Origin of the sequence: Pseudomonas sp. BN102 (assembly GCF_029871245.1) — a bacterium.
GTDB lineage: Bacteria > Pseudomonadota > Gammaproteobacteria > Pseudomonadales > Pseudomonadaceae > Metapseudomonas.
In genome coordinates this window covers 1-54,865 of record NZ_SSON01000070.1, presented here as the reverse complement: position 1 = coordinate 54,865, position 54,865 = coordinate 1, and the positions used below count along the sequence as shown (strand labels likewise).

At 65.4% G+C, this 54,865-nt stretch carries 58 protein-coding genes (1 of these 58 cut by a window edge); 30 read left to right on the top strand and 28 right to left on the bottom strand.

Going from position 1 to position 54,865, the window contains the following annotated elements:
- Positions 1-1,068: the 3' portion of a DNA helicase Rep gene (gene rep / locus E8F12_RS16490; protein WP_280326302.1), read on the top strand. The gene continues 945 nt to the left of window position 1, outside the view; 1,068 of the gene's 2,013 nt are visible here — the last part of the coding sequence; the start codon falls outside the window, past its left edge; its stop codon occupies positions 1,066-1,068.
- Between the two features lie 45 nt (positions 1,069-1,113).
- Positions 1,114-1,686: a xanthine phosphoribosyltransferase gene (locus E8F12_RS16485; protein WP_280289610.1), complete on the top strand. Its 573-nt coding sequence runs from the start codon at positions 1,114-1,116 to the stop codon at positions 1,684-1,686.
- Positions 1,687-1,856: 170 nt separating this feature from the next.
- Here E8F12_RS16485 and E8F12_RS16480 read toward each other — a convergent pair whose 3' ends face one another.
- The 5 genes from E8F12_RS16480 to dadA form a co-directional block, all read right to left on the bottom strand.
- Positions 1,857-2,279: a c-type cytochrome gene (locus tag E8F12_RS16480; protein WP_348532426.1), complete on the bottom strand. Its 423-nt coding sequence runs from the start codon at positions 2,277-2,279 to the stop codon at positions 1,857-1,859.
- 132 nt (positions 2,280-2,411) lie between these two features.
- A complete protein-coding gene (locus tag E8F12_RS16475; protein ID WP_280326301.1) occupies positions 2,412-2,960 on the bottom strand; it encodes a cupin domain-containing protein in 549 nt (182 codons plus the stop codon).
- Positions 2,961-3,147: 187 nt separating this feature from the next.
- Entirely contained in the window at positions 3,148-4,215 is a 1,068-nt protein-coding gene (gene alr, locus E8F12_RS16470) for an alanine racemase (protein WP_280326300.1), read from the bottom strand.
- A 67-nt stretch (positions 4,216-4,282) separates the two neighbouring features.
- Positions 4,283-4,636: a RidA family protein gene (locus E8F12_RS16465; RefSeq protein WP_280289606.1), complete on the bottom strand. Its 354-nt coding sequence runs from the start codon at positions 4,634-4,636 to the stop codon at positions 4,283-4,285.
- Entirely contained in the window at positions 4,611-5,909 is a 1,299-nt protein-coding gene (gene dadA / locus E8F12_RS16460; RefSeq protein ID WP_280326299.1) for a D-amino acid dehydrogenase, read from the bottom strand. The genes E8F12_RS16465 and dadA overlap by 26 nt, the downstream gene beginning before the upstream one ends.
- A 158-nt stretch (positions 5,910-6,067) precedes the next feature.
- Between dadA and E8F12_RS16455 the strand changes: the two genes are divergently transcribed.
- Both E8F12_RS16455 and E8F12_RS16450 read left to right on the top strand, forming a co-directional pair.
- Positions 6,068-6,556, top strand: coding sequence for an Lrp/AsnC ligand binding domain-containing protein (locus E8F12_RS16455; protein WP_016495366.1), 489 nt, complete (start codon positions 6,068-6,070; stop codon positions 6,554-6,556).
- Positions 6,557-6,666: 110 nt separating this feature from the next.
- Positions 6,667-7,989, top strand: a complete 1,323-nt coding sequence (locus tag E8F12_RS16450) for an FAD-binding oxidoreductase (protein WP_280326298.1) — start codon at positions 6,667-6,669, stop codon at positions 7,987-7,989.
- A 144-nt stretch (positions 7,990-8,133) separates the two neighbouring features.
- Here E8F12_RS16450 and E8F12_RS16445 read toward each other — a convergent pair whose 3' ends face one another.
- Both E8F12_RS16445 and E8F12_RS16440 read right to left on the bottom strand, forming a co-directional pair.
- Positions 8,134-9,285 carry an MFS transporter gene (locus E8F12_RS16445; RefSeq protein ID WP_280326297.1) on the bottom strand — a complete coding sequence of 384 codons (1,152 nt, stop codon included), beginning with the start codon at positions 9,283-9,285 and terminating at the stop codon, positions 8,134-8,136.
- 177 nt (positions 9,286-9,462) lie between these two features.
- Positions 9,463-10,956, bottom strand: coding sequence for an aldehyde dehydrogenase (locus E8F12_RS16440; protein WP_280326296.1), 1,494 nt, complete (start codon positions 10,954-10,956; stop codon positions 9,463-9,465).
- Between the two features lie 229 nt (positions 10,957-11,185).
- Here E8F12_RS16440 and E8F12_RS16435 point away from each other — a divergent pair, with 229 nt between their 5' ends.
- Together E8F12_RS16435 and E8F12_RS16430 are read left to right on the top strand one after the other, a co-directional pair.
- Complete coding sequence (locus tag E8F12_RS16435) at positions 11,186-12,526, top strand: aspartate aminotransferase family protein (protein WP_280326295.1); 1,341 nt, start codon at positions 11,186-11,188, stop codon at positions 12,524-12,526.
- Between the two features lie 14 nt (positions 12,527-12,540).
- On the top strand, positions 12,541-12,906 hold the full coding sequence (locus E8F12_RS16430; RefSeq protein WP_280326294.1) for a cupin domain-containing protein: 366 nt from the start codon (positions 12,541-12,543) through the stop codon (positions 12,904-12,906).
- Positions 12,907-13,060: 154 nt separating this feature from the next.
- Here E8F12_RS16430 and rpmG read toward each other — a convergent pair whose 3' ends face one another.
- Complete coding sequence (gene rpmG, locus E8F12_RS16425) at positions 13,061-13,216, bottom strand: 50S ribosomal protein L33 (RefSeq protein WP_003464575.1); 156 nt, start codon at positions 13,214-13,216, stop codon at positions 13,061-13,063.
- Between the two features lie 10 nt (positions 13,217-13,226).
- Positions 13,227-13,463, bottom strand: coding sequence for a 50S ribosomal protein L28 (gene rpmB, locus E8F12_RS16420; RefSeq protein ID WP_028626887.1), 237 nt, complete (start codon positions 13,461-13,463; stop codon positions 13,227-13,229).
- Positions 13,464-13,822: 359 nt separating this feature from the next.
- Between rpmB and E8F12_RS16415 the strand changes: the two genes are divergently transcribed.
- Positions 13,823-15,397 (top strand): ABC transporter substrate-binding protein, encoded by a 1,575-nt coding sequence (locus E8F12_RS16415; protein WP_280326293.1) that lies wholly within the window; start codon positions 13,823-13,825, stop codon positions 15,395-15,397.
- On the opposite strand, the gene radC is transcribed toward E8F12_RS16415, so the two are convergent.
- Positions 15,394-16,068: a DNA repair protein RadC gene (radC, locus tag E8F12_RS16410; RefSeq protein WP_280326292.1), complete on the bottom strand. Its 675-nt coding sequence runs from the start codon at positions 16,066-16,068 to the stop codon at positions 15,394-15,396. The two genes, E8F12_RS16415 and radC, sit on opposite strands and share 4 nt — an antisense overlap.
- 137 nt (positions 16,069-16,205) lie before the next feature.
- Between radC and coaBC the strand changes: the two genes are divergently transcribed.
- From coaBC to E8F12_RS16385, 5 genes are all read left to right on the top strand, one after another.
- A complete protein-coding gene (coaBC, locus tag E8F12_RS16405; RefSeq protein WP_280326291.1) occupies positions 16,206-17,414 on the top strand; it encodes a bifunctional phosphopantothenoylcysteine decarboxylase/phosphopantothenate--cysteine ligase CoaBC in 1,209 nt (402 codons plus the stop codon).
- Positions 17,415-17,420: 6 nt separating this feature from the next.
- Positions 17,421-17,876, top strand: a complete 456-nt coding sequence (dut, locus tag E8F12_RS16400) for a dUTP diphosphatase (protein WP_280326290.1) — start codon at positions 17,421-17,423, stop codon at positions 17,874-17,876.
- Between the two features lie 1,235 nt (positions 17,877-19,111).
- Complete coding sequence (gene algC, locus E8F12_RS16395) at positions 19,112-20,509, top strand: phosphomannomutase/phosphoglucomutase (RefSeq protein ID WP_280326515.1); 1,398 nt, start codon at positions 19,112-19,114, stop codon at positions 20,507-20,509.
- A gap of 21 nt (positions 20,510-20,530) precedes the next feature.
- On the top strand, positions 20,531-21,436 hold the full coding sequence (argB, locus tag E8F12_RS16390; RefSeq protein WP_280326289.1) for an acetylglutamate kinase: 906 nt from the start codon (positions 20,531-20,533) through the stop codon (positions 21,434-21,436).
- A 61-nt stretch (positions 21,437-21,497) separates the two neighbouring features.
- A complete protein-coding gene (locus tag E8F12_RS16385; RefSeq protein ID WP_280326288.1) occupies positions 21,498-21,944 on the top strand; it encodes a thioesterase family protein in 447 nt (148 codons plus the stop codon).
- Positions 21,945-21,954: 10 nt separating this feature from the next.
- Here the strand turns inward: E8F12_RS16385 and E8F12_RS16380 are convergent, their stop codons facing one another.
- Together E8F12_RS16380 and pyrE are read right to left on the bottom strand one after the other, a co-directional pair.
- The gene (locus E8F12_RS16380; protein ID WP_280326287.1) at positions 21,955-22,548 is read right to left on the bottom strand and encodes a DUF4124 domain-containing protein; all 594 of its coding nucleotides are present in this window, start codon (positions 22,546-22,548) and stop codon (positions 21,955-21,957) included.
- Between the two features lie 22 nt (positions 22,549-22,570).
- Positions 22,571-23,212: an orotate phosphoribosyltransferase gene (pyrE, locus tag E8F12_RS16375; RefSeq protein ID WP_280326286.1), complete on the bottom strand. Its 642-nt coding sequence runs from the start codon at positions 23,210-23,212 to the stop codon at positions 22,571-22,573.
- Between the two features lie 80 nt (positions 23,213-23,292).
- Here pyrE and E8F12_RS16370 point away from each other — a divergent pair, with 80 nt between their 5' ends.
- A complete protein-coding gene (locus tag E8F12_RS16370) occupies positions 23,293-24,072 on the top strand; it encodes an exodeoxyribonuclease III (protein ID WP_280289145.1) in 780 nt (259 codons plus the stop codon).
- A gap of 61 nt (positions 24,073-24,133) precedes the next feature.
- On the opposite strand, the gene E8F12_RS16365 is transcribed toward E8F12_RS16370, so the two are convergent.
- Positions 24,134-24,499, bottom strand: a complete 366-nt coding sequence (locus E8F12_RS16365; protein WP_280291967.1) for a DUF4870 domain-containing protein — start codon at positions 24,497-24,499, stop codon at positions 24,134-24,136.
- Between the two features lie 25 nt (positions 24,500-24,524).
- A complete protein-coding gene (gene rph / locus E8F12_RS16360) occupies positions 24,525-25,244 on the bottom strand; it encodes a ribonuclease PH (RefSeq protein ID WP_280326285.1) in 720 nt (239 codons plus the stop codon).
- 137 nt (positions 25,245-25,381) lie between these two features.
- Between rph and E8F12_RS16355 the strand changes: the two genes are divergently transcribed.
- From E8F12_RS16355 to E8F12_RS16330, 6 genes are all read left to right on the top strand, one after another.
- Positions 25,382-26,245 carry a YicC/YloC family endoribonuclease gene (locus E8F12_RS16355; RefSeq protein WP_280326284.1) on the top strand — a complete coding sequence of 288 codons (864 nt, stop codon included), beginning with the start codon at positions 25,382-25,384 and terminating at the stop codon, positions 26,243-26,245.
- An 11-nt stretch (positions 26,246-26,256) separates the two neighbouring features.
- Positions 26,257-26,877, top strand: coding sequence for a guanylate kinase (gene gmk / locus E8F12_RS16350; RefSeq protein ID WP_280326283.1), 621 nt, complete (start codon positions 26,257-26,259; stop codon positions 26,875-26,877).
- 179 nt (positions 26,878-27,056) lie between these two features.
- Positions 27,057-27,320: a DNA-directed RNA polymerase subunit omega gene (gene rpoZ, locus E8F12_RS16345; protein WP_016495387.1), complete on the top strand. Its 264-nt coding sequence runs from the start codon at positions 27,057-27,059 to the stop codon at positions 27,318-27,320.
- 60 nt (positions 27,321-27,380) lie between these two features.
- A complete protein-coding gene (gene spoT, locus E8F12_RS16340; RefSeq protein WP_280326282.1) occupies positions 27,381-29,489 on the top strand; it encodes a bifunctional GTP diphosphokinase/guanosine-3',5'-bis pyrophosphate 3'-pyrophosphohydrolase in 2,109 nt (702 codons plus the stop codon).
- Between the two features lie 30 nt (positions 29,490-29,519).
- Complete coding sequence (locus tag E8F12_RS16335; RefSeq protein ID WP_280291972.1) at positions 29,520-29,900, top strand: RidA family protein; 381 nt, start codon at positions 29,520-29,522, stop codon at positions 29,898-29,900.
- A gap of 57 nt (positions 29,901-29,957) precedes the next feature.
- Positions 29,958-30,692, top strand: coding sequence for a hypothetical protein (locus tag E8F12_RS16330; RefSeq protein ID WP_280326281.1), 735 nt, complete (start codon positions 29,958-29,960; stop codon positions 30,690-30,692).
- Between the two features lie 145 nt (positions 30,693-30,837).
- Here E8F12_RS16330 and E8F12_RS16325 read toward each other — a convergent pair whose 3' ends face one another.
- From E8F12_RS16325 to E8F12_RS16315, 3 genes are all read right to left on the bottom strand, one after another.
- Entirely contained in the window at positions 30,838-31,464 is a 627-nt protein-coding gene (locus E8F12_RS16325) for a LysE family translocator (RefSeq protein ID WP_280326280.1), read from the bottom strand.
- A 70-nt stretch (positions 31,465-31,534) separates the two neighbouring features.
- Positions 31,535-32,335 carry an AraC family transcriptional regulator gene (locus E8F12_RS16320; RefSeq protein WP_280326279.1) on the bottom strand — a complete coding sequence of 267 codons (801 nt, stop codon included), beginning with the start codon at positions 32,333-32,335 and terminating at the stop codon, positions 31,535-31,537.
- Positions 32,336-32,337: 2 nt separating this feature from the next.
- A complete protein-coding gene (locus tag E8F12_RS16315) occupies positions 32,338-33,189 on the bottom strand; it encodes an NAD-dependent epimerase/dehydratase family protein (protein ID WP_280326514.1) in 852 nt (283 codons plus the stop codon).
- A 221-nt stretch (positions 33,190-33,410) separates the two neighbouring features.
- Between E8F12_RS16315 and exbB the strand changes: the two genes are divergently transcribed.
- From exbB to E8F12_RS16285, 6 genes are all read left to right on the top strand, one after another.
- On the top strand, positions 33,411-34,394 hold the full coding sequence (exbB, locus tag E8F12_RS16310) for a tonB-system energizer ExbB (RefSeq protein WP_280326278.1): 984 nt from the start codon (positions 33,411-33,413) through the stop codon (positions 34,392-34,394).
- A 3-nt stretch (positions 34,395-34,397) separates the two neighbouring features.
- Positions 34,398-34,823 carry a TonB system transport protein ExbD gene (gene exbD / locus E8F12_RS16305; RefSeq protein ID WP_280326277.1) on the top strand — a complete coding sequence of 142 codons (426 nt, stop codon included), beginning with the start codon at positions 34,398-34,400 and terminating at the stop codon, positions 34,821-34,823.
- Positions 34,820-35,554, top strand: a complete 735-nt coding sequence (locus E8F12_RS16300; RefSeq protein WP_280326276.1) for a TonB family protein — start codon at positions 34,820-34,822, stop codon at positions 35,552-35,554. The genes exbD and E8F12_RS16300 overlap by 4 nt, the downstream gene beginning before the upstream one ends.
- An 87-nt stretch (positions 35,555-35,641) precedes the next feature.
- A complete protein-coding gene (locus E8F12_RS16295; protein ID WP_280326275.1) occupies positions 35,642-36,580 on the top strand; it encodes a hydrogen peroxide-inducible genes activator in 939 nt (312 codons plus the stop codon).
- Positions 36,577-38,652, top strand: coding sequence for an ATP-dependent DNA helicase RecG (gene recG / locus E8F12_RS16290; RefSeq protein WP_280326274.1), 2,076 nt, complete (start codon positions 36,577-36,579; stop codon positions 38,650-38,652). The genes E8F12_RS16295 and recG overlap by 4 nt, the downstream gene beginning before the upstream one ends.
- Positions 38,653-38,742: 90 nt before the next feature.
- Entirely contained in the window at positions 38,743-40,149 is a 1,407-nt protein-coding gene (locus E8F12_RS16285; RefSeq protein ID WP_280326273.1) for an aminoacyl-tRNA deacylase and HDOD domain-containing protein, read from the top strand.
- 133 nt (positions 40,150-40,282) lie between these two features.
- Here E8F12_RS16285 and E8F12_RS16280 read toward each other — a convergent pair whose 3' ends face one another.
- The 5 genes from E8F12_RS16280 to E8F12_RS16260 all read right to left on the bottom strand — a co-directional run bounded on the left by E8F12_RS16280 (position 40,283) and on the right by E8F12_RS16260 (position 42,984).
- Entirely contained in the window at positions 40,283-40,675 is a 393-nt protein-coding gene (locus E8F12_RS16280; RefSeq protein WP_280326272.1) for a helicase, read from the bottom strand.
- A gap of 136 nt (positions 40,676-40,811) precedes the next feature.
- Positions 40,812-41,084, bottom strand: a complete 273-nt coding sequence (locus E8F12_RS16275; protein ID WP_016495401.1) for an HU family DNA-binding protein — start codon at positions 41,082-41,084, stop codon at positions 40,812-40,814.
- 188 nt (positions 41,085-41,272) lie between these two features.
- Positions 41,273-42,421 carry an FAD-dependent oxidoreductase gene (locus E8F12_RS16270; protein ID WP_280326271.1) on the bottom strand — a complete coding sequence of 383 codons (1,149 nt, stop codon included), beginning with the start codon at positions 42,419-42,421 and terminating at the stop codon, positions 41,273-41,275.
- Between the two features lie 73 nt (positions 42,422-42,494).
- Positions 42,495-42,662: a rubredoxin gene (locus E8F12_RS16265; protein ID WP_028626916.1), complete on the bottom strand. Its 168-nt coding sequence runs from the start codon at positions 42,660-42,662 to the stop codon at positions 42,495-42,497.
- 154 nt (positions 42,663-42,816) lie between these two features.
- On the bottom strand, positions 42,817-42,984 hold the full coding sequence (locus tag E8F12_RS16260) for a rubredoxin (protein WP_280291985.1): 168 nt from the start codon (positions 42,982-42,984) through the stop codon (positions 42,817-42,819).
- Between the two features lie 168 nt (positions 42,985-43,152).
- Between E8F12_RS16260 and E8F12_RS16255 the strand changes: the two genes are divergently transcribed.
- Both E8F12_RS16255 and ubiA read left to right on the top strand, forming a co-directional pair.
- Positions 43,153-43,707: a chorismate lyase gene (locus tag E8F12_RS16255; RefSeq protein WP_280326270.1), complete on the top strand. Its 555-nt coding sequence runs from the start codon at positions 43,153-43,155 to the stop codon at positions 43,705-43,707.
- Between the two features lie 27 nt (positions 43,708-43,734).
- Entirely contained in the window at positions 43,735-44,625 is an 891-nt protein-coding gene (gene ubiA, locus E8F12_RS16250) for a 4-hydroxybenzoate octaprenyltransferase (RefSeq protein WP_280326269.1), read from the top strand.
- Positions 44,626-44,735: 110 nt separating this feature from the next.
- Here the strand turns inward: ubiA and E8F12_RS16245 are convergent, their stop codons facing one another.
- Positions 44,736-45,122 (bottom strand): hypothetical protein, encoded by a 387-nt coding sequence (locus E8F12_RS16245; protein ID WP_280326268.1) that lies wholly within the window; start codon positions 45,120-45,122, stop codon positions 44,736-44,738.
- Between the two features lie 316 nt (positions 45,123-45,438).
- Between E8F12_RS16245 and phoB the strand changes: the two genes are divergently transcribed.
- From phoB to E8F12_RS16230, 3 genes are all read left to right on the top strand, one after another.
- Positions 45,439-46,128, top strand: a complete 690-nt coding sequence (gene phoB, locus E8F12_RS16240) for a phosphate regulon transcriptional regulator PhoB (RefSeq protein ID WP_016495408.1) — start codon at positions 45,439-45,441, stop codon at positions 46,126-46,128.
- 37 nt (positions 46,129-46,165) lie between these two features.
- A complete protein-coding gene (gene phoR / locus E8F12_RS16235; RefSeq protein WP_280326267.1) occupies positions 46,166-47,470 on the top strand; it encodes a phosphate regulon sensor histidine kinase PhoR in 1,305 nt (434 codons plus the stop codon).
- 76 nt (positions 47,471-47,546) lie between these two features.
- Entirely contained in the window at positions 47,547-48,887 is a 1,341-nt protein-coding gene (locus E8F12_RS16230) for a hemolysin family protein (RefSeq protein WP_280326266.1), read from the top strand.
- A 241-nt stretch (positions 48,888-49,128) separates the two neighbouring features.
- Here E8F12_RS16230 and E8F12_RS16225 read toward each other — a convergent pair whose 3' ends face one another.
- From E8F12_RS16225 to pstA, 5 genes are all read right to left on the bottom strand, one after another.
- Positions 49,129-50,025, bottom strand: a complete 897-nt coding sequence (locus E8F12_RS16225) for a M23 family metallopeptidase (protein WP_280326265.1) — start codon at positions 50,023-50,025, stop codon at positions 49,129-49,131.
- Between the two features lie 104 nt (positions 50,026-50,129).
- Positions 50,130-51,044 carry a response regulator gene (locus tag E8F12_RS16220; protein ID WP_280326264.1) on the bottom strand — a complete coding sequence of 305 codons (915 nt, stop codon included), beginning with the start codon at positions 51,042-51,044 and terminating at the stop codon, positions 50,130-50,132.
- Positions 51,045-51,230: 186 nt separating this feature from the next.
- Positions 51,231-51,977 (bottom strand): phosphate signaling complex protein PhoU, encoded by a 747-nt coding sequence (gene phoU / locus E8F12_RS16215; RefSeq protein ID WP_280326263.1) that lies wholly within the window; start codon positions 51,975-51,977, stop codon positions 51,231-51,233.
- A gap of 141 nt (positions 51,978-52,118) precedes the next feature.
- On the bottom strand, positions 52,119-52,952 hold the full coding sequence (gene pstB, locus E8F12_RS16210) for a phosphate ABC transporter ATP-binding protein PstB (RefSeq protein WP_280326262.1): 834 nt from the start codon (positions 52,950-52,952) through the stop codon (positions 52,119-52,121).
- A gap of 68 nt (positions 52,953-53,020) precedes the next feature.
- The gene (pstA, locus tag E8F12_RS16205; protein ID WP_280326513.1) at positions 53,021-54,637 is read right to left on the bottom strand and encodes a phosphate ABC transporter permease PstA; all 1,617 of its coding nucleotides are present in this window, start codon (positions 54,635-54,637) and stop codon (positions 53,021-53,023) included.
- Positions 54,638-54,865 lie beyond the last annotated feature (228 nt).

Genomic DNA, 54,865 nt, shown 5'->3' with positions numbered 1-54,865 from the left:
CGTTGTCGCAACGAGGACGCCGAGGCCGAGCGCATCGCCATGGAAATCCTCACCCTGCACCTGCGCACCCAGCGGCCCTACAACGAGTTCGCCATCCTCTACCGGGGCAACCACCAGGCCAAGCTGATGGAGCTCAAGCTGCAGCATCACCAGGTGCCCTATCGCCTGTCCGGCGGCACCAGCTTCTTCGGCCGCCAGGAAGTGAAGGACCTGATGTCCTACTTCCGCCTACTGGTGAACCCGGACGACGACAACGCCTTCCTCCGGGTGATCAACGTGCCGCGCCGGGAAATCGGCTCCACTACCCTGGAGAAGCTCGGCAACTACGCCACCGAGCGCGGCATCTCGATGTACGCGGCCAGCGACGAGATGGGCCTGGCCGAGCACCTGGACAGCCGCTTCACCGACCGTCTGCAGCGCTTCAAGCGCTTCATGGACGGGGTGCGCCAGCAGTGCGCGCAGAACGACCCCATCGCCTCGCTGCGCAGCATGGTGATGGACATCGACTACGAGAACTGGATCCGCCAGAACACTTCCAGCGACAAGGCCGCCGATTTCCGCATGGGCAATGTCTGGTTCCTCATCGAGGCGTTGAAAAACACCCTCGAGCGGGACGAGGAAGGCGGCATGACCATCGAGGAAGCCATCGCCAAGCTGGTGTTGCGAGACATGCTCGAGCGCCAGCAGGAAGAGGAAGACGGCGCCGATGGCGTGCAGATGATGACCCTGCACGCTTCCAAGGGGCTGGAGTTCCCCTATGTCTTCATCATGGGCGTGGAGGAGGAGATCCTCCCCCACCGTTCCAGTATCGAAGCCGACACCATCGAAGAAGAACGCCGCCTGGCCTACGTGGGCATCACCCGCGCGCGGCAGAACCTGGCCATGACCTTCGCCGCCAAGCGCAAGCAGTACGGCGAGATCATCGAATGCTCCCCCAGTCGCTTCCTCGAGGAACTGCCGCAGGAAGACCTGGAATGGGAAGGCATGGAAGACGCGCCCCTGGAAGTGAAGGCCGCGCGCGGCAACACGGCCCTGGCCGACATCCGCGCCATGCTGAAGAAGTCGTAACCAAAGAACCCCGGCACAGACCGGGCTACAAACGAGGGTAAGGGCGTGGAAGCGCTGAAACAGAAGATTCGTGAAGAGGGCATCGTACTGTCCGACCAGGTACTGAAGGTCGACGCCTTCCTCAACCACCAGATCGACCCGCGCCTGATGCAGCAGGTCGGCCATGAGTTCGCCGAACGTTTCCGCGGGCAGGGCATCACCAAGATCGTCACCATCGAAGCCTCGGGGATAGCCCCGGCGGTAATGGCCGGCCTGGAACTGGGCGTGCCGGTGATCTTCGCCCGCAAGTTCCAGTCGCTGACCCTGAAGACCGATCTGCTGATCTCCAAGGTGTTTTCCTTCACCAAGCAGACCGAGAGCACCATCGCCATCTCGGCCCGGCACCTGACCGCTGCGGACAAGGTGCTGGTGATCGACGACTTTCTCGCCAACGGCCACGCCGCCAAAGCGCTGATCGACCTGATCCAGCAGGCGGGTGCGAGCATCGCCGGCATCGGTATCGTGATCGAGAAGTCCTTCCAGGAAGGCCGCGCCCTGCTGGAAAGCGAAGGCTACCGGATCGAGTCCCTGGCGCGAATCGCGTCCCTCGCCGACGGCCAGGTCACCTTCCTCGATTGATCCCGTCGCCGCCGGTTGGGCCGGGGTGGTGTGGGAGCGATTTCAATCACGAATGAATTCGCTCACACAGCTGCCGGCCAACCTGAAAGACCGGAACTGCGACAACAGGTCGCAGCGAACAGGCACAAAAAAGCCGCCCAAGGGCGGCTTTTTCAAAGATGGCGGCGCTGTTACAGGCCGGACATCTTCTTGATGGCGCCTTTCAGCTCATCATCGCTGCAGTCGGCGCAGGTGCCTTTCGGCGGCATGCTGTTGACGCCGGAAATGGCCTTGGCCAGCAGACCATCGACACCACCTTCGCGAGTGGCGCGCTCTTTCCACGCTGCGCCGTCGCCGATCTTCGGCGCGCCCAGCACGCCAGCGGTGTGGCAGGCACCACAGTGCTTGGTGATGATGTCGTCCGGCGTGCGAGCACCGCCGCCAGCGGCTGCGGCTACGGCGCCAACGCCCTTGCATTCCTGACCCTGTACGCAGACCTCGCCCACCGGCTTGATGCGCTCGGCGATGGCGTCGTCGGTCGCGGCCTGGGCGCTAACAGCCCACAGGGCCAATACGGCAGCATGGGCCGCCAGCATCTTCTTGATTAGGTTCACCCTTACACCCTCATCGTGGCTAGTATCGCCCGCGGCCACGGTTTCGCGAGCGGGCGCAAGTATATACGGTTAGTCCGTCACGCTGAAACAACCCAACTTGTCGCAGGGAAATGGGCGTGGGGATTGTGGAATTCAGAAATTCGCCGGCGTCGTGGCGCTGATCAGGCGTGCCGGGGCATCGAACGGATTTCGGAAGCGGTGCGGTTTGCTGCTTTCGAAGTAGTAGCTGTCGCCCGGCTCGAGGATGTACACCTCGTTGCCGATGGTCAGCTCCAGACGGCCTTCCACCAGCATGCCGGCCTCTTCGCCTTCATGGGCGTACATCTCGTCACCGGTGTCGGTGCCCGGCGGATAAGTCTCGTCGAGGAAAGCCAGGGCACGGCTGGGATGGGCTTTGCCCACCAGCTTCATGGTGATGGCGCCGCTGCAGATATCGGTGAGTTCGGAGGCCCGATAGACCACCTGGGTCTGGTTTTCCTGCTCCAGGTCGAGCGAGAAGAATTCCACCAGCGACATGGGAATGCCCCCCAGCACCTTCTTCAGGGAACTGATGGAAGGGCTGACGCTGTTTTTCTCGATCATGGAAATCGTGCTGTTGGTGACACCCGCGCGCTTGGCGAGCTCACGCTGGGAAAGGCCTTTCAGCTTGCGGATGGCTTGCAGTCGAACACCGACGTCCAATGGCGGGATCCTCCTTGGGGGATCAGGGGTAGTCACGGTCGCCGTATCATGGCAACAGCGTTCAGTATTTACAACACTTCGGCTGTCAATACCGCGCAAACTTTCCCCGCCCCAAGGATAACTTTAGTAAAAGCAGTGGCTTAGATATTTGCTTCAGTGAGCTGATCGTTTTCCTGATCACTTGGAATCAGCTGTAGATGAGCGGCACCCGGCGCAGGTTGCAGAAGATCTGGTAGGGAATGGTGGCCGCCTGGGCTGCCACGTCGCTGGCCAGAACCTGTTTGCCCCAGAGCTCGACACGGCTGCCCAGCCCTGCCTGGGGCAGGTCGGTGAGATCGACCGTGAGCATGTCCATGGACACCCGGCCGATCAGCCGGCTCGGCTGGCCGTCGATGGCCATCGGCGTGCCGGTGGGGGCGTGACGCGGGTAGCCATCGGCATAGCCCATGGCGACCACGCCGACGCGGGTCGGCCGTTTGGTGACGAAGCGCGCGCCGTAGCCCACCGGCTGTCCAGCAGGCAGTTCGCGCACGCTGATGACCTTGGATTCCAGGGTCATCACTGGCTTCAGGCGGTCCGCCAGGGGATGCGCCTGCTCGAAGGGGGTAGCGCCGTAGAGCATGATGCCGGGGCGTACCCAGTCGCTGGGCACTTGCGGCCAGCCGAGCAGGGCCGGCGAATTGCGCAGGCTGACCTCGTCGCCAAAGCCGGCGCGAGCCTGTTCGAATACCGCCACTTGTTCGGCGCTGCTGGCGCAGTGCAGTTCGTCGGCGCGGGCGAAGTGGCTCATCAGCACGATCTTTTCCACCTTGCCGCTGGCCTTCAGGCGTTGATAGGCGTCGCGGTATTCGGCCGGGTGCAGGCCGACCCGGTGCATGCCGGAGTCGAGCTTGAGCCAGACGGTCAGCGGCTTGCGCAGGCTGGCACGTTCGATGGCGTCGAGTTGCCAGTTGGCGTGCACCACGGTCCAGAAATCATGCGCCTGGATCAGCTCCAGTTCGTCAGCCTCGAAGAAGCCTTCCAGCAGCAGGATCGGCTTGCGGATCCCCGCCGCGCGCAGCTGCAGCGCTTCCTCGATGCAGGCCACGGCAAAACCGTTGGCCTCGTCCTCCAGCGCTTCAGCGCAACGCACCGCGCCATGGCCGTAGGCATCGGCCTTGACCACGGCCAGGGCCTTGGCGCCGCTGACTTCGCGGGCGAGACGGTAGTTGTGGCGAAGGGCTTCGAAATCGATCAGGGCACGGGCGGGACGCATGGCGAAGGCTTCTTCTATTTGGACGGGTGGAAAAAACCCGGCGCGAACGCCGGGCTGAGCAAGAAACTTAAGGCAGGGCGGCGATGACCGTCATCTCCACCAGCACGTCGGGCGAGTACATCGCCGCCTCGACGCAGGCGCGGGCCGGGGCGGCGCCTTTCGGCACCCAGGCGTCCCACACCGCGTTCATCGCGGCGTAGTCGGCGGCCATGTCCTTGAGGTAGATGGTCACCGACAGGATGCGGCTCTTGTCGGTGCCGGCCTCTTCCAGCATGCGGTCGATGGCGGCCAGGGTCTCGCGTGTCTGCTGGCCGATACCCTCGCCGTGGTTCTCATCCAGCTGGCCGGCCAGGTAGACCGTGCCGTTGTGGATGACGATTTCGCTGTAGCGGGTTTCAGTGCGCAGGCGCTGGATTGACATTGTTCGGGGTCTCCTTGGAATTGCCATAACGGAAGATGTCCAGACCTTCGGCGCTGATCTGCGGACGCTTGCGCGCCATCAGGTCGGCTAGCAGGCGACCGGAGCCGCAGGCCATGGTCCAGCCAAGGGTACCGTGTCCGGTGTTGAGGAACAGGTTGCGGAACGGCGTGGCGCCCACGATCGGGGTGCCGTCCGGGGTCGCCGGGCGCAGGCCGGTCCAGAAGCTCGCCTGGTACAGGTCGCCACCTTGCGGGTAGAGGTCGGCGGTGATCATTTCCAGGGTCTCGCGACGAGCCGGGTTCAGGTCCAGGTCGAAGCCGGCGATCTCGGCCATGCCGCCCACGCGGATGCGGTTGTCGAAACGGGTGATGGCGACCTTGTAGGTCTCGTCCAGGATGGTCGAGGTCGGAGCCATGGCCGGGTCGGTGATCGGCACGGTCAGCGAGTAGCCTTTCAGCGGGTAGACCGGCGCCTTGATGCCCAGCGGCTTGAGCAGCTGCGGGGTGTAGCTGCCGAGGGCCAGCACGTAGCGGTCGGCGGTTTCCAGCTTGCCGTCGATCCAGACGCCGTTGATGCGGTCCCCGGCAAAGTCCAGACCTTCGATGTTCTGGCCAAAGCGGAATTCCACGCCCAGCTTCTCCGCCATCTCGGCGAGGCGGGTGGTGAACAGCTGGCAGTCGCCGGTCTGGTCGTTGGGCAGGCGCAGGGCGCCGGCCAGCTTGTGCTTGACGTTGGCCAGGGCCGGTTCGACGCGGGCGACGCCGTCGCGGTCGAGCAGCTCGTACGGCACGCCGGAACGCTCGAGCACGGCGATGTCCTTGGCCGCGGCGTCTACCTGGGCCTGGGTGCGGAACAACTGGGTGGTACCGAGCGCGCGGCCTTCATAGCTGATGCCGGTTTCAGCGCGCAGCTCGTCGAGGCAGTCGCGGCTGTACTCGGACAGACGCACCATGCGCTCCTTGTTCACCGCATAGCGGGCGGCGGTGCAGTTGCGCAGCATCTGCGTCATCCACAGGTACTGGTCGATGTCGCTGGTGGTGCGGATGGCCAGCGGTGCGTGCTGCTGCAGCATCCATTTGACGGCCTTCAGCGGCACGCCGGGCGCCGCCCAGGGCGATGCATAACCGGGGGAAACCTGGCCAGCGTTGGCAAAGCTGGTTTCCATGGCCACGGCGTTCTGGCGGTCGACCACGACCACCTCGAACCCTGCTTGGGCCAGGTAATAGGCGCTAGTCGTACCGATCACACCACTGCCAAGGACCATCACTCGCATGTCTGTCTCCATTCGCAGCGGGGAATTCGCTGCGTTTGTTATTTTGAGCGTCGTTGGCGCGAAGTATAGGGAGACAGACCCAGTGATATTCACTATATAGATAGCTATATTTGGCGATAATTCTCGGCAGAATGCGCTCCAACGGAGGGGCATCCACCATGCGCACCCAGCATCAATCCCGTCGTGAACTGGACAAGATAGACCGGAATATTTTACGAATCCTGCAGGAAGACGGCCGGATCTCCTTTACCGAGCTGGGGGAGCGCGTGGGCCTTTCCACCACGCCCTGCACCGAGCGCGTCCGCCGCCTGGAACGCGAGGGCATCATCCTCGGCTACAACGCCCGGCTGAACCCGCAGCACCTGAAGGCCAGCCTGCTGGTGTTCGTGGAGATCAGCCTGGACTACAAGTCCGGCGACACCTTCGAAGACTTCCGCCGCGCTGTGCTCAAGCTGCCCCACGTACTGGAATGCCACCTGGTGTCGGGCGACTTCGACTACCTGGTGAAGGCGCGGATCAACGAGATGGCCTCGTACCGCAAGCTGCTCGGCGACATCCTGCTGAAGCTGCCCCATGTGCGCGAATCCAAGTCCTACATCGTCATGGAAGAGGTGAAGGAGTCGCTGAACCTGCCGATTCCCGACTGATTTCCCACTGATTTGGTACTCGCGGCCCAAACCCCTTGGCATTGCCGAGGGGTTCGCCTTATCCTGCTCAAGCGTAAAATTTTCCAAACAATAAAATCAGGATTTCGCACATGAACGCCCGCGTTCGCATCCCGGTGCATACCGAACAGCACGCCCCCTCCTATTACGCAGCGAGCGCCAACCGGCGCATCGAGTACCCGCCGCTCGCGGGTGAGGAGTTGGCCGACGTGTGCATTGTCGGTGGCGGTTTCTCCGGGCTGAACACGGCGATCGAGTTGGCTCGCCGTGGCCTCTCGGTGGTGCTGCTGGAAGCCCGGCAGATCGGCTGGGGCGCCAGCGGGCGCAACGGCGGGCAGCTGATCCGCGGCGTCGGCCACGGCGTCGAACAGTTCGAGCCATTAATCGGCGCGGACGGCGTGCGCGCCCTCAAGCTGATGGGCCTGGAAGCGGTGGAGATCGTCCGCCAGCGCGTCGAGGAGTTCGCCATCGATTGCGATCTGACCTGGGGCTACTGCGACCTGGCCAACCGCCCTCGTGACCTGGCTGGCTTCGCCGAAGACATGGAGGAGCTCAAGGGCCTCGGCTACCGCCATGAGCTGCGCCTGGTGCAACCGCACGAGATGCGCAGCGTGGTGGGCTCGGACCGCTACGTCGGCGGCCTGATCGACATGGGTTCCGGCCATCTGCATCCGCTCAACCTGGCCTTCGGCGAGGCCGTCGCGGCGACCCAGCTGGGCGCCCGCCTGTTCGAGCATTCGGCGGTCACCCGCATCGACTACGGCCCCGAGCTGAAGGTGCATACCGCCCAGGGCCATGTCCGTGCCAAGACCCTGGTGCTGGGCTGCAACGCCTACATGAACGACCTCAACCCGACCCTTGGTGGCAAGGTGCTGCCCGCCGGCAGCTACGTGATCGCCACCGAGCCGCTGCCCACCGAACTGGCCCATGAACTGCTGCCACAGAACATGGCGGTCTGCGACCAGCGCGTGGCCCTGGACTATTACCGCCTCTCGGCCGACAACCGCCTGCTGTTCGGCGGCGCCTGCCACTACTCCGGACGCGACCCGGCGGATATCGAAGCCTATATGCGGCCGAAGATGCTTCAGGTTTTCCCGCAACTGAAGAATGTGCGCATCGACTACCAGTGGGGCGGCATGATCGGCATCGGCGCCAACCGCCTGCCGCAGATCGGCCGGCTGCCGGACCAACCCAATGTCTACTTCGCCCAGGCGTACTCCGGCCATGGAGTGAACGCCACCCACCTGGCCGGCAAGCTGCTGGCCGAAGCCATCTGCGGTGAACAGAGCCAGGGCTTCGATGTGTTCTCCAAGGTGCCCCACATCACCTTCCCCGGCGGCCGCCACCTGCGCTCGCCGCTGCTGGCTCTGGGCATGCTCTGGTATCGGCTGAAGGAAGCGGCGGGGATCGCCTGATACCCTGCCTCACGCAGGCTTGGTCCGCGTAGGATGGGTTGAGCCTGCGAAACCCATCAGTTGGCCGTTCCGCCGCGATGGGTTTCGCTTCGCTCGCGGAACGCCGCCCGACCTATCCTACGAAGAGCCAATGAACGGTGGTTTTCAATCGGCTATCGCCTCGGCATCGTCCTCGAACAGCTCGCGTGTCCAGGCCAGCCAGACGAATCCGGCGGCACCGAGCGCCATCATCAACGGCAGCGCGTGACCGGTCGCCCACTGGCTCACGGCACCGGTCACCAGCGGCCCGACCAGGCAACCGACACCCCAGAGCTGGGCGATATGAGCGTTGGCCCGCACCAGCTCGTCATCGCGATAGCGTTCGCCGATCAGGATCAGCGCCAGGGTGAAGAGTCCGCCGGCGCTGGCGCCGAACAGCACCCAGATCGGCCAGATCAGCACGGTATGCAGCAGCACCGGAATCGACAGGCTGCTGATGAGCAGGGCCAGGCCGCAGACGCGGAACAGGCTGCGTCGGGACATGCGGTCGGCCAGCCAGCCGATGGGCAACTGCAGGGCGGCATCCCCCACCACCACCACACTGGCCATCAGCAGCGCCACGTCCTGGGTGAATCCCTGGCGCAGGCCGTAGATCGGCAGCAGGGTCAGCATCATGGCCTCGAAGGCGGCGAACAGCACCACGGCCCAGGCGATGGTCGGCAGGCGCGTACAGAACGACCAGAGCCCGCGCCCCGAGGCGCTGTGGGCATCGACGCTGGGCGCGCCGCTACGGCCGAGGAGGAGCAGCGAGCCGCCTACCAGCAGGCCGGTACCGGTCCAGAAGCCGAGGTCGTTGCCGGTACCTAAGGCGCTGAGCAGCAGCGGACCGGAGAGCTGGCTCAAGGCATAGCCGGTGCCGTAGAGCGCCACCAGGCGGCCGCGCCACTCCTCCACCGCCAACTGGTTGATCCAGCTTTCGCCGAGGATGAACACCACCGTCAGGGCTACGCCAATCAGCAGGCGCAGCACCACCCAGACCGGATAGCTCTGCAACAGCGCCAGCAGGGCCACCGACAGGGCGCCCACCAGCAGGCACAGCTGCATCAGGGTGGTGGTGCCCAGACGTGCCGCCAGGCGCCCGGCCAGGACGGCGCCGAGCAACACGCCCACCGCCGGGGTCGCAGCCATCACGCCGATGGCGAAGGTGTCGTAACCCCAGCTCTCCAGCCGCAGCGACACCAACGGCATGGTCACGCCCAGGGCGAGCCCGATGCTGATGACCGCGCCGCAGACGGCGAAGTAGGTACCCCAACGCATTGCCCAAGCCCTCCATTGCAGGTGAAAAAGCAAAACGGCCGGGTTCCTGTTGAGGAAACCCGGCCGCAGGTGTAGCTCGTTAGCACCTGTTCATGACCTCACGAGGCCTTTAACTGGCGCCAGGAGCCGGCCCCTCCTTCGGGAAGGGCGGACCTTGAGGCGGTTACCCGCCCGATGTCAGAGCTTGATCCAGGTGGCTTTGAGCTCCGTGTACTTGTCGAACGCGTGCAACGACTTGTCGCGGCCGTTGCCGGACTGCTTGAAGCCGCCGAAGGGCGCGGTCATGTCGCCGCCGTCGTACTGGTTGACCCAGACGCTGCCGGCACGCAGCGCCTTGGATACCAGGTGGGCCTTGGACAGATTGCTGGTCCAGACCCCGGCGGCCAGGCCGTAGATGGTGTCGTTGGCGATGGCGACAGCTTCTTCCGCGTCGTCGAAGGCGATGACCGAGAGCACCGGGCCGAAGATCTCTTCCTTGGCGATGCGCATGGCGTTGTCCACGCCGTCGAAGATGGTCGGCTCGACGTAGGTGCCGCCGGTTTCCTCGAGCACGCGATTGCCGCCAGCCACCAGCGTGGCGCCATCGTCATGGCCAGCCTGGATGTACGCCAGCACGTTGTTCATCTGGGTAGTGTCAACCAGGGCGCCGACGTTGGTGGCCGGGTCCAGTGGGTTGCCCGGTTTCCAGGCCTTGATCGCCTCGACCACCATGGGCACGAACTTGTCCTTGATCGAACGCTCCACCAGCAGGCGCGAACCGGCGGTGCAGACCTCGCCCTGGTTGAAGGCGATGGCGCCGGCCGCGGCTTCGGCGGCGGCCTGCAGGTCAGGGGCATCGGCAAAGACGATATTCGGGCTCTTGCCGCCGGCTTCCAGCCAGACGCGCTTCATGTTGGATTCGCCGGCGTAGACAATCAGTTGCTTGGCGATCTTGGTGGAGCCGGTGAACACCAGGGTATCGACGTCCATGTGCAGGGCCAGGGCCTTGCCCACGGTGTGGCCGAAGCCCGGCAGCACGTTGAATACGCCGGCCGGGATACCAGCCTCGATGGCCAGTTGGGCGAGGCGAACGGCGGTAAGCGGGGACTTCTCGGACGGCTTGAGGATCACCGAGTTGCCGGTGGCCAGCGCCGGACCGAGCTTCCAGCAGGTCATCAGCAGGGGGAAGTTCCAGGGCACGATGGCGGCGACGACGCCGATCGGCTCGCGGGTCACCAGGCCCAGCTCATTGTGCGGAGTGGCGGCGACTTCGTCGTAGACCTTGTCGATGGCTTCGCCATTCCAGCGGATGGCGCGGGAAGCGGCGGCGACGTCGATGCTCAGGGAGTCGCTGATCGGCTTGCCCATGTCCAGGGTTTCCAGCAGGGCCAGCTCCTCGCCGTGGGCGTCGATCAGGTCGGCGAAGCGGATCAGCACTTCCTTGCGCTTGACCGGCGCCAGGCGCGACCAGACGCCGGATTCGAAGGTGGCGCGGGCGTCCTTGACCGCCAGCTCGGCGTCGGCCAGGTCGCAGCTGGCCACCTTGCCCAGCAGGCGGCCGTCGACCGGGCTGATGCAGTCGAAGGTCGCGCCGGAAACGGCGTCGGTGTATTCGCCATGGATGAAGGCGCGGGTTTCGATCTGCACGGACTTGGCGCGCTGTTCCCAATCTGCTCGAGTCAGGGTGGTCATTGGAGCTTTCCTCTTATTAGAAGAGTGCCGCCAGCTCAGGCATGCACTGTCAAAAATTCTGCAAGGCCGACCTCTGGGTAGCCATCCTCGCAACCCTAAACCAGCCAGACCAGCCTTTTCAATATATTTTACAGATTACGGCCAAACACCCTTGTCATGTTCGTTATATTAAACATAGACTCCGGCGAAATCACTACAACACCGCACCTTGCCTTTTCTGGTGGCCACAATGACAAACAGCAGTTCGCCGCAACCGGGCAGAATATCCAACAGTCTCGACGATTTCTGGATGCCCTTCACCGCCAACCGCCAGTTCAAGGCCAATCCGCGCCTGCTGGAAAGCGCCGAAGGGATGTACTTCACCAGCAGCGACGGACGCCAGGTGCTCGACGGCACCGCCGGCCTCTGGTGCTGCAACGCCGGCCATGGCCGACGCGAGATCACCGAGGCGGTGAGCCGGCAGATCGCCAAGCTGGACTTCGCCCCGACCTTCCAGATGGGCCACCCGCTCCCCTTCGAGCTGGCCGAGCGCCTGGCCGATGTGGCACCCAAGGGCCTGAACAAGGTGTTCTTCACCAACTCCGGCTCGGAATCGGCGGACACCGCCCTGAAGATCGCCCTCGCTTACCAGCGCGCCATCGGCCAGGGCACCCGCACCCGTCTGATTGGCCGCGAACTGGGCTATCACGGCGTCGGTTTCGGCGGCATATCGGTGGGCGGCATGGTCAACAACCGCAAGGCCTTCCCCGCCCTGCTGCCGAACGTGGACCACCTCCCGCACACGCTGGATATCCAGCGCAACGCCTTCAGCCGCGGCCTGCCGGAGTTCGGCATCGAGAAAGCCGATGAGCTGGAGCGCCTGGTTACCCTGCACGGTGCCGAGAACATCGCCGCGGTGATTGTCGAACCCATGTCCGGTTCCGCCGGCGTGATCCTGCCGCCGGTGGGCTACCTGCAGCGCCTGCGCGAGATCACCCGCAAGCACGGCATCCTGCTGATCTTCGACGAAGTGATCACCGGCTTCGGCCGTGTCGGCCAGGCCTTCGCCGCCCAACGCTGGGGCGTCACCCCGGACATCATCACCTGCGCCAAGGGCCTGACCAACGGCGCCATCCCCATGGGTGCGGTGTTCGTCGCCGAAGAGATCTACCAGGCCTTCATGCAGGGTCCGGAAAGCGCCATCGAATTCTTCCACGGCTATACCTATTCTGGTCACCCGGTAGCCTGCGCCGCCGCACTGGCGACCCTGGACATCTACCAGGGCGAGCGCCTTTTCGATCGCGCCATCGAATTGGAGGGCTACTGGCAGGACGCACTGCTCGGCCTCAAGGAGCTGCCCAACGTGATCGACATCCGCGCGGTGGGCCTGGTCGGCGGCGTGCAGCTGCAACCCAGCGCCGACGGCGCCGGCAAGCGCGGCTTCCAGGTCTTCGAGCAATGCTTCCGCGACGGCGTGCTGGTGCGCGTCACCGGCGACACCATCGCCGTGTCGCCGCCGCTGATCGTGGAAAAGGAACAGATCGACACCCTCGTCGGCACGCTCGCCGACGCCATCCGCAAGGCCGTCTGAACAGGGACAACAGCATGAACATCCAGCAGATAGTCGACTTCGCCCAGGCCACCACCGCCCCGGAACACTATCGCCCGGCGCCCGAGAAGATCCTCAAGGGCGACCCCGCGCAGAGCGTGCGCAATCACTACGGCAGCCCCTGCGGGCAGTTCAACGTGGGCATCTGGGAAGGCGCCGTGGGCCACTGGACCGTGAGCTACAGCGAGCACGAGTACTGCGAGATCCTCCAGGGCGTTTCGGTGATCCGCGACCAGGAGGGCAACGCCAAGACGGTGCGCGCGGGTGATCGCTTCGTCATCCCGGCCGGCTTCTCCGGCACCTGGGAAGTGCTGGAGCCCTGCCGCAAGGTCTACGTGATATTCGAACAGGCTGCCCGCTGAGCCTGTTCGCCTCCCATGCTTGTCACCCTTCAGCCCGCCTCCGGCGGGCTTTTTTATGGGTGCTGCAAGGGAATTTGCAGGATGGGACGGGCGAGAAATCGCGGGCATGAAAAAGCCCGCACTAGGCGGGCTTCTTCGACAAGGGCCGGATCAATTACTTGATCTTGGCTTCCTTGTACATCACGTGCTTACGCACGACCGGATCGAATTTCTTGATTTCGATCTTGTCGGGAGTAGTGCGCTTGTTCTTGTCGGTGGTGTAGAAATGGCCGGTACCGGCGCTGGACACCAAACGGATCAGTTCACGCATGATTAGCTCCTTAAACCTTTTCGCCGCGAGCACGCAGCTCGCTCAGAACGGCATCGATACCGCGCTTGTCGATTACACGCATGCCCTTGGCGGAAACGCGCAGACGCACGAAGCGCTTCTCGGACTCGACCCAGAAGCGGTGATGCTGCAGGTTCGGCAGGAAACGACGACGGGTTTTGTTGTTTGCGTGGGAAATGTTGTTCCCGGTAACCGGACCCTTACCGGTTACTTGACAGACTCTCGACATGCCTCAGCCCTCTAAACCACATGCCCAACCCGGCATGGGTTGGCCGCTTGAACTCTCACTTTAATGGGCGCTGAAGCGCCCGTCTCGTCAGGGTCTTACCGGCCGCACAATGACTGCGAAAGACCGGGCCCCCAGAAAAGAGCGCTGCTTTATATCAGAAAGACCCTAGTGCAGCAAGGGCCGTAGCGTTTTACCCACAGGTCAGGCAGGGTCGAATCTGCGCCTGCGCCGCCACGGCAAGGCCGCCCGGAAGAAGCGACCGCTCGTCGCCAACCACGCATTGTCCGCCGGCCAGCCTTCGTCTAGGGTAAGGCTTTTGGCCCGCCACGGGCCCGTCAGTCGTCGCAAAGGAGTCTGCCATGCGTTTTGCCGCCCTTCCGCTGCTGTTCGCCCCGCTGCTCGCCCAGGCCGCTACCCTAAGCGTCTGCACCGAGGCCAGCCCCGAAGGCTTCGACGTGGTGCAGTACAACTCCCTGACCACCACCAACGCCTCGGCCGACGTGCTGATGAACCGCCTGGTGGAGTTCGATGCCCAGCGCGGGCAACTGGTGGCGGGCTTGGCCGAGCGCTGGGATGTCGCGCCCAACGGCCTCAGCTACAGCTTCCACCTGCGCAAGGGCGTGGCCTTCCACACCACCGACTACTTCAAGCCGAGCCGGCCGCTGAACGCCGAAGACGTGGTTTTCAGCTTCCAGCGCATGCTCGACCCGGCGAACCCCTGGCACAAGGTGGCCCAGAGCGGCTTTCCCCACGCCCAGTCCATGCAGCTGCCGAGCCTGATCAAGAGCATCGACAGGGTCGACGACCAGCAGGTGCGCTTCACCCTGAACAAACCGGACGCCACCTTCCTCGCCACCCTCAGCATGGGCTTCGCTTCCATCTATTCCGCCGAGTACGCCGAGCAGTTGATGAAGGCCGGCACTCCGGAAAAGCTCAATGCCCAGCCCATCGGCACCGGCCCCTTCGTCTTCAAGCGTTTCCAGAAGGACGCCGCGGTACGCTACGCCGCCAACCCCGATTACTTCGCCGGCAAGCCGGGCGTGGACGGCCTGGTCTTCGCCATTACCCCCGACGCCAACGTGCGCCTGCAGAAGCTGCGCCGCGGAGAATGCCAGATAGCCCTGTCGCCCAAGCCCCTGGACGTGCAGTCCGCTGCCGGCGACAAGAATATCCGGACCATCCAGACCCCGGCCTTCATGACCGCGTTCGTCGGCATCAACAGCCAGCACGCGCCCCTGGACAAGCCTCAGGTGCGCCAGGCGATCAACCTTGCCTTTGACAAGGCCAGCTACCTGAAGGCGGTATTCGAGGGCAGCGCCAGCGCCGCCGACGGCCCCTACCCGCCGAACACCTGGAGCTACGCCAAACAGCTGCCGCCTTACCCGCACGACCCGCAGAAGGCCAAGGCGCTGCTCGCCGAGGCCGGCCTGAAGGACGGCTTCAAGACCACTATCTGGACCCGCCCCTCCGGCAGCCTGCTCAACCCCAACCCGAGCCTCGGCGCCCAGCTGCTGCAGGCCGACCTGGCCAAGGTGGGCATCCAGGCCGAAATCCGCGTGATCGAATGGGGCGAACTGATCCGTCGCGCCAAGGCCGGCGAGCACGACCTGCTGTTCATGGGCTGGGCCGGCGACAACGGCGACCCTGACAACTTCCTCACACCGCAGTTTTCCTGCGCCTCGGTGCAGTCCGGCCTCAACTTCGCGCGCTATTGCGACGCCGACCTGGACAAGCTGATCAGCGACGGCAAGACGCACGCCGACCCGGCCGAGCGCACGGCGCTCTATGAAAAGGCCCAGCGGATCATTCGCGAACAGGCCCTCTGGCTGCCGCTCGCCCACCCGACCGCCTTCGCCCTGACCCGCGCCGAGGTGGCGGGCTACCAAGTCAGCCCCTTTGGCCGGCAGGACTTTTCCCGGGTGAAGCTGGACTAGACCCAGCCACGCTCTGCCATGGATAAGGGCTCGCCGTCGCCGACAACGAAGTGGTCCAGCACCCGCACGTCGATCAGCGCCAATGCCTCCTTGAGGCGCAGGGTCAGCTGGCGGTCGGCCTCGCTGGGCTCGGCAACGCCCGAAGGGTGGTTGTGACTGAAGATGATGGCCGCCGCATTGTGCGCCAGGGCGCGCTTGACCACCTGGCGCGGATAGACGCTGGCACCGTCTATGGTGCCGTTGAAGAGCACCTCGAAGGCCAGCACCCGGTGCTTGGCGTCGAGGAACAGGCAGGCGAACTGCTCATGCCGGGAATGGCGCAGCTGCGCCTTGAGGTAGTCGCGCACCGCCTGCGGGCTTTCCAGCGCGGAGTCGCGGCGCAGCCGTTCGGCCAGGTGCCGCCGGGCCATCTCCAGCACCGCCTGCAACTGGGCGTACTTGGCCGGCCCCAGGCCGAGATGCTGGGTGAAGTCATGCAGCTCGGCCTCCAGCAGCGCACGCAGGCTGCCGAAGTCCTCGAGCAGATGGCGGGCAAGATCCACGGCGCTGCGCCCGGCAACGCCGGTACGGAGGAAAATGGCGAGGAGTTCGGCGTCGCTGAGGGCCGCCGCGCCCAGTTCGAGAAGCTTCTCCCGCGGGCGTTCTGCCGCAGGCCAATTACGGATGCTCATGACACCTCCATGGTTGAGCGGCGCCGCTGTTCCGGTGCGGGCGCTGTGCTATCTTAACCCACCTTTTTTGCGCGGCGATCGGCCTGGGGAGGCGCCTTCGCCGTTGCGCATCGTCAACTTCCATAAAAGGCAGGCCTATGCAGCGGCTCTATCGGAAACGCATCCTCCTGGGCGTGGGCGGCGGCATTGCCGCCTACAAGAGCGCTGAACTGGTTCGCCGCCTACGCGACCAGGGCGCCGAGGTCCGCGTGGTGATGACCCAGGGCGGCCGCGAGTTCATCACCCCGCTGACCCTGCAGGCCCTCTCCGGGCACCCCGTCCACCTCGACCTGCTCGACCCCGCCGCCGAAGCGGCCATGGGGCATATCGAGCTGGCCCGCTGGGCAGACCTGGTGCTGATTGCGCCGGCCACCGCCGACATCATGGCGCGCCTGGCCCAGGGCGTGGCGGACGACCTGCTGTCCACGCTGGTGCTGGCCACCGACGCTCCCGTGGCCCTGGCCCCGGCGATGAACCAGGCCATGTGGCGCGACCCGGCCACCCAGGCCAACCTGGAAGTCCTCGCCCAACGTGGCCTGCGCCTGTTCGGCCCGGCTGCCGGCAGCCAAGCCTGCGGCGACGTCGGCCTCGGCCGCATGCTGGAAGCCGAGGAACTGGCCCAGCGCGCCGCCGACTGCTTCGAGCACCGCGCCCTGACCGGCCGCCATGTGCTGATCACCGCCGGCCCGACCCAGGAAAACATCGACCCGGTGCGTTACATCACCAACCACAGCTCCGGCAAGATGGGCTTCGCCCTCGCCGAAGCCGCGGTGGAGGCCGGCGCCAAGGTGACCCTGATCACCGGCCCGGTGCACCTGCCCACGCCGGACCGGGTCAACCGCATCGACGTCGTCAGCGCCCGCGACATGCTCGCTGCCTGCGAAGCGGCCATGCCCTGCGACCTGCTGATCGCCGCCGCCGCCGTGGCCGACTACCGCCCGGAAGTGGTCGCACAGCACAAAATGAAGAAGGACCCGACCAGCGGCGAAGGCCTGCTGCTGCAGCTGGTACGCAACCCCGATATCCTCGCGACCCTCGCCGGCCGGGCCGACCGTCCCTTCAGCGTGGGCTTCGCCGCCGAGACCGAGAACCTCCTCGAATACGCCTCGCGCAAGCTCAAGGACAAGAACCTCGACCTGATAGTCGCCAATGACGTGGCCAACCCCAGCATCGGCTTCAACAGCGAGGAGAACGCCATCACCGTCATCGACCGCGACCTGGGTCAGAACAGCTTCGCCCAGACCAGCAAGGGCAAGATCGCCCGCCAGCTGATCGCCTTCATCGCCGACCGCCTCAACCAGGCCTGAGACTCCATGCACTCACTGCAAGCCAAGATCCTCGATCCCCGCATTGGCAGCGAATTCCCGCTGCCGCAATACGCCACCCCGGGTTCCGCAGGCCTCGACCTGCGCGCCATGCTCAAGGAAGAAATCGTCCTCGAGCCGGGCCAGACCATCCTCATCCCCACCGGCCTGTCGATCCACATCGCCGACCCGGGCCTGGCGGCCCTGGTCCTGCCGCGCTCGGGCCTGGGCCACAAACATGGCGTGGTGCTGGGGAACCTGGTGGGCCTGATCGACTCCGACTACCAGGGCGAACTGATGGTCTCCTGCTGGAACCGCGGCCAGACCGCCTTCCGCATCGCCATCGGCGAGCGCATCGCCCAGCTGATCCTGGTGCCCGTGGTCCAAGCGCACTTCGAGCTGGTCGAGGAGTTCCATGAAAGCCAGCGTGGTGCCGGCGGTTTCGGTCACACCGGCAGCCACTGAACGCCTAACATCAGGACGAACCGCCGAGGAGACGTTCAGTGAAACTCTTCAAGCGCAGCAGCAAGGACGCCGCCCCCAACAGCTCGCCCCGCCCGCCGGGTGCGGCCGGGGCCCGCGCCAAGGGTTCGGACGACCTGCTTCCCGGCGTGCTTGCCGCCCTGGGTGGCATAGTCGCCGCTGGCGCCCTGCTCTGGTTCGGCGTGATCCATCCCGCTGAACAGGACCGGGTCGACCAGCTCAGCCAAGCCTGGGGCGGAAGCCAAGCGGCCTCCCTGCGCCAGGCCATCGCCCAGTTACGCGCAGACACCGCCGTCGCGGCCCGCGATCCCAGCCTGATCGACGCCCTCAACAGCGGCGACGCCGCCCAGCTGAAGGCCGCCGAGCGCAGCCTGGGCTACCGCGACGGCGTGGTCGACGCGCACCTCAACCTGCCCGGCCAGGCGCAGCAGAACAGCCAGCGCGCGGCTCCGATGAACTATGCCGCCCTGGACCTGCTGCGCCGACTGGAAAATGGCCAGCAGCCCAGCCCCGAGGCCTACAAGGTGGACCAGCGCTGGCTGGTCTACAGCGCCGCACCACTGCGCCTGAACGACCAGGCCGCGCCCCAGGGCACCCTGCTGCTGGTGTTTGACCTCCAGCGCCTGCTGCACAGCCTGCCGCCCCTGCCGGCGGAGGTCGGCCAGCTGCAACTGACCCAGCAGTTCAGCAACGCCCCGGCCCAGGTCCTGGCCCAGATCGGCCAGGCAGGCGAAGCCGCGCCCCTTGACCTGGACAGCGGCAATTCGAACTGGAAGCTCAGCTTCACACCTGGCCTGACCCTGACTCAGGCAACCGTCTCCCCCCTGCTGCTCGCACTGGCTGCCCTGCTCGCCCTGGGCGGCGCCGTGCTCGGCCTGAGGCTCAGCCAGGGCGCGCTGCAGCGCAAGCTGCACGATGACGCTCGGCAGCTCAATCAAATGTTGCAAGAACTCTCGAACGGCGGGAGCGTCAAAGCCTTCAGTCTGCGCCTGCCGGCGCTGGACAGTCTGGCCCAGGCACTTGCCCGCCAGCCCAGGCGCAAACCGGAGCCAGCGCCGGACAAGGGACCGGCCCTGGCGGCCGCCAGCAGCCCCGCTGCACCGGCACCCGTCAAGCCGGCCGAATCGGCCGATCCACTTTTCCACGATACCGACATTCTCGATATCGACATCCTCGACGAAGACCAGGACCTCCTGGGATTGGAGCAAGCCCCCGCCATGACCAGCATCGAACAGATCGCCCCCAACCTACCCGCCAGCATCTTCCGCGCGTACGACATCCGCGGCGTGGTCGGCGATACCCTCACCACCGAAACCGCCTACTGGGTAGGCCGCGCCATCGGCTCGGAAAGCCTGGCCCGCGGCGAACCCAATGTCTCGGTCGGCCGCGATGGCCGCCTCTCCGGCCCCGAGCTGGTCCAGGCGCTTATCCAGGGCCTGGTGGATTGCGGCTGCCAGGTCACCGACGTCGGCATGGTGCCGACCCCAGTGCTCTACTACGCGGCCAACGTGCTGGCCGGCAAGTCCGGCGTGATGCTCACCGGCAGCCACAACCCGCCGGATTACAACGGTTTCAAGATCATGGTCGCCGGCGAGACCCTGGCCAACGAGCAGATCACCGCCCTGCACACCCGCATCAAGGACAACGACCTGGCCAACGGCGTCGGCAGCGTCGAAGCGGTAGAAATCCTGGATCGCTACTTCCAGGAAATCCGCGATGACATCGCCATGGCCAAGACTATGAAGGTGGTGGTGGACTGCGGCAACGGCGTGGCTGGCGTGATCGCCCCGCAGCTGATCGAAGCCCTGGGTTGCACCGTGATCCCGCTCTACTGCGATGTCGACGGCACCTTCCCCAACCACCACCCGGACCCGGGCAAGCCCGAGAACCTGGAAGACCTGATCGCCAAGGTCAAGGAAGAGAACGCCGACCTGGGCCTGGCCTTCGACGGCGACGGCGACCGCGTCGGCGTGGTGACCAATACCGGCTCCATCATCTACCCCGACCGCCTGCTGATGCTGTTCGCCAAGGACGTGGTATCGCGCAACCCGGGCGCGGACATCATCTTCGACGTCAAGTGCACCCGTCGCCTGACCTCCCTCATCAGCGGCTACGGCGGCCGTCCGGTGATGTGGAAGACCGGTCACTCGTTGATCAAGAAGAAGATGAAGGAAACCGGTGCGCTGCTGGCCGGCGAAATGAGCGGCCACATCTTCTTCAAGGAGCGCTGGTACGGCTTCGACGACGGCATCTACAGCGCCGCGCGCCTGCTGGAAATCCTCAGCCAGGAAAAACGCGACGCCGAAACTGTGTTCTCGGACTTCCCCAAGGACGTCTCCACTCCGGAAATCAACATCACCGTCACCGACGAGAACAAGTTCCGCCTGATCGAGCGCCTGCAACGCGAGGCCAGCTGGGGCGAAGCCAACCTCACCACCCTCGATGGCGTGCGTGTCGATTATCCGAAGGGCTGGGGCCTGGTCCGCGCCTCCAACACGACCCCCGTGCTGGTGCTGCGCTTCGAGGCCGACACCGAGGAAGAGCTGGAGCGCATCAAGCAGGTGTTCCGCAGCCAGCTCACCCTCATCGCCCCTGAACTCAATTTGCCGTTCTGATCCGTGTCACTGGAGCCCAGCATGACCCTCAGCCTCGACGCTGCTTCCCAAGTCGCCCAGGTCCTGTCCGAAGCGCTGCCCTATATCCGCCGCTTCGTCGGCAAGACCCTGGTGGTCAAGTACGGCGGCAACGCCATGGAAAGCGACGAGCTGAAGGCCAGCTTCGCCCGCGACGTGGTGCTGATGAAGGCCGTCGGCATCAATCCGGTGGTGGTGCACGGCGGCGGCCCGCAGATCGGTGACCTGCTCAAGCGCCTGTCCATCGAGAGCCACTTCGTCGACGGCATGCGCGTCACCGACGCGCAGACCATGGACGTGGTGGAGATGGTCCTGGGCGGCCAGGTGAACAAGGACATCGTCAACCTGATCAATCGCCACGGCGGCAGCGCCATTGGCCTGACCGGCAAGGACGCCGAGCTGATCCGCGCGAAGAAGCTCACCGTCACCCGCCAGACCCCGGAGATGACCCAGCCGGAGATCATCGACATCGGTCACGTGGGCGAGGTCGCCAGCGTCAACACCGACCTGCTGAACATGCTGGTCAAAGGCGACTTCATCCCGGTGATCGCGCCGATCGGCGTGGGTGCCAATGGCGAGTCCTACAACATCAACGCGGACCTGGTGGCCGGCAAGGTGGCCGAGGCGCTGAAGGCCGAGAAGCTGATGCTGCTGACCAATATCGCCGGCCTGATGGACAAGCAGGGCAAGGTGCTTACGGGCCTGTCCACCGAGCAGGTCAATGACCTGATCGCCGACGGCACCATCTACGGCGGCATGCTGCCAAAGATCCGCTGCGCGCTGGATGCGGTGCAGGGCGGCGTGAACGCCGCGCACATCATCGACGGCCGCGTGCCCCACGCCGTGCTGCTGGAGATCTTCACCGACAGCGGCGTCGGCACGCTGATCACCAACCGCAAGCGTTCCTGAACCCGAGCGACACCCAGACAGGCCAGAGCGATCCGGCCTGTTCTTTTTCGAGGAACCCGGCATGGCCAACCTGCCCCGCGAAGTTTTTAGCTTCTTCCATGGCCTGCGCGTGCGCTGGGCTGAGGTGGACCCGCAAGGCATCGTCTTCAACGGCAACTACCTGACCTACGCCGATGTCGCCATCACCGAGTATTTCCGCAGCCTGGAAGTGGCCTATCCAGCCGACCTGCTCAAGGACGGCGGCGACTTCTTCGCGGTGAAGACCCTGCTGGAATACCTGGCGCCGGCTCGCTTCGACGACCTACTGGAAATCGGCGTACGGGTCAGCCGCCTCGGCGGCGCGAGCATGGCCTTCGAGCTGGGTATCTGGCGCGGGGGCGAACAGCTCACCTCGGGCGAGGTGGTCTACGTGCATGCCGATGCCGACAACCGCAAGAGCCTGCGGCTGCCAGACTGGCTGAGGGAACGGGTGCGCGGCTTCGAGCGGTGCGCACCAGCGGGCTGTTGAATACAGTCTGCTAGCGGGTGCCGCCGAGAAGCCTGGCCAGACGCGCGCGGTCGGCGGCGAAGCTGTTCTTCGCGGCCTCGCGATCCCGCTCGTAGCGGGCGATGTCCTTCTCCAGACGCTTCTGTTCTTCGCGCAGGTTGTCGATCTGCGCCACCAGGTGGGCCGGGACCTCGCGTCCGGCCCGTTCGTTTTCGGCCGCCTGGCTCTGCAGATTGGCCTGCTGGGTACGCAGCGACTGCTGGTTGCCGCGGGCAACGCCGATCAGGCCATCCAACTCGGCCAGCTTGCGCTCCAGGGCGCGATCGACATCCTCGACACTGGTGTAGAGCCGCAGCAACTGGGCATCGGAACTGGCCCGAGCCTTTTCATCCAGCTGCCGCTGCATCTCCTCGCGACTGGGCGCCGGCGGTATCACGCGGATGACCCGACCCTGCTCGTTGAGCACCTCATAGCCCTTGCCGATGAACTCCGGCGGCACGCCCTGGCGATCCAGTACGGTCACGCCCTTGTCGTCGACGTAGCGATACAACTCCGCCGCCCCGGACAGCGCGGGCAGCAACAACCCCAGCAACACGCAATGGCGGAGTGCAGGCGGTTTCAGCATGAGGACTCCCAGCCCCGAATGGTCAGATACCGAAGTTGGCGCGATAGGCTTCCACGGCCGGCAGGTGCTTCTTCAGCTCGGCGTCGCCGGCCAGGTACTCCAGTACCTGCTCCAGGGACACGATGCTGACCACCGGCATGCCGAAGTCACGCTCTACTTCCTGTATAGCCGAGAGTTCGCCCTGGCCGCGCTCCTGTCGGTTCAAGGCGATGAGAACGCCGGCCGCCCGGGCATCCTGCGCCTGGATGATCTGCATCACTTCGCGGATGGCGGTACCGGCGGTGATCACGTCATCGATGATCATCACGCGACCCGCCAGCGGCGCGCCCACGAGGGTGCCGCCTTCGCCGTGGTCCTTGGCTTCCTTGCGGTTGAAGCACCACGGGGTGTCAATCTGATGATGCTCGGCCAGCGCCACGGCGGTGGCGGCGGCCAGCGGGATACCCTTGTAGGCCGGGCCGAACAGCACATCGAAAGGAATGCCGCTATCGACCACTGCAGCCGCATAGAATCGGCCGAGCTGGGCGAGGGCGAGACCGCTGTTGAACAGGCCTGCATTGAAGAAATAGGGGCTGGTACGCCCGGACTTGAGAGTGAACTCACCGAAACGCAGTACTCCGCGCTCGATGGCAAAGCGAATGAAATCGCGTTGGTACGCCTGCATGAAAAGCCTCGGACGGCACGGATTTAGCTAAAAAGAAAGAGCTCGGGTATCATACACGCACGTGTTTTTGGGGGCCATTTATGCGGATCATCAGTGTGAACGTGAATGGTATTCAAGCCGCGGCCGAGCGAGGTCTCCTCAGCTGGCTGCAGGCTCAGAATGCCGACGTGATCTGCCTGCAAGACACCCGCGCCTCCGCCTTCGACCTGGACGACCCTGCCTTCCAACTGGATGGTTATTTCCTCTACGCCGGCGATGCCGAAGTGCCCACCCAAGGTGGTGTGGCGCTCTATTCGCGGTTGCAACCCAAGGCGGTGATCTGGGGACTCGGCTTCGAGTCCTGCGATCGATACGGACGCTATCTGCAGGCAGATTTCGACAAAGTGAGCATCGCCACCCTGCTGCTGCCTTCCGGGCAGGGCGGGGACGAGAACCTGAACCACAAGTTCAAGTTCATGGACGACCTCACCCATTATCTGAACAAGCAGCGCCGCAAGCGCCGCGAGTACATCTACTGCGGCTCGCTCTACGTCGCCCACCAGAAGCTGGACGTGAAGAACTGGCGCGACTGCCAGCAACTCCCCGGCTTCCTGGCGCCCGAGCGTGCCTGGATGGATGAGGTGTTCGGCAACATGGGCTACGTCGATGCGCTGCGCGAAGTCAGCCGCGAAGGCGACCAGTACAGCTGGTGGCCGGACAGCGAGCAGGCCGAGATGCTCAACCTCGGCTGGCGCTTCGACTACCAGGTGCTCACGCCTGGCTTGCGTCGTTTCGTGCGCAGCGCCCGCCTGCCGCGTCAGCCGCGCTTCTCCCAGCACGCGCCGCTGATCGTCGACTACGACTGGCTGCTGAGCGTCTGATCGAGGCAGAAAAAAGCCGGCTTTCGAGCCGGCTTTTTCGTTTCTGCGGTCGTGTCGGTCGCTACTTCACCAGCCGCCAGCAGAAGGGATAGCGATAGGCCTGGCCTTCGTTGGCCTTGATTCCGGCGATGATGGTCAGCACCAGTGCACCGATGCTCACCAGCCCGAGCAGAGGGAAGCCGATCACCACCAGCATCAGCAGGAAGCACAGCACCACCGCCAACGCCACGGTGATCTGGAAGTTCAGCGCTTCCTTGCCCTGGGCGTCGACAAAGGGGTCCATGTCCTTCTTGATCTGCCAGACGATCAGCGGCCCCAGCAGGTTGCCGAAGGGAAAAACCAGGCCGAGGAAGGCGGAGAAATGGCAGAACATCGCCCATTGCCGTACTTCCCGGTTCGGCTCCTGATATTGAGTCGGTTCGTCCATGTCGCCTCCCTCGCTCGGGGTTTTGTCAGTCGGCCAGGGCGGCGCGCTGCAGTTCGAAGAGTTCGTTCAGGCCCTTGCGCGCCAGATCCAGCATGGCGGTCAGCTCTTCCGGCTGGAAGGGCGCGCCTTCAGCGGTGCCCTGGACTTCGATGAAGCCGCCGGCATCGGTCATGACCACATTCAGGTCGGTCTCGGCGGCAGCGTCTTCCAGGTAGTCCAGGTCCAGCACCGGCTCACCCTGGAAGATGCCCACGGATACGGCGGCCACCATCTGCTTCAGCGGATCGCCCTTCAGCGCGCCACGCTTCTTCAGCACCTTCAGCGCGTCCACCAGGGCCACCATGGCGCCGGTGATGGAGGCGGTGCGGGTGCCGCCGTCGGCCTGGATCACATCGCAATCCAGGTAGATGGTGTTCTCGCCCAGCTTGGTCATATCCAGCGCCGCGCGCAGCGAGCGGCCGATCAGACGCTGGATCTCCAGGGTGCGGCCGCCCTGCTTGCCACGGCTGGCCTCGCGCTGGTTACGCTCGCCGGTGGCGCGCGGCAGCATGCCGTACTCGGCGGTCAGCCAACCCTGCCCCTGTCCCTTGAGGAAGCGTGGCACGCCGGACTCGACGCTGGCCGTGCAGATCACCTTGGTATCCCCGAACTCGACCAGCACCGAGCCTTCGGCATGCTTGGTGTAGTTGCGGGTGATGCGGATCGAGCGCAGTTGATCAGCTACGCGGCCACTGGGACGTTTCATCGGGGCTTACCTGTTCGGGAGAAATCTGCCCGCCATTATAGAGGCCCGGCGCCACGGGGGACATCGCCGCGTTGGGAGGCGCGACCCGCCTGGGCTACAATCGCCTCCTTTGATCGACGAAACCGAGAGGAAACCCCATGGTGCACAGCATGACCGCCTTCGCCCGCGTCGAACGGGCCGGCCCCTATGGCACCCTCAGCTGGGAACTGCGCTCGGTCAACCATCGCTACCTCGAACCCCATCTGCGCCTGCCGGAGGCCTTCCGCGACCTCGAAGGTCCTGTGCGCGACGCCCTGCGCCAGGGCCTGTCCCGCGGCAAGGTGGAATGTACACTGCGCCTGGCCGAAGAAAATGCCGGCAAGCCCCTGCAGGTGGACCGCGACCGCGCCAGCCAGTTGATCCAGGCTGCCGAGAGCGTTGCTGCGCTGATCCAGCAGCCGGCCCCGCTCAACCCCCTGGAAGTCCTCGCCTGGCCGGGCGTGCTGGTGGCCGATGCCGCCGACCCGCAAGCCCTGAACAGTGCCGCCCTGGAAGTCTTCGCCCAGGCCCTGGACGAGCTGAAGAAAGGTCGCGCCCGCGAAGGCGCCGATCTGGCCCGGCTGCTTAATGAGCGCCTGGATGCCATGCAGGGTGAGGTCACCGCCCTGCGCGCGCTGGTCCCGCAGATGCTCGCCGCCCAGCGGCAGAAGATCCTCGACCGATTCAATGAGATGAAGGCCGAGCTGGATCCCCAGCGCCTGGAACAGGAAATGGTGCTGCTGGCCCAGAAAAGCGACGTGGCGGAGGAACTGGACCGGCTCGGCACCCATATCGGCGAAGTCCGTCGCGTGCTCAAGGCCGGCGGCGCCGCCGGTCGGCGCCTGGACTTCCTGATGCAGGAACTCAACCGAGAGGCCAACACTCTAGGGTCCAAGGCATTCGACCCGCGCAGCACCCAGGCCGCGGTCAACCTCAAGGTGTTGATCGAGCAGATGCGCGAACAAGTCCAGAACATCGAGTAAGAGATTTCCCCATGACTGCCACCCCCGGCACCCTGTACATCGTTTCCGCCCCCTCCGGCGCCGGCAAGACCAGCCTGGTCAAGGCCCTGATCGACGCCGAGCCGAATATTCGCGTCTCCGTCTCCCACACCACCCGCGGTATGCGCCCGGGTGAAGTGGACAGCGTCAATTACAACTTCGTGACCCGCGAAGAGTTCGTCCACATGCTCGAACACGGCGACTTCCTCGAGCATGCCGAGGTCTTCGGCAACCTGTACGGCACGTCCCAGCGCTGGGTACAGCAGACCCTGGCCGAAGGCCATGACCTGATCCTCGAGATCGACTGGCAAGGTGCCCAGCAGGTCCGTCACCTGATGCCCCAGGCCAAGTCGATCTTCATCCTGCCGCCGAGCCAGGAGGCCCTGCGCCAACGCCTGAACAACCGCGGCCAGGACAGCGACGAGATCATCGACCGGCGCATGCGCGAAGCGGTCAGCGAGATGAGCCACTACGTCGAGTACGACTACCTGGTGATCAACGACGACTTCGCCACTGCCCTCGATGACCTCAAGGCCATCTTCCGCGCCAACCAGCTGCGCCATGGAGCCCAACAGGTTCGCCACGGCGCCCTGCTGGCCCGCCTGCTGGCCTGACGAAAACCCTCTCTATCACGCCGATAACTGGCGGCCGGGCCGACCATGGCCCAGACTCCAGCCAGGGAAGCGCCAAAAATCGGCGCTTCCCTTAATGCTGGCGATTTTTTAGACTATTCAGTCCGCTCGCCCATTCGGGCAAAGCATCCGCCATCCATTTCTGTGCTACGAGGAACACCATGGCCCGCGTTACCGTTGAAGATTGCCTGGACAACGTCGATAACCGCTTCGAGCTGGTCATGCTCGCCACCAAGCGTTCCCGTCAGCTGGCCACCGGCGGCAAAGAGCCCAAGGTAGCCTGGGAAAACGACAAGCCGACCGTTGTCGCCCTGCGCGAAATCGCCGCCGGCCTGGTCGACTATGACGTCATCGCCCAGGAAGACATTGTTGAAGAAGAACCGCTGTTCGCCGCATTCGAGGACGAGGCCAACGAGGCCCTCTGAATCCATGCCTGGTCGACGTCGCACGACGCAGGGTCATGAAGGTCGGCAAGGAGTGAAACCTTGCCGAGCATAGACGCCCTTGCCGAACGACTTTCGACTTATCTCGGCGCTGACCAGGTCAACCTGGTGCGCCGAGCCTACTTCTATGCCGAGCAGGCTCATGACGGGCAGCGCCGCCGCAGCGGCGAAGCCTACGTCACCCATCCGCTGGCCGTAGCCAACATCCTCGCCGACATGCACATGGATCATCAGAGCCTGATGGCCGCGATGCTGCATGACGTGATCGAGGACACCGGCATCGCCAAGGAAGCCCTCAACGCGCAATTCGGCGAGACCGTCGCCGAGCTGGTGGACGGGGTCAGCAAGCTGACCCAGATGAACTTCGAGTCCAAGGCCGAGGCCCAGGCCGAGAACTTCCAGAAGATGGCCATGGCCATGGCTCGCGACATCCGCGTGATCCTGGTCAAGCTGGCCGACCGCCTGCACAACATGCGCACCCTGGAGGTGCTGTCCGGCGAGAAACGCCGGCGCATCGCCAAGGAAACCCTGGAAATCTACGCGCCCATCGCCAACCGCTTGGGCATGCACAGCATGCGCGTGGAATTCGAGGACCTGGGCTTCAAGGCCATGCACCCGATGCGCTCCGAGCGCATCCGCGCCGCCGTGCGCCGGGCCCGCGGCAACCGCAAGGAAATCGTCAACAAGATCGAGGAATCGCTGACCAACTGCCTGCGCCGCGAAGGCATGGAAGGCGAGGTCATCGGCCGCGAGAAGCACCTCTACAGCATCTACAAGAAGATGCGCGGCAAGCGCCGGGCGTTCAACGAGATCATGGACGTCTATGCCTTCCGCATCATCGTCGACAAGGTCGACACCTGCTACCGCGTGCTCGGCGCCGTGCACAACCTGTACAAGCCGCTGCCCGGACGCTTCAAGGACTACATCGCGATTCCCAAGGCCAACGGCTACCAGTCGCTGCACACCACCCTGTTCGGCATGCACGGCGTACCCATCGAGATCCAGATCCGCACCCGCGAGATGGAAGAGATGGCCAACAACGGCATCGCCGCCCACTGGCTGTACAAGTCCGCCGAGGACGACCAGCCCAAGGGCACCCACGCCCGCGCCCGCCAATGGGTCAAGGGCGTACTGGAGCTACAGCAGCGTGCCGGCAACTCCCTGGAATTCATCGAGAGCGTGAAGATCGACCTCTTCCCCGACGAGGTCTACGTGTTCACGCCCAAGGGCCGCATCATGGAGCTGCCCAAAGGCTCCACCGCGGTCGACTTCGCCTACGGCGTGCACACCGATGTCGGCAACACCTGCATCGCCTGCCGCATCAACCGCCGCCTGGCGCCGCTGTCCGAACCGCTGCAGAGCGGCGAGACGGTGGAGATCGTCACCGCGCCTGGCGCCCGGCCGAACCCGGCCTGGCTGAATTTCGTGGTCACCGGCAAGGCCCGCACCCATATCCGCCATGCCCTGAAGCAGCAGCGCCGCTCCGAGTCCATCAGCCTGGGTGAGCGCCTGTTGAACAAGGCCCTGGCCGGCTTCGAGAGCCATCTCGACAAGATCAGTGCCGAGCGCGTCCAGGCCGTCCTTGGCGAATACCGCCTGGACGTGATCGAAGACCTGCTGGAAGACGTCGGCCTCGGCAACCGCATGGCCTACGTGGTCGCCCGCCGCCTGCTGGCCAGCGACGGCGAGCAGCTGCCGAACCCGGAAGGTCCGCTGGCGATCCGCGGCACCGAGGGCCTGGTGCTGAGCTACGCCAAGTGCTGCACGCCGATCCCCGGCGACCCGATCGTCGGCCACCTGTCCGCCGGCAAAGGCATGGTGGTGCACCTGGAAAGCTGCAAGAACATCGGCGAAATCCGGCATAACCCGGAGAAATGCATCCAGCTGTCCTGGGCCAAGGACGTCGCCGGCGAATTCAACGTCGAACTGCGCGTCGAGCTGGAGCACCAGCGCGGCCTGATCGCCCTGCTGGCCAGCAGCGTCAACGCCGCCGACGGCAATATCGAGAAGATCAGCATGGACGAGCGCGATGGCCGCATCAGCGTGGTCCAGCTGGTGGTCAGCGTGCACGACCGCGTGCACCTGGCCCGCGTGATCAAGAAGCTGCGCGCGCTCAAGGGGGTGATCCGCATCACCCGCGTGCGGGCGTAGCCGACCCCTCAAGAGACCCAAGGAGTTCCCATGAGCAAGACCGTCATCAGCAGCGACAAGGCCCCCGCCGCCATCGGCACCTACTCCCAGGCGATCAAGGCCGGCAACACCGTCTATCTGTCCGGCCAGATCCCGCTGGACCCCAAGACCATGGAACTGGTGGAAGGCTTCGAAGCGCAAACCGTGCAGGTATTCGAGAACCTGAAGGCCGTGGCCGAAGCCGCTGGCGGCTCCTTCAAGGACATCGTCAAGCTGAACATCTTCCTCACCGACCTGTCCCACTTTGCCAAGGTCAACGAAGTCATGGGCCGCTACTTCCAGCAGCCCTACCCGGCTCGTGCCGCCATCGGCGTCGCTGCCCTTCCGCGCGGCTCCCAGGTAGAAATGGACGCCATCCTGGTCCTCGAATAAGAGACTCTCCCGCCATGGGCCGTCTGGCCCGTGGTGTCGTTCCGGAAGGAATCCGTCATGCGTCACGCCCTCCCCCTGCTGCTCTGCGCAGCCATTCTCGGCGGCTGCTCCAGCAATCCCTCCGACCCCAGCGGCATCTGGATCAACCAGGCGGCGATCAATGCCGCGGCCAATGAAGGCAAGCTGCGCGAGGCCCTGCTGGCCTATGGCCCCAACCTCGAATGGCAGATCGACCAGAAATCCGGCGAAGCCCACTACAGCAACGGGTTCGAACTGGGTGAAGGGCGCCTGGCCTCCCAGGAAGATGGCGACTGGCGGGTGGACTTCTACGGCGATTACCACGAACTGCTGGAAGTGGACGGCGACGAACTGGTACAGAAGGCCAGCGAAAACCTCCCCGAACAGCGCTTCGTCCATCCGGCCAATGCCCCCGCCGCCGGCGCCCCGCCGGGTAGCGCCTTCGAGCATGCACTCTATTCCGCCTACCTCGGCGGCGATTGGAAGGTAGTCGAGGGTAAGGGCGAAGGCGGCCTGGTCAGGTTCAATCCCGACGGCAGCCTGGAAGGCCTGCCGGGTGCCGACCGCTACGCGCTTTGCCTGGCCGGCGATTGCGCGGCCATGAGCGGCGAGAACGACAGCATCTGGCTGCAGCAGGACAACCAGGGCGCGGCCTGGATCTTCGTCCATGACGGCGACGAACTGCAGATCCTCGAAGCACGCAACCGCGCGCAGGTCGACGAGATGCCCGAGTATTTCCCTGGCAAGCGGGCCTGGCTGCTGGAACGCGACTGACCCTCGACGTCCACGGGAGTCTCGGTAGTGGGCTGAGGCGGAGCGCCGCCCGGCCCATCCTACATGCTCAACCGGCTCCTGTAGGTTGGGCTGAGCGCAGCGAAGCCCAACATCTTCGCACCCCGTCTGGTGGGCTTCGCGTAGCTCAGCCCAACCTACACGCCCCCACCGCCAGCCATCCCCCCAGCGCCAGCAACAGGACGCCGCACAGCTGGTCCAGCAAACGCACCCGCGCCTGCAGCCAGCCGCGCCAGCGCGGGTGGCCCAGCAGCCGCACCAGGGCCATGTCCCAGACCAGCACCACGGCAGTCATCCAGCCCATGCTCATGGCCAGCCCCCAGCCGGGCATGGCAGCGTTGCGCAGCACACCGAACAGGCCGGCATAGAAGATCGGCAGCTTGGGATTCAGGCTGCTCGCCAGCAGGCCCTCGGAAAATCCCCGCCGCCACGAACCGAGTCCGCCGGCCTCGGCCTCCGGCAGCGCCAGTTCACGTCGCGCCAGCAGCGCCTGGGCGCCAATCCAGACGAACCAGGCGCCGCCCGCCAGCTGCAGCAACTGCCAGCCAACACCTCCGGACGCGGGCAGCAGGCTCAAGGCCAGCACCACCAGCAGCATGCTCAGCAGATTGGCCAGGGCGATACCCGCCGCTACGCCGTAGGCATGGCGCAACCCCTTGACCAGCCCAGCGCGCAACAACAGGAAGAAATCCGGCCCCGGCGACAGCAGGGCGGCGAAATGGGTGCTGGCGACCAGCAGGAACAGCGCAAGCATGACTTCGAACCCCCGTGAAAACACGGCGGCCAGTGTCGGAGCCTTGCGGGGCTGCGGTCTTGGAGAAAACTCAGGCGCGCGCGGCGCGACGAAACTGGCCCGGCGTCACGCCAGTGAAGCGTTTGAAGGTGCCGGAGAAGTGCGCCTGGTCGTAGAAACCCAGCGACAACGCGACCTCCAACGGCGACTGGTCGCCGAGCAGCAGGCGCTTGGCCTCGCGCACCCGGCGCTGCAGCAGGTAGGTGTGCGGCGGCACACCGTAGGCGCGGCGGAAGGCCTCGATCAGGTGGCGCGGATGACGCTGCACCAGGCCGGCAAGTTGTTCCAGGCTGACCGCATCCGCGTAGTGCGCCTCCAGGTAATCGCGCAGAAACGCGGTCACGCCGCCGTCCCGCGTGGCCGGTGCCGCCGCGCGCAGACCGCCATGGCGTACGAACACCCGCTCCAGCACGTCCAGCAGTTCACTTTCCAGCGCCAGCGCATCTCCCCGCTCGAACTCGGCCGCCAGCCGCGACAGGCCCGCTGCGACCTGTCCGTCATCGGCCGGATTCAGCTCGCGGAAGCCACTGGGCAGACGCTTGCGGCCGAGCAGGGCCGGCAGACGTGCCTCCTCGACATAGAGCATCCGATAGACCAGCCGCTCCGACTCGGCATGACCGGTGTGCGGCTCCTCGGGGTTCATCAGCGACAGGGTGCCGGCCGGCAGGGCGTGGCGGGCGCCCCGGCACTGGTAGCCGCCGATACCTTGGAGAATGGCGCCTATGGCGAAGGCGTCGTGGCTATGGCGGCCGAAAGGCTGCCCGGAAAAATCCGCATGGAACAGCTCCACCCCCGGCAACCAGGGGCGCGCCAGCATGCGATTGGCATCCATCCTCAACGGCCGTCCAGGATCGCCGCATACCCCTCGCGATAGCTGGGGTAGCGCGGCGCCCAACCGAGAGCGCGGGCGCGGGCGTTGCTGCAGCGCTTGCTGCCGGAGCGGCGCACCGTGGACTCCTCGGCCCAGCCGGTCACGCCCAGTCGCTCGCGCAACCAACCCACGACCTCGTGCAGCGGGGCCGGTGCGTCATCGACGCCGATATAGCAGTTCGCCAATGCCACCCCGGCGACGTCAGCCGCGAGCAGATGGGCCAGGAGCCCGGCGCAGTCGTCGACATGGATGCGGTTGGCATAGAGCGGCGGTTCACTGACCACCCGGTAGCCCATGCGCACCTGCTTGAGCAGCCATTCGCGGCCCGGCCCGTAGATACCGGTCAGGCGCACCCGGGTAGCCGGTATGCCGCTGTCCAGGGCCAGGCGCTCGGCCTCCAGCATCACCTGGCCGGAGAAACCATCGGGCTCGGCGGGCGAAGCTTCGTCAATCCATTCGCCTTCGCGCTGGCCATAGACCCCGCTGCTGGAAACGAACAACAGCCGCCGCGGTTTCTGCCCGTGTTGCGCCAGCCATTCGAGCACATGGCGCAAACCGTCCACGTAAGCGGCGCGATAGCCGGCCTCGTCGTGCTGGCTGGCCGCTGCGGAGTAGACCAGGTAGTCCAGCGGCCCTTGTGGCCAGTCGGCCGGGCAGGCGGACCGCTGCAGGTCGCCCGCTACCGGCAGGACGCCGCCAGGCAGTGCCGCGACCTGGCGGCGCAGGCCGTAGACGTTCCAGCCGGCCTGCAACATCTGCTGCGCAAGGCGGCTACCGACATCGCCGCAGCCGGCGATCAGGAGGGAAGCAGAAATGGACATCAGGGGGCGCTCCGGAAATTTCCTGAGGATAGGGGCAGGGACGGCTATCGCCAAATCGGCGCTACCGGATGGGGCGAATCGTCGCGCAAGGCCATCATTGTTATATAGTCACTTTTACAAACAAGAATTACTTGCAATAATGCCACCCCTTCGGTCCAGGCTGACGCTCCAACGCCATGGACGAAACCGCATCCTTTCCTTCAGGTCCGGCCAGCATGAATCCCAACGCCCGCAACGCCCAGCCCAATGTCGCCTCCCGCCCGCCACGCCTGCTGGCAGCCCTGCTGATCAGCCTGATGCTGGCGCCCAATGCCTCCTTCGCCGAGGAGCCCACCGCACAGGCCGTACCGGCCGCCAGCCAGGCCGCTGCACCTGCGGAAGCGAGCACCGCTGCACCGGCTGCCGAAGGCGCTGCCGCTCCGGCCGCCGCCGCCCAGGACCCGAATGCCCTGCCCGTCGACCCGCTGGCCGCCGAGCAGGAAGGTGAGCAGATGCTGGCCCACGACCTGTCGCCCTGGGGCATGTACCAGAACGCCGATATCGTGGTGAAGGCCGTGATGATCGGCCTGGCCCTGGCCTCGGTCCTGACCTGGACCGTGTGGATCGCCAAGGGCTTCGAACTGCTGGCCGCCAAGCGCCGCCTGCGCCGCGAGCTGCTGGTCCTGAAGGGCTCCCGCAGCCTGAACGAGGCCGGTGACAAGGTAAATAACGACGCCTGCGTCTCCCGCCTGCTGGTGCTGGATGCTCAGGAAGAACTGAAGCTTTCGACCAACCTGCGCGAGAAGGAAGGCATCAAGGAGCGCGTCAGCTTCCGCCTGGAGCGCCTGGTGGCCGCCAGCGGCCGGCAGATGAGCCAAGGCACCGGGGTGCTCGCCACCATCGGCTCCACCGCGCCCTTCGTCGGCCTGTTCGGCACCGTCTGGGGCATCATGAACAGCTTCATCGGCATCGCCAAATCCCAGACCACCAACCTCGCCGTGGTCGCCCCCGGCATCGCCGAAGCACTGCTGGCCACCGCCCTGGGCCTGGTGGCGGCGATCCCTGCCGTGGTCATCTACAACGTCTTCGCGCGCTCCATCGCCGGCTACAAGGCCCAGGTGGCGGACGCTTCGGCCCAGGTCCTGCTGCTGGTCAGCCGTGACCTCGACCATCATCCGGCCGATCGTGGCCAGTCTCCGCAAATGGTGAAAGTGGGCTAATCCATGGGAATCCATCTGAACGAAGGCGGCGATGATCTCCAGGAAACCCACGAGATCAACGTCACCCCCTTCATCGACGTGATGCTGGTACTGCTGATCATCTTCATGGTCGCGGCACCGCTGGCCACGGTCGACATCAAGGTCGACCTGCCCGCCTCCACTGCCAAGCCCGCCCCCAGGCCGGACAAGCCGATCTACTTGAGCATCAAGGAAGACAAGAGCCTGTACCTGGACAACGAGCCCGTCAGCGAAGAGCAACTGGGTGGCGTGCTGGACAAGCTGACCAACGCCGACAAGGAGAAGACCATCTTCGTCCGCGGCGACAAGGTGGTGGAATACGGCCGCCTGATGGAAGTCATGGACGCCCTGCGCGGTGCCGGCTACCTGAAGATTGGCCTGGTCGGACTCGAGACGGTCGGCACTAAATGAGCCAAGGCAAACGCAAGCTGTCGCAATGGGGCGTCAGCCTGGTCGTGGTGCTCGGCCTGCACGTCGGCCTCGGCCTCTGGGCGCTCTACTGGCGCCCCCACGCCGAGCCGATCGAGCTGCCGCCCGCGGCCATGGTGGTGGAGCTGGAGCCATTGCCGGCCCCAGCGCCCAAGCCGGCCCCGCCGCCCCCGCCGCAGGTCGAGCCCGAACCCGAGCCGCTGCCCAAGCTGGTGGAAGCGCCCAAGCCGAAGATCGCCATCGCGCCCAAGCCGAAACCCAAGCCGAGGCCACCGAAGCCCAAGCCGCCCGAGCCCAAGCCGGAAAAGCCACGGGAAACCGAGAGCGTGAAGGAAAGCGTCGCCGCACCGACCACGGCCCCGAGCGACACCAAGCCCGCCGCCCAGCAGCAGGCCGCCGCCAGCGCCCCCTCGGACGCCAAGCCGACCTGGCAGAGCAAACTGCTCAGCCACCTGGCGCGCTACAAGCGCTACCCGGAAGATGCGCGCCGCCGCGGCTTCGAAGGGGTCAACCGGCTGCGCTTCGTCATCGACGGCGAAGGCAAAGTGCTCTCCTACTCCCTGGTGGGCAAATCCGGCAGCGCCTCGCTGGACCGCGCCACCCTGGAGATGATCCGCCGCGCCCAGCCGCTGCCTCCGCCTCCGCCCGAGCTGCTGAACAACGGCTCCCTGGAAGTGGTCGCTCCCTTCGTCTACTCGCTGGACCGCCGCTGACCCCGAGCGCCTGCGCCCCTCCGGCGCAGGCGCTTGGTTCCATTGACTGCAGCCGCTATGCTTGCGGGACCTCAATGGAAAAATGCTATGACCCTCACCGAACTGCGCTACATCGTCACCCTCGCCCAGGAACAGCATTTCGGCCGTGCCGCAGAGCGCTGCCACGTGAGCCAGCCGACCCTGTCGGTCGGGGTGAAGAAACTGGAGGACGAGCTCGGCGTGCTCATCTTCGAGCGCAGCAAGAGCGCGGTACGCCTGACCCCGGTCGGCGAAGGCATAGTCACCCAGGCGCAGAAGGTGCTGGAACAGGCCCAGGGCATCCGCGAGATGGCCCAGGCCGGCAAGAACCAGCTGACGGCACCGCTCAAGGTAGGCGCGATCTACACCGTCGGCCCCTACCTCTTCCCGCACCTGATCCCGCAGCTGCACCGGGTCGCCCCGCAGATGCCGCTGTACATCGAAGAGAACTTCACCCACGTCCTGCGCGACAAGCTGCGCACCGGCGAGCTGGACGCGATCATCATCGCCCTGCCCTTCGCCGAAGCCGACGTGCTGACCAAACCGCTCTACGACGAGCCGTTCTATGTGCTGCTGCCCACCGGTCACGCCTGGACCGAGCGCGAGACCATCGACAGCGAGATGCTCAACGACAAGAGTCTGCTGCTGCTGGGCGAAGGCCACTGCTTCCGCGACCAGGTGCTGGAAGCCTGCCCAAGCCTGCGCAAGGGCGGCGAAGACAGCGCCAAGCACACCACGGTGGAGTCCAGCTCCCTGGAAACCATCCGCCATATGGTCGCCTCCGGGCTCGGCGTGTCGATCCTGCCCTTCTCCGCAGTGGACAGCCACCACTACGCCCCCGGCGTGATCGAGATCCGCCCGCTGACGCCGCCGGTGCCCTTCCGCACCGTGGCCATCGCCTGGCGCGCCAGCTTCCCGCGCCCGCGCGCCATTGAGGTGTTGGCGGACTCCATCCGCCTCTGCTCGGTGGCCCGCCCGCAGACCCAAGGCGAACCGCAACCGGCATGACCGAGCTGGCCCAAGTACCGGTCACCACGCTCAAGGGCGTGGGCGCGGCGCTGGCGGAAAAACTCGCCAAGGTCGGCCTGGAAAACCTGCAGGACATCCTCTTCCACCTGCCCACGCGCTATCAGGACCGCACCCGCATCACCCCCATCGGCGAATTGCGCCCGGGGCAGGATGCGGTGGTCGAAGGCATAGTGGCCGGCGCCGACGTGGTCATGGGCCGCCGGCGCAGCCTGCTGGTGCGCCTGCAGGACGGCAGCGGCACCCTCAGCCTGCGCTTCTTCCACTTCAGCCAGGCGCAAAAGGACGGCCTCAAGCGTGGCACCCAACTGCGCTGCTACGGCGAAGTCCGTCCCGGCGCCACCGGCCTGGAGATCTACCACCCGGAATACCGCGCCCTGAGCGGCGAGGAAGCACCCCCGGTGGAGCAGACCCTGACGCCCATCTATCCCACCACGGAAGGCCTCACCCAGCAGCGCCTGCGCTCGCTCAGCCAGCTCGCCCTGGCGCGCCTCGGCCCCCACAGCCTGCCGGACTGGCTGCCCAGGGAGCTGGCCCGTGACTACCACCTCGGCTCGCTCGACCAGGCCATCCGCTACTTGCACCGGCCGCCGCCGGATGCCGACCTGGAAGAACTCGCCGAAGGCCAGCATTGGGCGCAGCAGCGCCTGGCCTTCGAAGAACTGCTGACCCACCAGCTGTCGCTGCAGCGCCTGCGCGAGCAGGTGCGTGCCCAGCAGGCGCCGCAACTGCCACCAGCGCGCAAGCTGCCCGCAAAATACCTGGCCAATCTCGGGTTCACGCCCACCGGCGCCCAGCAGCGGGTCGGCGCCGAGATCGCCTACGACCTGGCCCAGCCCGAACCCATGCTGCGCCTGGTGCAGGGCGACGTCGGCGCCGGCAAGACGGTGGTCGCCGCCCTGGCCGCTCTGCAGGCCCTGGAGGCCGGCTACCAGGTGGCGCTGATGGCGCCCACGGAAATCCTCGCCGAGCAGCACTTCGTCAATTTCAGCAAGTGGCTGCAGCCGCTCGGCATCGAAGTCGCCTGGCTCGCCGGCAAGCTCAAGGGCAAGGCGCGGGCCGCCGCCCTGGAGCAGATCGCCGGCGGCGTGCCCATGGTCGTCGGCACCCATGCGCTGTTCCAGGACGAGGTGCAATTCAAGCGCCTGGCCCTGGTGATCATCGACGAACAGCACCGCTTCGGCGTCCAGCAGCGCCTGGCCCTGCGCCAGAAGGGCGTGGACGGTCGGCTCTGCCCGCACCAGCTGATCATGACCGCCACGCCCATCCCGCGGACCCTGGCCATGAGTGCCTACGCCGACCTGGACACTTCCATCCTCGACGAACTCCCCCCCGGCCGGACCCCGGTGAACACCGTCCTAGTGGCCGACAGCCGCCGCATCGAGGTGATCGAACGGGTACGCGCGGCTTGCCATGAAGGGCGCCAGGCCTACTGGGTCTGCACCCTGATCGAAGAATCCGAGGAGCTGACCTGCCAGGCGGCGGAAACCACCTTCGAGGAGCTCTCCTCGGCCCTGGGCGAGCTGCGCGTCGGCCTGATCCACGGACGCATGAAGCCCGCCGAAAAGGCTGCGGTGATGGCCGAGTTCAAGCAGGGCGCGCTGCAACTGCTGGTGGCCACCACCGTGATCGAGGTGGGCGTCGACGTACCCAACTCCAGCCTGATGATCATCGAAAACCCCGAGCGCCTCGGCCTGGCGCAGCTGCACCAGCTGCGCGGCCGCGTTGGCCGGGGCAGCGCGGCCAGCCACTGCGTGCTGCTCTACCACGCGCCGCTCTCCCAACTGGGCCGGGAGCGCCTGGCCATCATGCGCGAGACCTGCGACGGCTTCGTCATCGCCGAGAAGGACCTGGAATTGCGCGGCCCCGGCGAAATGCTCGGCACCCGCCAGACCGGCCTCCTGCAATTCAAGGTGGCAGACCTGATGCGCGATGCCTCCCTGCTGCCGGCGGTGCGCGATGCCGCCCAGGCCCTGCTGGCGCACTGGCCGCAGCACGTCAGCCCGTTGCTGGAGCGCTGGTTGCGCCACGGCCAGCAGTACGGCCAAGTGTGATGGGTTTCACGCTCAACCGTCGCCTCGCGCCAACCCCCTTCGACCTGCTCGTTATACTCCGGGCAGAAAAATACAAAGCTGGATGCTGCCATGACCGATGTCGCCCTCGCCCCGGATTCCTCGCCACAACCGCCTGAAGTGATAGTGCAGCTGCTGGAGAAGCTCGGCCTGGCCTTCCAGGTCCGCCTGGATCACCCCAGCCTGCCGGCCGCACAGCGGGTCCAGGCGGTGCTCCTGGAGGACGCCGTCGGCGCCCTGCTGGTGCTCTACCCGCGCAGCCAACTGCTCGACCTCAATCGCCTCGCCGAACTCACCGGCCGCAAACTGGTGGCGGTCAAGCCGGAGCGCCTGGAGCGCATGCTCGGCAAACACCAGCTGGGCGCCCTGCCCGGCCTGCCGCCGCTGACCAGCTCGCCCTGCCTGTATGACGAACGCCTGCTGCAGGAGCCGCACCTGCTGGTGGAGTCCGGCCATCCCGGCGTACTGCTGGAACTGGCCAGCGACGACTATCGCAGCCTGCTGGGCAAGGCCAGCGCCGCCCGCTTCGGCGAGCCGCTATCGGCCATCCGCCCCAACCTCGACCGCCCCGGCGACGACCGCGCCGAGATCACCCAGGCCGTGCAGGCCTTCACCGCCCGGCGCATCCAGCAGCGCCTGGAAGAGACCATCGAGATCCCGCCGCTGGCGGAATCGGCGCAACGCATCATCAAGCTGCGGGTCGACCCCAACGCCACGGTGGAAGACATCACAGGCGTCGTCGAAACCGACCCCGCCCTGGCCGCCCAGGTGGTCAGCTGGGCCGCCTCGCCTTACTACGCGGCGCCCGGCAAGATCCGCTCGGTGGAAGACGCCATTGTCCGCGTGCTCGGCTTCGACCTGGTGATCAACCTCGCCCTGGGTCTGGCCCTGGGCAAATCCCTGAGCTTGCCCAAGGACCAGCCGCAACACGCCACGCCCTACTGGCAACAAGCGATCTACACCGCCGCGGTGATCGAGGGACTGACCCGCGCCATGCCGCGCGCGCAACGCCCCGAGGCCGGCCTGACCTACCTGGCCGGCCTGCTACACAACTTCGGTTACTTGGTGCTGGCACACGTCTTTCCGCCGCATTTCTCGCTGATCTGCCGCCATCTGGAAGTGAACCCGCACCTATCCCACGGTTACATCGAACAGCATCTGCTGGGCATCACCCGCGAGCAGATCGGAAGCTGGCTGATGCGCTTCTGGGACATGCCGGAAGAGCTGTCCACCGCCCTGCGCTTCCAGCACGATCCGGACTACCAAAGCGACAATGCCGCCTATCCCAACCTGGTGTGCCTGGCGGTCAGCCTGCTGCGCAACCGCGGCATCGGCTCGGGCCCGGAAGTGGCGATTCCCGACGATCTGTTCGACGCCCTGGGCCTGACTCGCGAAAAGGCCGAGGACGCGGTGAACAAGGTGCTGCAGGCCGAAGCGGCACTTCGCGAATTGGCGTTGCAGTTCAACGCCTCGCACTGATCGACAGGCATGAAAAAGGGGCGCCACTGGCGCCCCTTTTCTTTTGGCCATTTCCCGCAGGGAATGGCCCACTGGACTGCATCGCGAATGAATTCGCTCCTGCAGGAAGGTCATTCCACCAGCCCGTGGAAACTCAGGCCGCCTTCTTCTCCACCGCCTTCTTTTTCGGTACCAGGTGCTTGGTCAGGCCCTGGAACCAGATCACCAGCCCGGGGTTGCCCTGGATCTGGATGTCCTTGTTCTGGATGCCCTGCATGAAGGCCAGCTGCTTGTTCTTCGCGCTCATGGTGGCGAAACCGTAGGCGCCGTCCTTGAAGCCGATGGCGAAGGCCGGCTGGTTGGCGGTGCCGCGTTTGCTGATCACTCGCTGGTCCTTGACGATGAAGTGACGGGCGATCTTGCCGTCCAGGGTGTGCAGTTGGAACACCAGGTCCTTGCCGACCAGCTGCTGCTGGAACTCGGCATTGTCACGGCTGGCCTTGGTCATCAGGCGGCCCAGCATCCAGAGAAGAAAGCGGAATTTCATGCGCGCACGATCTCGAAAAGTTGAGAAAACGGCGCATTGTAGCGATTTGCCGGCAGGACTACAGCCAGCCAAAAGGCGGGGCGAGGTGATAGTGGGTGAACTGCCCGGAACCTCCCCGGTTCCGGGCAGAAGAAGCTCAGTTCACAGCTTCTTTCAGCGACTTGCCCGGTTTGAACGCGACGGTGTTGCTGGCCTTGATCTTCACCGGCTGACCGGTCTGCGGGTTCTTCCCAGTGCGGGCACCGCGGTGACGTTGCAGGAAGGTGCCGAAGCCCACCAGCGTCACGCTGTCCTTGCGATTCAGCGCGTTGGTGATTTCTTCGAGCACCGCATTGAGTACGCGATTGGCCTGATCCTTGGTGAGATCGGCCTTCTCGGCAATGGCGGCGGCGAGTTCCGGTTTACGCATAGATGCCTCTTTGACGGTTTGTTGTTTTTGTGTCCGTGCTGTTCTTCCAGAACAGCGCCCAAGGCGCCGCAACGGCTCTGCGCTGCGGCAGACCAGGGGGAGGATGGCACGCCATTTGGCACTTCGCCAGTGTGCCGGAAGGGATTTCCGAATGAAGCGAAGGCCTAATCCGACAGAAGGGCCGACATTTATGCCAAAAGCGGCGGCAGCTCACGGTTCAGAGCCAGTTTCTCCTGCACTGCGGCGCCGGTCAGGGCATAGCCGAGCAGACGCCCGGCTGCGTCGCGGCAGAGCACCTTGATGTCGCTGCCCGCGCCTTCCACCGTCCAGTCGCCCTCCAGGCCACGGGGCGGCGGCGACACTACCAGCGGGCAGGCGGGCGTCTTCACCGTCACCGGCATCGCGCCGTAGTTCACCGCCGTCGGCGTACCCGCCAAGGTCTGCGCCAGGGCGCGGGCACAGGCCATCAGCGGCATTACGTAGAGCAGGTTGAGGCCGGCCACCTCGGCGCAGTCGCCCAGGGCGTAGATGTTGGCATGGGAGCTCTGCAGCTGGCGGTCCACCACCACCCCGCGGTTCACTTCCAGGCCCGCGGCGGCAGCCAGTTCGGTGCGCGGGCGCAGGCCCACGGCGGAGACCACCAGGTCGCAGCTGATGCGCGTGCCGTCGGACAGTTGAGCCTCAAGCCCCGTGTCGCCACGATCCAGGCGCGCCAGCACCGGCCCGAGATGGAAACGCGCGCCCAGGCCTTCCAGCCCGGCCTGCACTGCCGCCGCGGCAGCAGGGTGTAGCAGGCCCGGCATCACCTGTTCGCAAGGTGCCACCAGCTCCACCTGCAGCCCGCCCAGGCTGAGGTCATTGGCGAACTCACAGCCGATCAGGCCGGCGCCGAGGATCAGCACACGGCGTTTGCCGGCGGCGGCCGTGCGGAAACGCGCGTAGTCCTCCAGGTCGTTGATGGGGAAAATCGCATCCTGGGCGTCGCCTTCCACCGGCACGCGGATGGTGTCCGCGCCCCAGGCCAGCACCAGGTCGCGGTAGGGCACGGCTTCCTCGCCTATCCACAGGCGCTTGTGCCCCGGGTCGATGCCGGTAATGCGGGTGTGGGTGCGGACTTCTGCCTTGAGCTGCTCGGCCATGGCGCCGGCCTCGGCCATGGCCAGGCCGTCGGCGTCCTTGTTCTTGCCGAAACCGGTGGAGAGCATGGGCTTGGAGTAGGAGCGGCCATCGTCGGCGCTGATCAGCAGCAGCGGGGTCTCGCCGTCCAGCTTGCGAAACTCCTTGGCCAGGTTGTAACCGGCCAGGCCGGTGCCGACTATCACCACGGGTGCACTCATTGCTCACTCCTGCTCGTGAAACGACGCGACGGCCCACGGGCCGTCGCTTGAATGGGGTTGGATGGCGGACGGATCAGGCGATCTCGATCATCTCGAAATCGATCTTGCCGACACCGCAATCGGGACAGACCCAGTCCGGCGGGATGTCTTCCCAGCGCGTGCCGGGGGCAATGCCTTCCTCGGGCAGCCCTTCGGCTTCGTCGTAGATGAAGCCGCAGACTATGCATTGCCACTTGCGCATGACCACCTCCGCCGGCGCGGATATCCGTATTGAACCTACTCCAATTGGCCGGCGGCAGCCAAGCGCCGCCATGCCGGTCCAGACAGAGGATAGGCCCTCCCGCGCAAAGACGAAAAAGCCGGCTCTTGGCCGGCTCGTTCGACAGGGGACGGGATCAGTTGATCTCGATCATCTCGAAATCCAGCTTGCCCACACCGCAATCGGGGCACAGCCAGTCTGCCGGGACGTCTTCCCAACGGGTGCCGGCGGCGATGCCCTCATCCGGCCAGCCCATGGATTCGTCGTAGACCAAGCCACACACCACGCATTGCCACTTCTTCATCACTCATTTACCTCGACTATCAGGCGTTCTCGACCTGTTGCCTCTGGTGGGCGCTAGGGGTCGACTCAGGCCCGTCTTGTACTGCTTCGCCCGCCTGCGGGCAAGAGGCAGCCGACAGACACCGGCCGTGCTAATCTGCGCCGTCTTCAACCGCCCAAGCCCCCGCCCGTGCCCCACGCCGCCCTTGCCCATCCGCCTCGCTGGCTGACCGCCGCCCAGCTCCACCCCGCGCCTGCTGCCTGCGTCCGCGACTGGCTGTTCGACCAGGGTTCCCTGACCCGCCGACTGACCGCCCTATCGGACAACGCGTTCAGCGTCACCCCGCTGGAGGAAGGCTGGCAGACGCTGCGCGCCGACGAATGCGTTGCCCTCGGCATTCCCGCCGGCAGCCAGGGCTGGGTTCGCGAGGTGTACCTGCGCGGCTATGGCGAGGTCTGGGTATTCGCCCGCAGCGTGGCCGCCCGTAGCGTGCTGGAAGGCTCGGGATTGGACCTGCACCAGCTCGGCAGCCGCTCCCTGGGCGAGTTGCTGTTCAGCGACCGCGCCTTCGACCGCGGCGCCATCGAAGTCGCCCGCTATCCCGCACCCTGGCTGCCGATCGACGTGCGCGAAGAGCGCCTCTGGGGGCGCCGCTCCTGCTTCTCGCGCGGTGAACTGGGGGTGCTGGTGGCGGAAATCTTCCTCCCTGCGCTATGGCGCGAGGCTGGCGTCGAGGCCGTATAATCCCCGCCTTCAACGGGAAAGCCGCCAATGTACCTCACGCTACTTCAATCGCTGAACCGCCTGCATCCCCGCGCCATGGACTTCATCCAGCTGACCCGGCTGGACAAGCCCATCGGCATCTACCTGCTGCTCTGGCCCACGCTCTGGGCCCTGTGGATCGCCGGTGAAGGCAGCCCCAGCCTGGCCAACCTGGTGATCTTCATCCTCGGCGTGAACCTGATGCGCGCCGCCGGTTGCGTGATAAACGACTACGCCGACCGCAATATCGACGGCCATGTCAGCCGCACCCACGCCCGTCCCCTGGCCAGCGGTCGGGTCACCCCGCGCGAGGCGCTGGTGTTCTTCACCGTGCTGGTAGCGATCAGCTTCGTGCTGGTGCTCTTCACCAACGCCACCACCATCTGGCTGTCCTTCGGCGGCCTGGCGCTCGCCGCCTGCTACCCCTTCATGAAGCGCTACACCTACTACCCGCAGGTGGTACTGGGCGCGGCTTTCTCCTGGGGCATGCCGATGGCCTTCACCGCCGAGACCGGCGAGCTGCCGGCCGCCGCCTGGCTGCTGTACATCGCCAACCTGCTGTGGACGGTGGCCTACGACACCTACTACGCGATGACCGACCGCGAGGACGACCTGAAGATCGGGGTGAAGTCCACCGCCATACTCTTCGGCGATGCCGACCGCATCATCATCATCAGCCTCCAGGGCCTGGCCCTGCTCTGCCTGCTGCTGGCGGGCAACCGCTTCGAGCTGGGCCTGTACTTCCACCTTGGCCTGGTGGCCGCTGCCGCCTGCTTCGCCTGGGAGTTCCATAGCACCCGTACGCGCGATCCCCAGGCCTGCTTCAAGGCCTTCCTGCATAACCACTGGGCGGGACTGGCGATCCTGGTGGGCATAGTCGCCGATTACGCGCTGCGCTGATCGCGACACAGCGCGCAGGCCGATTTGCGGCTGCCGGCCTGTGGAAAAACATTGGCGCGGCAGCCGCTATAAGCACCGAATCGGCAATGCAGGCCGTTATCCACAGCCTGCTAGTAGGCTTCCGGCTTGGCGACGTGCCAGACCCCCATCTTGCCATCGCCGGTCACGTCACCGGCCTTCTTGTCCATGACGAATGTGTACAGCGGCTTGCCGTCATAGGCCCATTGCATGGAGCCGTCGTCGCGCTTGACCACACTCCATTCGCCTTCGGCCTTGGCGCCGGCATCGGCCATCAGCGGGGGCCAGTTCTCGGCGCACTGGCCGTTGCACGCAGACTTGCCATCGGAGTCCTTGTCATAGGTGTAGAGCGTCATGCCCTTGGAATCCACCAACATGCCGTTCTTCTCCATCGCCGGCTCGGCCGCCAGGCCAGACAGGGACCAGCCCAGCAATGCGCCGGCGAGCAGCGGAACGAATCGGGGGGAAATTCTTCTCATTTTCTTGCCTCTCCTCGGAATGAACAGCGACAGCCTGGCGGCAGCTGGATCACGGCTTGAGGTCGCAGCGGTACAGGACGGAAGGAGCCACGAACGTCCATCGAGCGATGGGGTCCCGTGCCAGGCTCCAGGCCGCCGCGGGTTGGCGGCGGCCTCATTGAGCATAGACAAGGCCCGAAGCGGAATCGTTCGGGGTTTCTGCGCGGCCGTGACGAATCGTCATCAGCCCCAACATCCCGGTGTCACATCCCTGCAATAATTCCGTTATCTAATGCGGCGCAATCAGACATACACGCGATCTATTCGAGGCCTGAACATGGTTGGCAAGAACATCCTGATAGTCGACGACGAAGCGCCGATCCGCGAGATGATCGCCGTCGCCCTCGAGATGGCCGGCTACGACTGCCTGGAAGCCGAGAATACCCAGCAGGCGCACGCCATCATCGTCGACCGTAAACCCGACTTGATCCTCCTCGACTGGATGCTGCCCGGCACCTCCGGCATCGAACTGGCCCGCCGCCTGAAGCGCGACGACCTGACCAACGACATCCCGATCATCATGCTCACTGCCAAGGGCGAAGAGGACAACAAGATCCAGGGCCTGGAGGTCGGCGCCGACGACTACATCACCAAGCCCTTCTCCCCACGCGAACTGGTGGCCCGGCTCAAGGCCGTGCTGCGCCGCGCCGGCCCCAGCGACGGCGAAGCGCCGATCGCCATCGGCGGTCTGCTGCTGGACCCCATCAGCCACCGCGTGACCATCGACGGCAAGCCGGCCGAGATGGGCCCCACCGAATACCGCCTGCTGCAGTTCTTCATGACCCACCAGGAACGCGCCTACACCCGCGGCCAGTTGCTCGACCAGGTCTGGGGCGGCAACGTCTATGTCGAGGAGCGCACCGTCGACGTACACATCCGCCGCCTGCGCAAGGCGCTCGGCGAGGTATATGAAAATCTGGTTCAGACCGTTCGCGGCACCGGCTATCGTTTCTCCACCAAAAGCTGACCCGGGCCCCGCCGGGCCGACCACAAGGACGCGATAGGTGAATCACGACTGGCGCGGCGCTGTCATCCGCCGCCTGCTACTGCTGATCGGTGCCTGCCTGCTGGCAGGGCTGATCACCGGCTTCTATGCCTGGGCCCTGGTCATCGGCCTCGGCGCCTACCTGGGCTGGACCCTGGTGCAACTGCTGCGCCTCTACAAATGGCTCAAGCAGCACCAGCCGGACGAGCCGCCGCCGGACGGCTACGGCCTCTGGGGCGAGGTGTTCGACAGCATCTACCACCTGCAACGCCGCGACCAGCGCGTACGCGGCCGCCTGCAGGCGGTGATCGACCGGGTGCAGGAATCCACCGCCGCCCTGAAGGACGCCGTGGTGATGCTCGACAGCGACGGCAACCTGGACTGGTGGAACCGCGCAGCGGAAACCCTGCTCGGCCTCAAGACCCCACAGGACAGCGGCCAGCCGGTGACCAACCTGATCCGCCACCCGCGCTTCAAGGAATACTTCGACCAGGGTAACTACAACGAGCCCCTGGACTTGCCCTCGCCGGTCAACGACCGCCTGCGCCTGCAGTTCCACATCACCCAGTACGGCAACAGCGAACACCTGATGCTGGTCCGCGACGTCACCCGCCTCTACCACCTCGAGCAGATGCGCAAAGACTTCGTCGCCAACGTCTCCCACGAGCTGCGCACGCCGCTGACGGTGATCGCCGGCTACCTGGAGACCCTGCTGGACAACGTCGAAGATGTGAACCCGCGCTGGACCCGCGCCCTGCAGCAAATGAGCCAGCAAGGCGTGCGCATGCAGAACCTGCTCAACGACCTGCTGCTGCTGGCCAAGCTGGAAGCCACCGAATACCCCTCGGACAACCAGCCGGTGGCCGTCGACCTGATACTGCTGCAGATCAAGGCCGACGCCCTCGCCCTGTCCGGCAACCGCCACCACCGCATCAGCCTGGAAGCCGATCACAGCTACAAGCTGCGCGGCAGCGAGGCTGAGCTGCGCAGTGCCTTCTCCAACCTGGTGTTCAACGCAGTCAAGTACACCCCGGACGAAGGCGAGATCCGCATCCGCTGGTGGGGCGACGAGTCGGGCGCGCACCTAAGCGTGCAGGACAGCGGCATCGGCATCGAGACCAAGCACCTGCCGCGCCTGACCGAGCGCTTCTACCGTGTCGACTCCAGCCGCAACAGCAGCACCGGCGGCACCGGCCTGGGTCTGGCCATCGTCAAGCACGTGCTGATCCGCCATCGCGGCCGCCTCGACATCAGCTCGGTGCTCAACCACGGCAGCACCTTCGCTTGCCATTTCCCGGCCACCCAGGTCGTCCGGCGCAGCTGATCGGCAGCGCGCCTCGACTTGCAAACTCGGGGTCCAGCCTTCACCCTTAGCCGGTCATCCGTCAGCAAAAATATCCATGGACCCTTCCCCTAGTTCCAACTTCCTCTCCTATTTCGCTGATTTCGGCCTGATTCTCTTTGCCCTCTTCCTCGTGCTGCTCAACGGCTTCTTCGTGGCCGCCGAGTTCGCCATGGTCAAGCTGCGCTCGACCCGCGTCGAAGCCATAGCCGACAAGCACGGCTGGCGCGGAAGTATCCTGCGCACCGTGCACAACCAGCTGGACGCCTACCTCTCCGCCTGCCAGCTGGGCATCACCCTGGCCTCCCTGGGCCTCGGTTGGGTCGGTGAGCCGGCCTTCGCCCACCTATTGCAGCCCCTGCTGGGATACATCGGTATCGACTCGCCGGCGCTGGTCCACGGCATCGCCTTCTTCACCGCCTTCTTCATCATTTCCTACCTGCACATCGTGGTCGGCGAGCTGGCGCCCAAGTCCTGGGCCATCCGCAAGCCGGAACTGCTGTCCCTCTGGACCGCCGTGCCGCTCTACCTCTTCTACTGGCTGATGTACCCGGCCATCTGGCTGCTCAACGCCAGCGCCAACACCATCCTGCGCATCGCGGGGCAAGGCGAGCCCGGTCCGCACCATGAACACCACTACAGCCGCGACGAGCTCAAGCTGATCCTCCACTCCAGCCGCGCCCGCGACCCCAGCGACCAGGGCATGCGCGTGCTGGCCTCGGCCGTGGAACTGGGCGAACTGGAAGTGGTGGACTGGGCCAACTCCCGGGAAGACCTGATCTACCTCGAACACGACGCTCCCCTGGCGGACATCCTCACCGTGATCCGCCGGCACAAGTACAGCCGTTACCCGGTCCACGACGACCAGAAGGGCGAGTTCATCGGTGTGTTGCACATCAAGGACCTGCTGCTGGCCCTGGCCGCCCTCGACAGCCTGCCGGAAACCTTCGACCTGGAAGAACTCACCCATCCCCTGGAGCGGGTCACCAAGCACATGCCGCTGTCGCGCCTGCTGGAGCAGTTCCGCCAGGGCGGCTCACACTTCGCGGTGGTCGAGGAGGCCGACGGCAAGGTGGTTGGCTTCCTGACTATGGAAGACGTGCTGGAAGTGCTGGTGGGCGATATCCAGGACGAACACCGCAAGACCGAACGCGGCGTCCTCGCCTACCAGCCGGGCAAGCTGCTGGTGCGCGGCGACACTCCGCTGTTCAAGGTGGAGCGCCTGCTCGGCATCGACCTCGACCATGTCGAGGCGGACACCCTCGCCGGCCTGATCTACGAAACCCTCAACCGCATGCCGGAAGAGGAAGAAGTGCTGGAGACCGACGGCCTGCGCATCATCGTGAAGAAGATGAAAGGCCCGAAGATAGTCCTGGCCAAGGTGCTCAAGCTGGACTGACTCCCCTTGCTCCCGTCCTACGGGACTTGCAGGGGCGAATTCATTCGCCAAGGAATTCGAAGCGTCCACCCATGCTGAGCATGGCCCGATGGGTATCGCAGGCTCGCGGAACGCCACCCGCCCCATCCTACGGGACGTTCTGTAGGTTGGGCTGAGCTACGCGAAGCCCAACACCACAAGCCAGTCAAGCAACGTTGGGCTTCGCTGCGCTCAGCCGCAACCTACCTCGACTCCGTGCGCCCTACTCCCCACCCACCGCGAAGTTCGGCAGGCTGTCCACCGGCTGGGCGAACTGGAAGGGAATGGATTCCAGCGCCAGGCCGACGTTGCGCTGGATGACGAAGTGCAGGTGCGGGCCGGTACTGTTGCCGGTGTTGCCGGAGCGGGCGATGCGTTCGCCCATGGCCACCTGCTGGCCATCGCGCACCTGCACCGAACCGCGCATCAGGTGCAGGTAGACGCCCATGGTGCCGTCGTCATGCAGGATGCGCACAAAGTTGCCCGAGGGGTTGTTGCCACGGCCGCTCTGGTCGTTCTCGATCTTCACCACCATGCCCGAGCGTGCCGCGACTATGGGAGTGCCTTCGGGCATGGCGATATCCAGGGCGTAGCGGCCCTTGGGGGTGAAGTGGCTGTAACGGCCATTGGCGCCCTGGGTCAGGCGGAACGGGCCGCCCTGCCAGGGCAGCGGATAGCGGTAGAGCATCGGCTGCAGGCGCGGGTCGCCCAGGGCATAGCGCAGCTTGGGCTTGTAGCGCATGGGCCGGGAGGCATCGGCCGCGGCCAGGGTGGCCATGCGCATGCTGCTGCGCGGCGCCAGCACCCAGCGGATCGGCTGGTCCGGTACGCCGGAGACGTTCTCCGCCTGCTCGATGCGCAATTCCACTTCCACCGGGGCGAACAGTTCGTTGCGCAGCAGCAGCGTTTCACCGGCGGCGTGCTTTTTGGTTTCCAGCTTCACCGACAGGTCGAGGCGCTCCACCATGCGGTCGCGGAAGACGAACACCTGGGCGCCGGCCACGGCCTTGTCGGTATAGGTCACCACACCGTTGGCATCGGTGTACTTGTAGATGGTCAGTGCAGCCGCCGGCAGGCTTGTGCCGAGCAGCACCACCAGAGAAAGGAATCGCCCCAGCATGTCGCCCCGTTGTTCTTCTGTGCTCCGTGTTGCCGAAGACTAGCAGCGCGGACTGCGGCGGGCGAGACACCGCCCATCGGGCTGTGACGGGGTTGGCTGGGCGCTCAGGCGCCGGGGACGAAATGCTTCTGCGCAGTGCCGCGGGCGATCAACCGAGACAAGTAATCGAGCTTCTGCGGATCGCGGTCGACGAAGCGGAACGTCAGCAGCAGCCACTCGCTGTCGGGCCGGGGCTCCAGGGCGGCGACTGCGTGCAGGTAGCCATTGAGCCGCGCCACCTCGCCACCCTCGCCCTGCTCCAGGTCGAGCACGGCGCTTTCCAGCACCTGTGGCAGCGATTCGCCACGCCGCACCACCAGTTGCGCGTCCTTCAGGCTCAGGGCCTTGATCACGCAGACCAGCACACCCGCAGGCAGGCGCAGCTGGGCCTGGCCACGGCCACCGGGGGCCTGGGCGGCCGAATTGGCCGAATTGGCCGATGGCGCGGGCGCAGCGGGTTTGGTGCTCGGCGCCGCAGGTGCGACGGCGGGGCGAACCACCTCGGCCTTGCCACCGGTGAGGGCGGCCAGGGAGTCGTTGGCGAAACCACCGGCATTGGGCAGCCGGTTGGGTGCGCTGGTCATCAGGTCTTCCAGGCGGCCGGAGCGGGCCAGCGCCTTCTTCACCTTGGTCACCAGCTGTTCATTGGAGAAGGGCTTGCCGATGTAGTCGGAGACGCCGGCCTGGATGGCCTGGATGACGTTCTCCTTGTCGCCGCGGCTGGTGACCATGATAAAGGGCGTGGCCTTCAGGCTTTCCTGCTCGCGGCACCAGGTGAGCAGTTCCAGGCCGGACATCTCGGGCATTTCCCAATCGCAGAGGATCAGGTCGATAGTGGCGCGGGCGAGCAACTGCTGGGCCTTGCGCCCATTGATCGCCTCTTCGATCTGGATACCGGGGAAATGATCGCGCAGCCCCTTCTTCACCAGGTCGCGAATAAAGGACGCATCATCCACCACCAGCACATTGACCTTGCCCATCGACTGCTCCTCGGGAATCGGGGCTTAGCATAGCCTTGGCTGATAGCCCTTTGCCAAACCTGTTTCGGCGATGACCTGTCGGTCAGCTCGGAGCGAAGGCGGAGATCGGTGGGGCGGTTCCGCGGCAAAGCACTGGGAAGCAAAACGCCCGGCGCAGGGCCGGGCGTTCGGCGGGCGGTTTCAGACTCAGCTCTGGGAAGCGTCCTTGCCGCTGCCGTTGCCCTTCACTTCCTCGGTCATGCGCGCCAGGCCCAGGTGGCGGACGTCGGTGCCGCGCACGAGGTAGATCACCAGCTCGGAGATATTCCGCGCGTGGTCGCCGATGCGCTCCAGCGAGCGCAGGACCCAGATGACGTTGAGCACGCGGCTGATGGCGCGCGGGTCTTCCATCATGTAGGTGACCAGTTCGCGCAGGGCGGTCTTGTACTCGCGGTCGATGTTCTTGTCGTACTGGGCCACGGAGAGGGCCAGGTCGGCATCGAAGCGGGCGAAGGCGTCCAGCGCTTCCTGGACCATCTTGCGCACCTGGTCGCCGATGTGGCGCACCTCGACGTAACCGCGCGGCGCCACGCCTTCCTCGCAGAGCTGGATGGCGCGGCGGGCGATCTTCGAGGCTTCGTCGCCGATGCGTTCGAGGTCGATCACCGACTTGGAGATGCTGATGATCAGGCGCAGGTCGGACGCCGCCGGCTGACGGCGGGCGAGAATGCGCACGCACTCTTCGTCGATGTTGCGCTCCATCTGGTTGATCTGGTCATCGATCTCGCGCACCTGCTGGGCGAGGCCCGAGTCGGCGTCGATCAGCGCGGTGACCGCGTCGTTGACCTGCTTCTCGACCAGGCCACCCATCGCCAGAAGGTGGCTGCGCACTTCCTCCAGTTCGGCGTTGAACTGCTGGGAGATGTGATGGGTGAGGCTGTCTTTGTCGATCATTTTCTAACCCTTGTTGAGCCGAATGTTCTTCCAGGTTGTAGTGGCTTCAACCAATCGTGCTGGGCAAGGAGGCGAAGTGAAGACAGTACGAGTAGTACGGCAAGCTTCGCCGACGCAGTCCAGCGCGATTGGGGGTGGCCACTAGCCGTAGCGACCGGTGATGTAGTCCTCGGTCTGCTTCTTGGCCGGGTTGGTGAACAGGGTATCGGTGTCGCCGAATTCGATCAGCTTGCCCATGTACATGAATGCGGTGTAGTCGGAAACCCGCGCCGCCTGCTGCATGTTGTGGGTCACGATGACGATGGTGTACTTGCTCTTGAGCTCGTAGATCAGCTCTTCCACCTTGAGGGTGGAGATCGGGTCCAGGGCCGAGCAGGGTTCGTCGAGCAGCAGTACCTCGGGCTCCACCGCGATGGTGCGGGCGATCACCAGGCGCTGTTGCTGGCCACCGGAGAGGCCGAGGGCGGACTCGTGCAGGCGGTCCTTCACTTCGTCCCAGAGTGCGGCGCCCTTGAGGGCCCACTCCACGGCTTCGTCGAGCACGCGCTTCTTGTTGATGCCCTGGATGCGCAGGCCGTAGACCACGTTCTCGTAGATGCTCTTGGGGAACGGGTTGGGCTTCTGGAACACCATGCCCACGCGGCGGCGCAGCTCGGCCACTTCCTCGCCCTTGCGGTAGATGTTCTTGCCGTCGAGGAGGATCTCACCATCGACGCGGCAGCCGTCCACCAGGTCGTTCATGCGGTTGAAGCAGCGCAGCAGGGTCGACTTGCCGCAGCCGCTCGGGCCGATGAAGGCGGTCACGCGCTGTTTCGGGATATTCAGGCTGACATTGTGCAGCGCCTGCTTCTCGCCATAGAAGAGGGACAGGCCCGGCACTTCGAGGGCAACGGTTTCCTCGGCCAGGCGCAGATTCTGCTTGTCGCGGCCGAGGGCGGAGATGTTGACGCCATGGCTGTGGGTTTCGTGTTGCATATTCACTCCGTTCGTAGCTTCGAGCTACAAGCTGTAAGCCTTGGGCAAAGCGATCGGCGGTGGACGAATCAGCTGTCCAGCGCCTTGTATTTCTCGCGCAGGTGGTTACGGATGGCGACGGCCGAGAAGTTCAGCAGGGCGATCACCAGCACCAGCAGCAGCGCGGTGGCATAGACCAGCGGGCGGGCGGCCTCGACGTTGGGGCTCTGGAAGCCGACGTCATAGATGTGGAAGCCCAGGTGCATGATCTTCTGGTCCAGGTGCAGATAGGGGTAGTTGCCATCCACCGGCAGGCTCGGGGCCAGCTTCACCACGCCCACCAGCATCAGCGGCGCCACTTCGCCGGCGGCGCGCGCCACGGCGAGGATCAGGCCGGTCATCATCGCCGGGCTGGCCATGGGCAGGACGACTTTCCAGAGGGTCTCGGCCTTGGTCGCGCCCAGGGCCAGGGAGCCTTCGCGCACGGCACGGGGAATCCGCGCCAGGCCTTCCTCGGTGGCGACGATCACCACCGGCACGGCGAGTATCGCCAGGGTCAGCGAGGCCCAGAGCAGGCCCGGGGTGCCGAAGGTCGGCGCCGGGGCGGACTCGGGGAAGAACAAGCGGTCCAGCGAGCCGCCCAGCACGTAGACGAAGAAGCCCAGGCCGAACACGCCATAGACGATGGCCGGAACGCCCGCCAGGTTGTTCACCGCGATGCGGATCACCCGGGTCAGCACACCCTGCTTGGCGTACTCGCGCAGGTAGATGGCGGCGATCACACCGAAGGGGGTGACGATCACGGCCATGATCAGGGTCATCATCACGGTGCCGAAAATGGCCGGGAAGATGCCGCCTTCGGTGTTGGCCTCACGCGGGTCATCGGCGAGGAATTCCCAGAGCTTGGCGAAGTAGAAGCCGAGCTTGTCGAACAGGCCCATGCCGTTCGGCTGGTAGGCGTGGACGACCTTGCCGAGGCTGATTTCCTGTTCCTTGCCGCCGGCCTCGCGGACCACCACGCTGTCGCGGTTGAACTGCTGGTGCAAGTCCAGCAGCTGCGCTTCCAGGCCTTTGTAGCGGCTTTCCAGCTCGGCGCGCTCAGCGGCGATATCGGCCTGGGCTTCGGCGGTCAGGGCGTCGTTCAGCTCGAGTTTGCGGGTATCCAGGCGCAGGCGCTCGAGACCGTGGTTGATGCCGCCGATGTCCTTCTTCTCCAGCTGGTAGAGCTGGGCATAGAGGTCGTCGACTCGTTGCAGGCGCTTTTGCAGCTCGGCCATGGCGGCCTCGCCTTCGGCCACCACCTGGCCGTTCTCCTTCACCGCCACCAGGCGGCCGTAGAAGTTGCCCCACTCGCGACGCTCCAGCACCATCAGCTCGGCCGGAGTCTTCCGGTCTTTCAGCCAGTCGCCCACGACCCAGGTGAAGTCACTGCCGTAGACGTCACGGTTGCCCACCTTGAGCAGCTCACGGCTCATGAACTCCGGGCCGTCTTCCGGCACCGGCAGGCCAGCGCCCTTCAGGCGGGTGCGGGACACTTCCTCGACCTGCACTTCCTCGGCGATCACCGGCTTGGCAGCCTGGCCAGGCACCGAGTAGGACACCTCCACCAGGTCAGCCGGCCAGAAGTGGCCGAGGCCGCGCACGGCAATTACCGAGAGCAGGCCGATAGTCATGATGACGGCGATGGATACCGCGCCGCCGCTCATCCAGACGCCCGGTGCGCCACTCTTGAACCAGTATTTCAGGGAAACCTTTTTCACGGATTTCTCCACCGCTTGAGTCTTTCAGTTCCTCCCGCCTCAGGGGCCAGAGGATTCGTGTTTTCTACCCCCTCTCCCTTCAGGGAGAGGGTCAACCAACCGCTCCCTCTCCCCCCTGGGGAGAGGGCTGGGGAGAGGGGTATCGGCGCAAGGCCAGACTTCCCTCTCCCGGTC

Excerpts from the sequence above, each read along its gene's own strand:
- E8F12_RS16285 (WP_280326273.1), top strand. The coding sequence starts at position 38,743 with ATGACCGATGTCGCCCTCGCCCCGGATTCCTCGCCACAACCGCCTGAA.
- E8F12_RS16370 (WP_280289145.1), top strand. The coding sequence starts at position 23,293 with ATGCGGATCATCAGTGTGAACGTGAATGGTATTCAAGCCGCGGCCGAG.
- recG (WP_280326274.1), top strand. The coding sequence starts at position 36,577 with ATGACCGAGCTGGCCCAAGTACCGGTCACCACGCTCAAGGGCGTGGGC.
- ubiA (WP_280326269.1), top strand. The coding sequence starts at position 43,735 with ATGTACCTCACGCTACTTCAATCGCTGAACCGCCTGCATCCCCGCGCC.
- E8F12_RS16430 (WP_280326294.1), top strand. The coding sequence starts at position 12,541 with ATGAACATCCAGCAGATAGTCGACTTCGCCCAGGCCACCACCGCCCCG.
- radC (WP_280326292.1), bottom strand. The coding sequence starts at position 16,068 with ATGAGCATCCGTAATTGGCCTGCGGCAGAACGCCCGCGGGAGAAGCTT.
- E8F12_RS16280 (WP_280326272.1), bottom strand. The coding sequence starts at position 40,675 with ATGAAATTCCGCTTTCTTCTCTGGATGCTGGGCCGCCTGATGACCAAG.
- E8F12_RS16300 (WP_280326276.1), top strand. The coding sequence starts at position 34,820 with ATGAGCCAAGGCAAACGCAAGCTGTCGCAATGGGGCGTCAGCCTGGTC.
- algC (WP_280326515.1), top strand. The coding sequence starts at position 19,112 with ATGACCAGCATCGAACAGATCGCCCCCAACCTACCCGCCAGCATCTTC.
- E8F12_RS16380 (WP_280326287.1), bottom strand. The coding sequence starts at position 22,548 with ATGCTGAAACCGCCTGCACTCCGCCATTGCGTGTTGCTGGGGTTGTTG.
- E8F12_RS16265 (WP_028626916.1), bottom strand. The coding sequence starts at position 42,662 with ATGCGCAAGTGGCAATGCATAGTCTGCGGCTTCATCTACGACGAAGCC.
- E8F12_RS16450 (WP_280326298.1), top strand. The coding sequence starts at position 6,667 with ATGAACGCCCGCGTTCGCATCCCGGTGCATACCGAACAGCACGCCCCC.
- dut (WP_280326290.1), top strand. The coding sequence starts at position 17,421 with ATGCACTCACTGCAAGCCAAGATCCTCGATCCCCGCATTGGCAGCGAA.
- coaBC (WP_280326291.1), top strand. The coding sequence starts at position 16,206 with ATGCAGCGGCTCTATCGGAAACGCATCCTCCTGGGCGTGGGCGGCGGC.
- E8F12_RS16440 (WP_280326296.1), bottom strand. The coding sequence starts at position 10,956 with ATGACCACCCTGACTCGAGCAGATTGGGAACAGCGCGCCAAGTCCGTG.
- E8F12_RS16275 (WP_016495401.1), bottom strand. The coding sequence starts at position 41,084 with ATGCGTAAACCGGAACTCGCCGCCGCCATTGCCGAGAAGGCCGATCTC.
- rpmG (WP_003464575.1), bottom strand. The coding sequence starts at position 13,216 with ATGCGTGAACTGATCCGTTTGGTGTCCAGCGCCGGTACCGGCCATTTC.
- E8F12_RS16465 (WP_280289606.1), bottom strand. The coding sequence starts at position 4,636 with ATGTCAATCCAGCGCCTGCGCACTGAAACCCGCTACAGCGAAATCGTC.
- pstA (WP_280326513.1), bottom strand. The coding sequence starts at position 54,637 with ATGAGCGGCGGCGCGGTATCCATCGCCGTCATCATGACTATCGGCCTG.
- argB (WP_280326289.1), top strand. The coding sequence starts at position 20,531 with ATGACCCTCAGCCTCGACGCTGCTTCCCAAGTCGCCCAGGTCCTGTCC.
- E8F12_RS16245 (WP_280326268.1), bottom strand. The coding sequence starts at position 45,122 with ATGAGAAGAATTTCCCCCCGATTCGTTCCGCTGCTCGCCGGCGCATTG.
- E8F12_RS16325 (WP_280326280.1), bottom strand. The coding sequence starts at position 31,464 with ATGCTTGCGCTGTTCCTGCTGGTCGCCAGCACCCATTTCGCCGCCCTG.
- rpmB (WP_028626887.1), bottom strand. The coding sequence starts at position 13,463 with ATGTCGAGAGTCTGTCAAGTAACCGGTAAGGGTCCGGTTACCGGGAAC.
- rpoZ (WP_016495387.1), top strand. The coding sequence starts at position 27,057 with ATGGCCCGCGTTACCGTTGAAGATTGCCTGGACAACGTCGATAACCGC.
- E8F12_RS16270 (WP_280326271.1), bottom strand. The coding sequence starts at position 42,421 with ATGAGTGCACCCGTGGTGATAGTCGGCACCGGCCTGGCCGGTTACAAC.
- phoB (WP_016495408.1), top strand. The coding sequence starts at position 45,439 with ATGGTTGGCAAGAACATCCTGATAGTCGACGACGAAGCGCCGATCCGC.
- E8F12_RS16225 (WP_280326265.1), bottom strand. The coding sequence starts at position 50,025 with ATGCTGGGGCGATTCCTTTCTCTGGTGGTGCTGCTCGGCACAAGCCTG.
- exbD (WP_280326277.1), top strand. The coding sequence starts at position 34,398 with ATGGGAATCCATCTGAACGAAGGCGGCGATGATCTCCAGGAAACCCAC.
- E8F12_RS16355 (WP_280326284.1), top strand. The coding sequence starts at position 25,382 with ATGGTGCACAGCATGACCGCCTTCGCCCGCGTCGAACGGGCCGGCCCC.
- E8F12_RS16335 (WP_280291972.1), top strand. The coding sequence starts at position 29,520 with ATGAGCAAGACCGTCATCAGCAGCGACAAGGCCCCCGCCGCCATCGGC.
- E8F12_RS16330 (WP_280326281.1), top strand. The coding sequence starts at position 29,958 with ATGCGTCACGCCCTCCCCCTGCTGCTCTGCGCAGCCATTCTCGGCGGC.
- E8F12_RS16295 (WP_280326275.1), top strand. The coding sequence starts at position 35,642 with ATGACCCTCACCGAACTGCGCTACATCGTCACCCTCGCCCAGGAACAG.
- E8F12_RS16445 (WP_280326297.1), bottom strand. The coding sequence starts at position 9,285 with ATGCGTTGGGGTACCTACTTCGCCGTCTGCGGCGCGGTCATCAGCATC.
- E8F12_RS16320 (WP_280326279.1), bottom strand. The coding sequence starts at position 32,335 with ATGGATGCCAATCGCATGCTGGCGCGCCCCTGGTTGCCGGGGGTGGAG.
- phoU (WP_280326263.1), bottom strand. The coding sequence starts at position 51,977 with ATGATCGACAAAGACAGCCTCACCCATCACATCTCCCAGCAGTTCAAC.
- E8F12_RS16385 (WP_280326288.1), top strand. The coding sequence starts at position 21,498 with ATGGCCAACCTGCCCCGCGAAGTTTTTAGCTTCTTCCATGGCCTGCGC.
- rph (WP_280326285.1), bottom strand. The coding sequence starts at position 25,244 with ATGAAACGTCCCAGTGGCCGCGTAGCTGATCAACTGCGCTCGATCCGC.
- E8F12_RS16435 (WP_280326295.1), top strand. The coding sequence starts at position 11,186 with ATGACAAACAGCAGTTCGCCGCAACCGGGCAGAATATCCAACAGTCTC.
- pstB (WP_280326262.1), bottom strand. The coding sequence starts at position 52,952 with ATGCAACACGAAACCCACAGCCATGGCGTCAACATCTCCGCCCTCGGC.
- E8F12_RS16260 (WP_280291985.1), bottom strand. The coding sequence starts at position 42,984 with ATGAAGAAGTGGCAATGCGTGGTGTGTGGCTTGGTCTACGACGAATCC.
- E8F12_RS16230 (WP_280326266.1), top strand. The coding sequence starts at position 47,547 with ATGGACCCTTCCCCTAGTTCCAACTTCCTCTCCTATTTCGCTGATTTC.
- E8F12_RS16220 (WP_280326264.1), bottom strand. The coding sequence starts at position 51,044 with ATGGGCAAGGTCAATGTGCTGGTGGTGGATGATGCGTCCTTTATTCGC.
- gmk (WP_280326283.1), top strand. The coding sequence starts at position 26,257 with ATGACTGCCACCCCCGGCACCCTGTACATCGTTTCCGCCCCCTCCGGC.
- exbB (WP_280326278.1), top strand. The coding sequence starts at position 33,411 with ATGAATCCCAACGCCCGCAACGCCCAGCCCAATGTCGCCTCCCGCCCG.
- E8F12_RS16455 (WP_016495366.1), top strand. The coding sequence starts at position 6,068 with ATGCGCACCCAGCATCAATCCCGTCGTGAACTGGACAAGATAGACCGG.
- pyrE (WP_280326286.1), bottom strand. The coding sequence starts at position 23,212 with ATGCAGGCGTACCAACGCGATTTCATTCGCTTTGCCATCGAGCGCGGA.
- dadA (WP_280326299.1), bottom strand. The coding sequence starts at position 5,909 with ATGCGAGTGATGGTCCTTGGCAGTGGTGTGATCGGTACGACTAGCGCC.
- E8F12_RS16365 (WP_280291967.1), bottom strand. The coding sequence starts at position 24,499 with ATGGACGAACCGACTCAATATCAGGAGCCGAACCGGGAAGTACGGCAA.
- E8F12_RS16415 (WP_280326293.1), top strand. The coding sequence starts at position 13,823 with ATGCGTTTTGCCGCCCTTCCGCTGCTGTTCGCCCCGCTGCTCGCCCAG.
- alr (WP_280326300.1), bottom strand. The coding sequence starts at position 4,215 with ATGCGTCCCGCCCGTGCCCTGATCGATTTCGAAGCCCTTCGCCACAAC.